Raw genomic sequence first — 56,605 nt, 5'->3', positions numbered from 1 at the left:
GTGCAGGGTTTCTCCGCGGGCGGCGAGATCGGCGGGGCGTCCTCCCTGGCCGTCGAGTCCGCGCCGTCGCGGCGCCGGGGCCTGTTCGGTTCGGCCACGTCGATCGGCTGCGCGATCGGTATGGCGTCCGCTTCGGCCGTGGTCGGGCTGATGACGGCCGTCACCACGAGCGAGCAGATGGCGTCCTGGGGCTGGCGGGTCCCGTTCCTGATCGCCGCGCCCCTGCTCGTCGCCGCGATCGTGCTTCGCAAACGGGTCGAGGACTCGCCGGTGTTCGAGGAGATGCTCGCCAAGAGCGCGCCGGCGAAGACGCCCGTCAAGGAGGTGCTGCGCGACCACAGGCCGTCGACCCTGCGCGTGATCCTGATCTGCTACGGCCACAGCACCGCCGGCGGCCTCAGCTCGGTGTATCTCGTCGTCTATCTGACGACGGTGCTGAACTACCCGCTGTCGGGCACGGTGTGGCTCACGGTCCTCATCACGCTCATGCCGCTGGCCGTCATCCCCTGGGCGGGAGCGCTGTCGGACCGGATAGGGCGGCGCCGCGTACTGGTGATGGGGCTCGGCGGCTTCGCGTTGCTCGCCGTCCCCTGCTTCTGGCTCATGCAGCAGGGGAGCATGGCCCTGGCCGTCGTCGCGGCCCTCGTCCTGAACGTGCCGTTCGGTATCGGACAGGGCGTCGTGTACACGGTCTACCCGGAGCTCTTCCCCACGCGCGTCCGCTACACCGGTGTGTCCCTCGGGTTCAACATCGGCGGCGTCCTCGGATCCGGCCTGTACGCGGTCACCGTCACCTGGCTCATCGACGCCACCGGGAGCGCCATGGCACCCGCCTACTACATCATCTTCTCCACCCTGATCGGTCTCGCCGCGGTGGCCACGCTGCGGGAGACATCACGTGCGCAGCTGTAGCCCCACGCGGCACGGGGGCTGACAAACGAACGCAGACACATGGAGTACGTCGGCTACGACGTGGACGCGGTGGCTCAGCACGCCGGCTCCTGCGCACCGGACATGACCCCCGCGGGTGCGGGCGAACGTGCCGTGTGGCAGTACGCCCAGATGTGCACGCAGCCACTGACCGCCGACGCCCCCGCTTCCCTGTTCCGCTTCGCACACGAACGAGCCCTGGCCGGGCCGGAGTTCACAGCGTTCCGTGTCCCCAATGTGGACACCCTCTACTCGAACGCCTGGCTCGATCTGCGGGGCGGCCCGGTCGAGGTGCGGCTTCCGGACTTCGGAAGCCGGTACTTCACCGTGCAGATCATCGATGCGTACAGCAACTCCTCCAACATCAGCCACCGCAGGGTGACACCGTCGGGCACCTCGCCGTCCCAGCCCGGCAGGACCAGCCAGTAGCGGCCCGGTCCGTGGCCGAAGGTGCGATTCGACCACGACCTGGTCCTGGAGCGCGTGCATGGGGCCGACGTCGCCGTCCGCCACCCCGCCGAGGTCGAGCACGGCTGGCAGGCGTTCTTCACCGCTCTCGACGCGGTGTTGCGCGCCAACTCCTTCCCCCCGGGACGCGACACGAGCGAGAGGCCCGTGGTGAATCCGGCCTTCATGCCGGAGGCCGTCGCGTCGTCGAGGTCGTCCGGGTTCGATGAACTACGTCAGCCTCGGGGCGAACGTGGCGGAGCAGAACACCTCGTTCAACACCTATGCCGACGCCCGCGGCCGCCCGCTGGACGGGCGCCGGGGCCCGTTCGCCCTGTCCTTCGACACTCCCCCGCCCCACCACGCGTTCTGGAGCGTGACGCTGTACCACGCCGACACCGGACACCTCTACGCGAACGAACTCGACCGCTACAGCACTGGTCCTGAGAATCTACGCACCGGGCCCCGCCGCCACCCGGGGCGTCTGGCTCCCGTCCCCCGTCGCCCAGAGCTTCTCGATCTCCGGGGGCCGCCACGTGCCGTCGAGGGCGGGCTCTCCGGGAGCGCAGCGGCGCAGCATCAGACAGAACGCACCGGCGGGCGCCGAGGGCGTCACCGTGCCGCGCCGGCGACGGCCTCGGCCGCCGCGCGGCCCTCCGCGACGGCGTGCGCCACGCGGCGCGGGACGACGCAGTCGCCGATCGCGTGGACGGTCTGGCCGTCGGACGAGGTGAAGTCCGGTCGGCGAGGGAGGCGTTCGCCGACGGTTGTCAGGAGGTCGGCGGCGAGGGAGCTCTCCCGTCCGTCCAGTACGTTGCGCAGCCGCAGGCCCTCGGCCGTCGTGGCGGTCACCGTGGTCAGCGCGAGGACCCGCACCGGCGCCCCGGTCAGGCGGAGCATCAGCTGTGTGCGGTTCTCCGCCGAGAGGCCCGCGGCGAAGCCGGCTCCGGGGGTGACGAGGGTGACCTCGCGCGCGCCGGCCGCGAGCGCGCTCTCGACCGCGCTGATGCCCTGCCACCAGCCGAACCCGTCGTCGAGCACCGCGATCCGGGGCGCGCTCGGCACCAGGGCGGCGCAGCGGTCGAGGAAGTCCGTGGTGGTCAGCGTGGGCAGCTCGCCCGGCACGGGGACGGGTGCCTCCTGCGCGCCGGTGGCGAGCACGACGTGGGGGTACGCCGCCAGTTCGGCCGGGGTCGGTGCGGTGCCGAGGTTCACCTTGACGCCCAGGTCCGCGAGTTGGGCGTGCTGGAAGTCGATGAGCTTCAGCCAGCCGGAGCGGTGTGCCGCGCGGCCTGCGAGGCGGGTCTGGCCGCCCGGCTCCGGGGCGCCGTCGAAGACGGTCACCCGGGCGCCGGTGCCGGCCAGTGTCAGCGCGCACTCCATGCCGGCCGGTCCCGCACCCACGACGGCGACCGGGTCGCCCCCGCCCCGCACGCCGTGACGGCCGAGCAGGAGTGGCACGGCCGGGCGGGCCGTGGCTCCCGGCGGGGCGAGTGCGGGGTTGACCGAGCAGGACCCGGTGGGCTCGAAGGTCCGGCAGCCCTCGTTGCAGCCCGTGCAGGGGCGGATGGAGCGCTCGTCGCCCGCGAGGGCCTTGCGGGCGAAGTCCGGGTCGGCCATGAACGGCCGAGCCATTCCGACGAGGTCGGCGCCCTCCTCCAGCGCCCGCCGGATGTCGGGCACCGACCGGAATCCCTGGCTGACCAGGAGCGGCGCCTCGACGGCGGCACGCAGCCGGGACACCGCCGACAGCAGGGGCGGCCGGGTGGTGGCCATGCCGGGGACGTAGGTGTTGCGGACACCGGTGGTGACATTCACATAGGAGAAGGGTGCGGCCCGGTACAGGTGCGGGAGGAGTTCGGTGAGGCCGTCCAGGTCGAGCCCGGAGTCCTCGTCCGGCTCGACCGATACCCGTACGCCGAGCGGGAGTTGACCGATCTCGGCCCGGATCGCGTCGATCACCTCGGTGAGCAGCGCGATCCGGTCACCGTAGACATCGTCGCGGGTGTTGGTGGCTCGGGAGAGGAACTGGGCGAGGAGGTAACCGTGTCCGGCGTGCAGTTCGATGCCGTGGAAACCCGCGTCGACGCTGTTGGCGGCCGAGACACGGAAGGCGTCGACGACGCGACGTACCTCCTCGGTGCTCAGCGGGTGGGGCGCGGTCGCCTCCCTCGGGGAGCGGACGGCCGCGGCGGAGACGGGCGGGTAGTAGGTGCCCGCTCCCAGCGTTTCCCTTCCCAGGTGGACGAGTTGGGCGATGGCGACGGCGCCGCCCTCGGCGATGGCATCGGCGCGGCGGCGCACCGCGTCCTTGATCTCGGGCCGCCAGGCCTCGGTGAGGTAGCGCTGCGGCAGTGTCGACTCGGGCGCGACCGCGGTCCCTCCGGTGATCACCATCCCTGGGCCGCCGCGCGCCAGGCGCCGCCAGTACGCCGCGTCGGTTTCGGCGGGTGCGCCGTCGTCGACGGCGGCCGTGGCGTGCGCGGTGGCCACGAGGCGGTTGCGCAGGGTCAGGCCGCCGAGCGTGAAGGGCGCGGCGAGCGTGCGGTCGGCGTGTGCGGCCATGCGGGTCCTCCCCTTCGCGGGCTCAGGCGGCACTGAGACCGATCAGCCCGGCGAGGCGCACCCGGTGCTGGTCTGCGGTGCCGAACAGCACCTCGCCGCTACGGGCGCGACGGACGTACAGGTGGGCGGGGTGTTCCCAGGTGAAGCCGATGCCGCCGTGCAGTTGGACGTACTCGGCCGTCGCCAGGCGGAACGTCTCCGAACAGACCGCGGCGGCGGCGCTCGCGGCCATCGGCAGTTGCGGTGAACCGGTGGCGACGCACGCGGTGGCGTACGAGGAGGCCGAGCGGGCCGCTTCGAGGGCGACCAGGACGTCGGCGAGGCGGTGCTTGACGGCCTGGAAGGAGCCGATGGGCCGCCCGAACTGGTGTCGCTGCGCGACGAATTGGACGGTGGCGTCGAGGGCGTGGCCGCTGCCACCGACCTGCTCGGCGGCGAGTGCGGCCCGCCCCGCGTCGAGGGCGGCGCTCACGTCCGCGGACTCGCCGACCCGGGTGGCGGGCGCGCCGCGGAATTCGAGGTGGGCCTGGCGGCGGGTCTCGTCCAGGACGCGGCGCGGGGTGCGGACGCAGCCGTCCTCGGCCGGTTCGCACGCGAACACCCCTGGGCCGTCCGGTGTTTGGGCACGTACGAGGATCAGGTCGGCGCCCGCGCCGTCGAGCACGAAGTCGGTGGCGCCGCGCAACACCCAGCCGGTGGCACCGCGTTCGGCACCGACGGTGGGGGCGTCGTCGTCGAACCCGGCCACCGTCGCCGTCAGCGCCCCGGCCGCGATGCGCGGCAGATGGCGTGCGCAGGCCTCCCGGTCGCCGCTGTCCAGGAGGGTGTGCGCGGCGAGGACCACCGTCGAAAGGAGCGGCGCGGTGCACAGCGCCCGCCCCGACTCCTCCAGCGCGACGGCGAGTTCGGCGAAACCGTAACCGGCCCCGCCGTACTCCTCGGGGATCGCCAGGCCGTGCACGCCGATCTCACCCGCCAGCCGCGCCCACAGACTCTCGTCGTGGCCGCGCGGTGTCGCCTGGTGCTTGCGCACGTCGTCGGGTCCGCTGACGTCGGCGAAGAAGTCCCGCAGGACTGCGCGCAGTTCGCGCTGTTCCTCGCTCTCGGACAGCAGGTGGGGGTCGATGTCGGGGCGACGGGGGTGCATGAGGTCTCCGTGGGTGGGTGCTGGGCGGGTTGGCGCGGGGCGTCAGTGGCCGACACGGTGCCCCGTGGTGCTGTTCGGGACGTGTTCATGCCGCCTGATCGCCGGCGAGGTCGCGCGCCGTCCCGGCCGCGGTGAGGCCGAAGACGAGGGCGGAGGCGATGCCGCCCGCGTAGGCGCGGTGCCACAGGCCGCCCGTGTCCGATCCCGCGGCGAGGAGCCCGTCGATCGGCCGGCCGTTCCGGCCGAGGACGCGGGCCCGGTCGTCGATGCGGATGCCGTGGAACGGGAAGGTGATCGCGGGCTTCGTCTCGATGACGTAGTACGGGGGTTCGTCGAGCGGGGCGGGGTCGAGGCGTCGGCCGGGGTCCTGGTGACGGCCCGCCGTCGCGCGTTCGTTGAAGCGGTGGACGGCGTCGCGCACGGCGTGCGCGTCGTAGCCCCACTCCTCGGGGAGCCAGGCCAGTTCGTCGAGGTCCTCGGCGAGTCCGGCGCGTCCGCCGCGTCTGCCGGCGAGGGCGAATTTGTCGACCGCGACGGCTCCCTCGACGTAGGCGCCGACGATCCAGTCGCGGAACACCCGCGCGTCGGCGATGAGCAGGCCGCGGCTCTCGGGCTGGTCGAGCAGGGCCATGGCGGTGAGGTGGTCCCCGAGCGTCTCGTCGGTGAAGCGTTCGCCGCGCAGGTTGAGCAGCAGGGCGTGTTCGCTGTAGTAGAGCGACATGTCGACGAAGTCGGCCGGGTCGGCGAACGGGATGCCGCTGGGGACGAGGTGACCGTAGAAGCCGGCGTCGTCGGGCCCGGTGTCGGCGCCCGCCTCGACGGCGAGGCGGTAACCGGCCCCGCTGCTGTGCGGGTTGGAGCGCAACTGCATGCGGTCGGCGTGCGGGTGGACATGGGCGGCGCGGAGTTCGGGGTCGCCCTGGAAGCCGCCGGTCGCGAGGAGGGTGGCGCGGGCCCGTATGTGTCGTGGGGTGCCGTCGGCCGTGCGGAGTTCGGCGCCGGTGACGGCGCCGCGTTCGACGGTCAGCCGCTCGGTGCGGGCCCGGAGCAGGAGTTCGCCGCCGCCGTCGAGGACGATGCGGCGGCACGTGTCGACGTAGTGGTTGGTGTCGAACCGGTGGCCGCTGCCGAAGCTGAGGATGCGCTGCGCGTCCTTGGCCTCGACGCCGGTGGAGCGGATCCAGTCGATGCCGTCGTCGAACCGGTCCACCAGGGCTCGCCTGAGCGCGAGGTCGCCCTGCGGATTGTGCCGGTCCATGACCTCGTGGCTGGGGGCGGTCCATGCGTAGCCGGCGAAGCGGGCGGAGCCGCCGATGTCCTCCCCGGCCTCGACCACCAGGACCGACAGCCCGCTGTGGGCGGCGCGGGCGCCGGCCGTTAGCCCGGCCATGCCCGCCCCGACGATCAGCAGATCGACGTCTTCCGTGTCGCCCATACGCCCTCCTTTTGGCTCCTGAGCCGTACGGCCCCGCGGGCCCGCCGTCCCGCGAGCCCGCCCCCTTAGCAAAACCGAATCCACTTCAACGCACAAGGACTCGGCAGACAATCCTCATGCCGCGGTGAAGCGGCCGCCGTTGGCCAGCAGCACCGCGCCGACGAGATTGGCCGCGGCGTCGCTCGCCAGGAACAGGGCGATGTCGGCGATCTCCCCCGCCGTCGCGTACGGGCGCACCCGCGGGTCGGCGAAGCCGGCGCGCAGCGCCGCGGGGGTCCGTGCCGCCATCCCCGTGTCGGTGGGCCCGGGCGCGACCGCGTTGACCCTGATCCCGGAGGCGATGACCTCCTTGGCCACGGCCTGGGTGAGCGCGTGCACGCCCGCCTTGGAGGCGGCGTAGTGGGGGTAGCCGACGGGGGTGTCGAACACGGACGACGAGCCGATCACCACGATGGCGCCGGTTCCGGCGGGCCGCATGGCGCGCACCGCGGCGCGCAGGAGATGGAAGGTGCCGTCCAGGTTCACGCTCATGACGCGTCGCCAGGAGGCGTCGTCGAGCGAGTCGGTCACCTCGATCGGCCGCCCGGCCTCCCGCGCGTCCGCGATCCGCTGCTTGACCTGCGGGTCGTCGACACCGGCCGCGTGCACCAGGACGTCGAGCCGCCCGTGGCGGCGCACCACGTCCGCGACGGCCTCGTCGACGTCGGCCGCGTCCGCCACGTCGAGCGCGCACGACCGGCCGCTCGGCAGCTCCTGGGCGACCTCCGCGGCACTGTCGCCGTTGATGTCGGCGAGCACGACGGCACGTGCCCCTTCGGCGGCCAACTGCCGGGCGACGGCCGCACCCACGCCGGATCCGGCGCCCGTCACCAGCGCCACCTTGCCCGCGAACCGTCCCGCATCCGCCCACGTATCCATCCGGAGCCTCCTTGGCCGCACTGCCGCAGCGACAGCACATCTATTGAACTGACTTCATATCTGTTAACGTCCCGACGACGGTGCTGGCAAGACCCTGGACGGTGATCGTGAAAGCTCTGCGGCTGACGAGTTGGGGGCATCCCCCGGTTCCCGAGGACGTGGCACGCCCCGTGCCACGGGGTGCCGAAGTGCTGGTCCGGGTGGAGGCCACCGGCCTGTGCCACTCCGACCTGCATGTCGCCGAGAGTGCGCCGGGAGCCCTGCCCTACCGGCTCCCGTTCACCCTCGGCCACGAGGTCGCCGGACACGTCGCCGCCCTCGGGCCCGACGCCGAGGGTGCTGCCGCGGGTGAACGCGTCGTGGTGTACGCCCCGTTGGGCTGCGGGGACTGCGGCCGGTGCGTCGCGGGCGCGGCCAACTATTGCGACCGGCGCGCCTCCCTTTCCTGGCACGGCGTCGGGCTCGGCCGGGACGGCGGCATGGCCGAGTACGTACTCCTCCCGTCCGCCCACCACCTGGTGCCGATCGGCGATGTGCCAGCCGACCAGGCTGCGCCGCTCTCGGACGCGGGCCTGACCTCGTACCACGCCGTGGCCGGGCTGCGGCCGGCGCTCGGTGAGGGCGGCACCGCTCTCGTCATCGGTGTCGGCGGTCTCGGCCACCTGGCCGTGCAGATCCTGCGCGCCACCACGTCAAGCCGGGTACTCGCGGTCGACGTGCGGGAGGAGGCGCTGGCTCTCGCGCACCGCTGCGGCGCCGAGTTCGCCACCCTGGCAGGGGCGGACACGGCACGTGTGCTGCGGGCCCGGACGGGCGGGGCGGGAGTGGACGCCGTGCTCGACTTCGCGGGCACCGGGGACTCACTGGAGCTCGCCGCCGACGTGCTGCGGCCGGGCGGCGAACTCGCGCTCGTCGGCAGTGGCGGCGGCCGCCTGACGGTCGCCAAACCGGGTGTGCTTCCACCGGGCTTCCGGCTCTCCCTGCCCTTCTGGGGAACCCGCCACGAGCTCGCCGCCGTCGTGGAACTGGCCCGCTCGGGCGCGCTCCACGCCGAGACGGAACGGTTCCCGCTGTCGGCGGCGCCGGAGGCATTCCGGCGACTCCGGCAGGGCCTGGTGCGCGGCCGCGCCGTACTGGTTCCGGACTGACACACCTCGCCGCCCGCCTGACCCACGTACACGTACCGATCGGAAGGGGCCACACATGCGCTTCGACGGACAGGTCGCGATCGTCACCGGTGGAGCCCGGGGCATGGGCGCGTCCCATGTGCGCGGTCTCGCCGCGGAGGGAGCCCGGGTCGCCATCTGCGACGTGCTGGACGACGAGGGCAAGGCCCTGGCCGAGGAGTTGCCCGGCGCCGCGTACTTCCCTCTCGACGTCACCGACGAGGGGGCATGGCCGTCCGTGGTCCGCTCCGTCGAGGACGCGCTGGGGGCCGTGGACGTCCTCGTCAACAACGCGGGGATCATCCACTTCGGCGGTGTGGAACAACAATCGCCCGCGCAGTTCCGCCGGATCGTCGACGTCAACCTGACGGGCACCTTCCTCGGCATGCACACCGTCCTGCCCCGCATGCGCGAGCGCGGCCGCGGAGCCGTCGTCAACGTATCGTCGGCGGCCGGGCTCATGGGCTTCGCCGACGGCGTCGGCTACGTCGCGAGCAAGTGGGGAATCCGGGGCATGACCAAGGCCGCCGCCCTGGACATGGCCGGCACCGGAGTACGCATCAACTCGGTGCACCCAGGCGTCATCCGGACCGCGATGGGAGAAGGCGCCTCGCCCGACCTCTTCGTGCATCAGCCGCTGCGGCGCATCGGCGAGCCCGAGGAGGTCACCCGCATGGTTCTCTTCCTCGCCGGCGACGACGCCTCCTTCACCACCGGCGGCGAGTTCCTGATCGACGGCGGCCAGACCATCGGCCACGTGGGACGAGCAGACGGCTCCGCGCGCTAGCACGGACGAAACAGCCCGCCTCGGCATGCGCCGATGCAACCGCATCGGCGGCATCCGCCATGAATGCCGATATGCCGCATAACGTGCACGGATGAGGTTTTCGGCAAGCACACCCCGCAGGGGCGCAGCTGCGTCGCGCGCGGGCAAGGTGCGGCCGAGGATCGTTCCGTCGACAACAGGAGTTCGTCCCGTGCACCCATGGCTCTCCGAACGCCGGCGCTCGACCACGAGCATGCTCATCGCGGCGGCCACCGCGGGCACTCTGCTGGCCGTCGATCGGACCTGGGCAGAGATCTCCGTTGCGGACACCGGCGCTTTCGCGTTGCTCGCCTATCTCTTGCCCTACCTACTGATCACGTCGGTGGCCTTCTCGTCCGCGTCCAGGGGCCAGGTGCGCGCTTGGGCCCACCGTGAGGCGCGAGGCACCGTGCTCCAGCGCTATGTCTTCGGCACGGCGCCGGGCCCCGGCGTCGGGATTCCGATCGCCGCGGCCGCCCTGCTCGTGGCCACCGTCTGGCTGCCAGGTCACGTCGCCTCCGCGTTCGATCAGGTCCCCCGCACGGCGGTGGCGCTCACTCTGGTCGTCGTCGCCTGGATCTCCGTGGCCGTGTCGTTCGCCGTCACCTTCCAGGCCGACGATCTCCTCGACGACGAGCCGGGTCTGGACATCCCCGGTGGCCGGGAACCCTGCTGGTCCGACTACGTCTACTTCGCCGTGTCCGTCATGACGACCTTCGGCACGACCGATGTCGAGGTGCTGTCACCGGAGATGCGGCGCACCGTGACGGTCAATGCCGTCATCGCCTTCGTCTTCAACACCGTCACCGTCGCGAGCGTCGTCTCTGCCGTCAACAGTCATTGACACTCCCGGCACCGGTCAGGCCGGCTCGTTGCGCAGGGGGCGAACCTCGAGGAGCCGTACGCCGGTACTCAGGGGGACACAAGGTGGAACGGCGTCGTCGACGTCATCGACACGATGTCGGCGTCGGGAAACGACCAACTCGCCAGCATGCGTCGCCAGATCGCCATTCCGTCGGAGATCAGGTCACCGCCGGGCTGGCCGAGGTCCGTCGTGACCACCGTACGGCTCGCACCGCAGGCCCGGATCCGTTCCCGTGTCGCCTGCTCAGTCACCTTTCCTCCCTGCACGACGGACAGGCACCGCTCGATGAGCGCGCCCTGGCGGGCGAACTCCTGCTGCTCCTTGATGCCGATCCCCTGCCGGGGAAGGTCGGGGTGCGTCACCATCACCCGTTGGACCCTTCGCCGGCGAAGCTCCGCGAGGAGGACCGACACCTCCTGGGCGTCCAGATGACCGGTGCCGATGGCCAGGTCGAACTCGGCGACCACGTCGAGGACGTCATGCGCCCGCGCGCACAACCGGTCGCCCTCGAGGATGCCGACCGGGGGCCCGTAGCCCGGCTTGGCGGCCATCTCCTGATGCACCCCGCTCCAGACGGGAGCGGCGTAGCCCGACGGAAGACGCTGATCCGCGCGTTGTGCGCGACTGTCCAGCGTGGGCATCCACACCATGCGGGCACCCGAGCGCGCCGCCACCTCGACGGCCGCCGCGTTCAGCCCGCCGACGGGACGGTTGAGTGTGATGCTCCCGAGGACCTCGACGTCGGGATGCCGCGCGCGCACCGACACCGCCCGGTCGGCCGTCGGCGCGACATGGGACTTGATCACGAACCCGCGCTGGCCGGAGCGCAGACAGCCCTCGGCCACCTCCTCGTCGGTCTGGCTCCGGGGCGAGATGTCGGGTGACGGGTGGCAATGAAGATCGAAGGTTCCGGTGGCCGACTCACTCACCGCCCTCTCCCCTTTCGGGATCGTCGATACGGGAGGGCCCCACGGAGCGCAGCGACACGATTCCGCACAACGCCGCCGCGACCATGTACAGCGCCGGAGCCAGCGGCCAACCCGTGGCGTCCGTCAGCCAATTGGCCACGTACGGGCCGAATCCTCCGCCGAGGATGGCGCCGATTCCGAACCCGAATGCCACACCGGTGTAGCGCGCCGTTCCGCTGAAGAGTTCGGTCAGCAAGGGATATCCGATGGCCTGGGCGAAGACCCACGGCACGAAGGAGACGGCCATGGCAAGGCCCAGCACGACCGCGTTGGGCGCCGCCATCAAGAGGAACATCGGCAGCGTCAGAACCATGTAGCCGATCATCGCCAGGCCGAAGACCCGGCGCCGGCCCCAGCGGTCCGAGACGTACGCGGCCAACGGCATGAGGAAGGCGAAGCCCACGGTGAGCAACGAGTTCAGCGTGAGCGACAACGTCTCGGGCTGTCCCAGCTCGGTGGTCAGGTGCACGTTCAGGTAGACGTGTCCTACGTACGCGGTGCAGGTGATCGCGAAGGCGATGCAGGTGACCTTGAGCAAGGCCGGGCGCTCACTGGTCAGGACGTGCCGGAGCGGGCTCACCGTCCGGCTCCCCCTGGCCGGGGCCGTGTGCGGCGCCTCCGGCAGGGAACGGCGCAGGACGACGCAGAGGATCGCGAGGGGCAGTGACATCAGAAACGGGATGCGCCAACCGAAGGCGTGCATCTGGTCGTCGGAGAGGACGAACGAACACAGCGCCGCCAGGCCTCCGGCGAGCGCCGTTCCCACCGCGATGCCGGCCGGGGTGAAGGCCCCGAAGAAGCCGCGGAGGGGAGCGGGAGAGTTCTCCGCGATGTACGTCGAGGCCCCGCTCGCCTCCCCACCGGCGCAGAACCCCTGCACGAGCCGGGTGAGGGTGAGCAACGCGGGTGCCACGATCCCGGCGCTCGATGCGGTCGGGAGCAGACCGGTCGCGGCACTCGCCACGCCCATGGTCAGCACGCTGCCGAGCAGCGCGACCCTGCGCCCGCGGGTGTCCCCGAGCCACCCGAAGAAGATCGCGCCGACCGGGCGCATCAAGAAGCCCGATCCGAAGATGGCCAGGGTGTTGAGCATGGCCGCGGTGTCGTCGAGCCCGGCGAAGAACAGCGGCGAGAGGAAGATCGCCATGTTGGCGTACAGGCTGAAGTCGTAGTACTCGATCGCGGACCCGGCCCCGCCGGCCAGGGAGACCTGCCAGACGCGCCGGGGCACGCGAGGCAGTTGCCCGGTCGGGCCGGGCGGCGACGAGGGCGAGTCGTCGGTGTGCGATCCCGACGAAGGAATGATGCGCGGCATACCGTCCTGCTCAGTTCCAGAGAGAGCTCTTCGTTGGTTGCGTGGAGCGATGGGTTCACGACCCGCCTGCCCAGGCCGCTACACGCCCAGTTCCTGCTGGTCGGGTGCGGCACCGATGTCACTCCTGCGCTCGGCGCGCGCGGCGACGATCAGGGCCAGGACGCTGACGGCGGCCAGGGCCATGAGCGGCATCAGCGCCAGCGTGAAGCTGCCGGTGCGGTCCTTGATCCCGCCCACGAGCCAGTTCCCCCCGAAGGCCGCGAGCGACCCCAGGGAGTTGATCACCGCTACGCCCGCGACGGCCTCGCGTCGGCTCAGCCACTGCGTCGACAGGCTCCAGAAAGGGCCCTTCGCGGCATAGGTCCCCACGAGGACGGCGGACAGGACGAGCAGGAACACGGGCAACGCGTAGGCGAGCGGCACGAAGGCGAGGGCCACCGCGGAGAGGGCGATCGGGATCACCGTGAAGCGGACCCGCCCGCTGCCGCGGTCGGAGGCCCTGCCCCAGAGGATCATCAGGATCGTGGCGATGGCGAAGGGGATGGCGTTGAGCCAGCCGACCTGTGTGTCGGAGAGTCCGAAGCCCTTCACCATTTGGGGCTGCCACACGGACAGCGCCTGACTGATCGCGGCGGTGGACGCGTAGACCAGCGACAGCAGCAGAACTCGCTTGTTCAGCAGGGTCTTCAGCATCGGGACATGGCGCACCTCGGAGGCCGGCTCCTGCGCCCGGAGTTCGTTCTCCAGCCAGGCACGCTGCTCCGCGGTGAGCCACCGTGCGTTGTTCGGATGCGAGGGCAGCACGAAGAGCGCGACGACCCCGAGAACGGCTGCGGGGATGCCCTCGATGATGAACAGCCACTGCCAGCCGTGCAGGCCGAGCAGGCCCTGGAGGCGCAGCAGGTAGCCGGAGAGAGGGGAGCCCAGCACGCTCGCCAGCGGAATGGCCATGCTGAACAGGGCGATGACCCGGCCCCGGTGGGCCGGCGGGTACCAGAAGGTCAGGTAGAGGATGACGCCGGGGAAGAAGCCGGCCTCGGCCGCACCGAGCAGCACACGCATGACGGTGAAGGACGTGGGGCCGGCGACGAAGGCCATACCGGCGGCGACGAGCCCCCACGTGATCATGATTCTGGCGAGCCAGACGCGGGCGCCGTAGCGGTTGAGCGCCATGTTGCTGGGGACTTCCAGGGCCACGTAGGCCAAGAAGAACACCGAGGCCCCGAAGCCGAACTGGGAGGAGCTCAGACCGATGTCGTCGTTCATGTGGATGGCGGCGAAGCCGACATTGGACCGGTCGATGTAGGCGATCAGGTACCCGAGCACGAGGAGGGGGAGCAGCCGGATCGATATCTGCCGGATGGTGGCCTTCTCCATCTCAGAGGCATCCCCGGCGGGGTTCTTACGCAGGCTGGTCATGGGGCTGCTCCTGAGAGGGGCGAAGTGCGGGGGCGTTCGTCGAGGGATCCATCCGGTAGACCGACTCGGCCGTTTCGTGGAAGAGCTGGGCCTGTTCCACGGGGGACAGATCGGCGACCGTCCGGGCGAAGGCGTTCCACAGCACGCGGTAGCCGAACATGCCCTTGTCCACAGGGAAGTTGCTGGCGAACATGCATCGCTCGGGACCGAACCGGTGCAGGCAGGTGTCGATCAGGGGCGTCATCTCGGACGCGAGCCGTTCGGAGGTCGGCGGGGCGGGACGCTCGTCGAAGCCGAACCCGAGGACACGCAGGCCTGCGCCGGAGAGCTTCATGCGCACATTGGGGAACCGGGCCAGTTCCGCCAACTCCCGGTCCCACTCGGCGAGGACCTCGCCGTGGTGGTGCGCGTAGGGGCCGACGCCGAGAGGGCCGCCCATGTGGTCGACGACGATGGTGGTGTCGGGACAGGCCCGCGCGAGGTCACGGACCTGCGGGAGCTGACTGTGGTACGCCCACACGTCCAGGCTCAGGTCCCGCTGCGCCAGGGCCCGTGCGCCGGCCTGGAACGCGGGGTCGACGAGCCGGTCGGCGGCGGGCGGGAACGGGGAGCTGGTGACACGGGGGTCGGCGTGCCAGGCGGTCTGATTGCGTACGCCGCGCAGCCGGCCTCCGGCCTCGGCCCGCATGACGTCGAGGACGTCCGCCAGCCGGTGCCCCAGGGTCAGGTCGGCTCCGGCGACGACGGCGCGGCACACGTCGGGGGCCGAGGGGTGTGTTCTGCGGATGTCCTCGGCGATCCGCCGGGCGAAGCGCACCTCTCCCGCCGGCTTGAGCTCCTCCGGCCCGTCGGTGCGGTACGACGACCGGCACTGGACGTAGACGGTGGCCACGACGTTGGGAACGGTGGCGAGGTCCTGGAGGTGTTCCTCGGCGAGATAGGTGTGGTTCGGGCGGTCCCACAGATGGTGGTGGGCGTCGATGACGGGGATGTCCGGGAGCGCGAGGGGCTCGTCGACGAGCGCGAGCCAGTCCTCCCGGACGGGGGCGTGCACGGGGGACGAGGGTCCGCCGGCCGCCCCGGCGTTGGGGTACTGCATGAAAGCACCACGTCCTTGGGGGCTTTGTGTCGTGCCACGGAGCGGCGCCCGGGGTGGGCGCCGCCGACCGTGTCAGGCGCCGGTGGGGAAGGCTTCGAGTCCGAGCTGAGCTGCGATCTCGGTGCGCTTGGCGTCCTCTTGACGCTGCTTGTCCTCGGCTCGCTCGACGACGGTCTCGGCGCGTTCCTGCGGCACGACCACCACTCCGTCGTCGTCGCCGAGCACGTAGTCACCGGGCTTGACCACGACATCGGCCACGGCGATCGGGACGTCCAGTTCACCGGGGCCGTCCTTGTACGGGCCGGCGGGGGTGATGGCCCGGGCGAACACGGGGACACCGAGGGCCTGGAGGACGGCGACGTCGCGGACCGCGCCGTCGATGACGATGCCGGCGCAGCCCTTGGCGACCGCGCGTCCGGCGACGAGTTCACCGATGAGGGCGCGGTCGATGTCTCCGCCGCCCGAGACGACGAGGATCTGTCCCGGCTGGAGTTCGGCGAGAGCCTTGTGGATGTAGAGGTTGTCACCGGGCCTGGTGCGCACGGTGTAGGCGGGGCCGGCCAGGGTCAGCCCCGGGCACATGGTCCGCAGGACGGACTGGCACACGTTCAGGCGGTCCATGGCGTCGCCGACGTTGGCGACGGGAAGGGCGGCCAGACGGCGCAGGATGTCGGGAGAGTCAGTCACTGAAGTGGCTTCCTTGAGTCTGATGAGCTCCCGCGCCGTGCGACGTGGGTCAGCTCAGTCGGGTGGAGATGGCGTCGGCGGCGCGCCGCACCTCGACCACGAGGGCTTCGGCACGTGCGTCGTCGATGTCCTTCGACAGGCCGGTGACGGAGGCGATGGCCATGTACCGGCCGTCGGCGCTGTTGATGACGGGCGCGGCCACCGCCGCGGTGCCCGCCACCCGCTCGTTGGCGGCGACGATGTAGCCCTGCGCCCGCAGTTCGGGCAGCTGGGCCAGGAGGGCGGACAGTGCGATGTCCTCCCGTTCGGCAGGCGGCGTGGCGGCGAGGGACGCCGCCACGAGTTCCTCGACCTCGCCGTCGTCCAGGTCGGCCAGGAGCAGCTTGCCGATGCCCTTGTGCAGGGGCAGTTGCTGCCCGATGGGCAGCTGGTAGCGCAGGGGCGTGGGCCCCTCGATGCGCTGTACGGCCACGCGCGCATGGTCGATGCGCACGAACAGGGAGGCCGTGAGCCCGGTGGCGAGCATGAGTTCTTGCAGCACCGGGGTGGCGACGAGGGTCAGTTGACTGGTCGTCAGGTACGTGTGTGCGGCCAGCAGCGGTGCGAGTCCCATGCGGTAGTCGCGGTCCGCACGGCTCACGTACCCGCGCCGTTCGAGCACGGTGAGGATGCGTTGCGCCGTGGCCAGGTGCAGGTTGGTGCGCTTGGCGATGTCCGTGAGCCGCAGGGGTGCCTTGGAGTCGTTGAAGGTCTCCAGGACGTCCAGGGCTCGTTCCAGCGCTCGCAGGTTGGCGGTGCCGCCCTTGTTGTCACTTGCGGGCTGGGTGGTCTCGTCGGTCACGCCGTTGGTCCCCTCATCACTGTCCTCGCGGAGAGTTGTTCTCACCTGGCGAGAGACTATCTGGCCCTTTCGGCCGGACTACGGGACCGCCTGCTGGAGCACCTGCGGATTGACGACGTTGCGGGGAGACTCCCCCTTCAGGACACGCAGCACGTTGTGTGCCGCCTCGATTCCGCTGCGCCCGCGGGCCTGGACCGTGGACCCACCGATGTGCGGCGTGACGACACAGGTGGAGGTCTGCCGCAACGGGCTGTCGGCCGCGAGCGGCTCCCCCTCGACGACATCGAGACCGGCGCCGGCCAGCTTCCCCTCGGCCAGCGCCGCGGCGAGCGCCGCCTCGTCGAGGACCCCGCCGCGGGCCGTGTTGATGACATGGGCCGTCGGCTTCATGCGCGCCAGGCGCTCCGCGTTCAACCAGTGGCGGGTCTCGTCCGACAGGAAGAGATGCAGGCTGAGGAAGTCACTGCGCTCGACCACCTCGTCGGCGGACACGAAGTCGACCGCCGCGCGCCGGGCGAAGTCCGGGTCGGGAAAGGGGTCGTAGGCGAGGACCCGCATGCCGAAGGCGAGTGCGAGGTCCGCGACGGCCTGCCCGATGCGCCCGCAGCCGATCAGGCCCAGCGTCGCCCCGCGCAGTTCGACGCCGGGCAGCCGGCGCCAGTTGCCGACGCGTACGTCCTCGAGGTTCTCCGCGGCCCGGCGGGCGCTCATGAGCATGAGCATGAGGGTCGTCTCGGCGACGCTGTTGCGGTTCACGCCCGGTGTGTTGCAGACCGTGATGCCGAGCTCGGCGGCCGCGGCCACGTCGATCGCGTCGTAGCCCACACCGGTGCGCGAGATCACGCGCAACCGCGGGGCCGCTGCCAGAACCGCGGCCGTGAGGGGGTCCGACCCCACGATCGCGGCGTCCACGCCACTGAGCAGGTCCGCCAGCTCACCGGGTTCCCGGTGGCCCGACCAAGGGCTGTGCAGGGTCTGACAGCCCTCGGCACGCAGGAGCGCGTCGACCTCGTCGTCCGGGCTCAGGTACTGGGTCGTCACTAGGACCCGGGGATCGGGCACGGAGACCTCCTCAATCTCTGGGAGCACCCATCTAAGACCCGAAACACTCGCTACGCAATACCTACTTTCATCTAGCGAGAGCTTCTTCGATTTTTTCGACCACAGGTCTTGCTTTACGAGAGAAGCGCACGCCATGGTGCGGGGGTTGATCGAGAGACCGTGGTGCCAGAGCCGTCACTTTCAGAGGTGAACCGATGTACCCGCCCCGCCATCCCCACCCCGAGCAGCGCCCACCGGACAGGGGTCCGGCCCCGCCCCGACGACGGGCGCTCCAGGGACTCCTCGCATCTGGAGCCCTGCTCGGGCTCGGTGCCCCTCTCACGGGATGCACGGCCGAGGACCTCAAGAACGCCGAGGCGCACCCGCTTCCGGACTACTACCCGGCCGACTACGCGCAGTGGGTGGACGCCTCCCGCCGCGAGGACGAACTGCTCCTGTACAGCAACGCGCCGCAGACCGCGCTCCAGCCCCTCTTCGACGGCTTCACCCGCCGCTACCCCTGGATCAGCAAGGTACGAGCCACCAACCTCAGCAGCTCGGCCGTCTTCCAGCGCTACTACAGCGAGCGGGCGACCGGCGGCTCCCCCGTCGATCTGCTCCTCTCCATCTCACCCACCGACTGGGCCGACTACGCGCAGCGGGGCGTCGCCCTCGACTACGAGTCCGTGGAACTGAGCAGACTGCCGGACTTCGCCCAGATCCTCCCGCGCGTCTTCGTGCTGTCCACCGACCCGAACGTGGTGCTCTACAACCGCAAGACCCTCGCGGCCTCGCAGTACCCCAAGGGCCTGCGCAGCATGGCCGACCTGTGCGAGGCACACCCGTCCAGGTACCGGGGCAAGATCGGTATCTACGACACGACGAACCCCTTCGGCTACTCCAGCAACGCCACCTACACCGCACACGCACCGGGCGGCTGGTCCCATCTCCGCCGGCTGTTGCCCTTCTGCCGCCCGGAGAACTCCTCCGGCTCACTGACCGAGAAGGTCATCTCCGGCGAGTACGACGCCGCCGTCCACTCCGGCGGCACCGTCGCCATCCCGATCGCCGAGCGCAGCGGCGGCCTCCTCGGCTGGACCTATTACGAGGAAGGCACGGTGGCGGTGCCCCGCGCCCTCTCCATCGTCGAGACCGCACCCCACCCCAACGCCGCCCGGCTGTTCCTCGACTACGTGCTGTCCGCGGCCGGCCAACAGGACGCGGTCTCCGGTGGCTTGGGCCCCTATCGCGAGGGCACCGAGGGCGCCGGTGGCATCGAGCCGTACCAGGGCCTGGTCCGCCGCCTGGGCGAGGACCGCGTGTTCCTCGCCTCGTACAAGGGCGTCGGGGAAAGCGCGCACGCGGCGTACGCGCGCCGCTGGGACAGCGCCAGGAAGTAGCGGTTCGCCTCCGCCCACCCCTCGTTCGCCCCTCAGCCCGTCCCGGAGAGCCCTCATGCCTCAGCAGTCATCGGCCCTGGCACCCAGTCCGCCACGGCCCACCCCGCCCACACCCCCCGGGCACGACCGGCCGCCGCGCTACCGACGCTGGCGCGGCGCGGGCAGGGAAGTCGGCATCCACTACGCCGTCTTCCTCCTGACAGCGGTGCTTGTCCTGGCACCTGTCGTCCCCATCCTGTACCAGTCGTTGCGCGACCGGCCCCTGTACGAGGGCGGTGGCGCCTTCGTCCTGGGCAACTACGTCCGGCTGTTCACCGAGGCCGGCTTCGGACACACGGTCGTCAACACGCTCCTCTTCGCGGTGCTCACCACGCTGTTCGCCCTTGCCATCGCGGTCCCCATGGCCGTGCTGCTCACCCGGACCCGTTTCCCAGGGGCCCGGCTGTTCGCGCAGGTCGTGCGGTGGCCCATCTACCTGTCGCCGCTGGTGCTCGCCTTCGGGTGGATCGTGATGTACGGACCCGCCGGGTTCGTCAGTGCCGCCCTGCACAACACCCTCGGTGTCGTCCCCTGGGACCTGTACAGCCTGCCCGGCATGGCCTTCGTGGAGGCCGTCGCACAGGCCCCCATCGCCTATCTGTTCTGCGCCAACGCCCTCTCATCGTCGGACGCCTCCCTCGAACAGGCGGCCCGCGTCTGCGGTGCGAAGCCCGTCCGTGTGCTGCGCTCGACGGTCCTGCCGATGCTGCGACCACCGGTCCTCTACGCGAGTCTGCTGATCTTCGGTACCGCGGTCGAGACCCTGTCGATCCCGCTGATCCTCGGTGAGCCCAATGACATCGAGATGTTCTCCAGCTTTCTCTACGCCCACGGCATGGAGGCCCTGCGTCCCGACTACGGGCTGCTCGGCGCCGCATCGACGCTGATCCTCGCCGCGACCGTGTGCCTGTCGCTGCTTCAGATCCGCCTGCTCAAGCACGCCCAGCGGTACGTGAGCGTGCGCGGCAAGGCCACGCGCCGCGGCAGCCTGGACATCGGCGCCTGGCGCTGGCTGGGCTTCGGCTTCGTCGCCCTCTATCTCGGCTTCGGTGTCCTGCTGCCCATGGCGGCCCTGGTACTGCGGGCGTTCAGCCGGTTCCTGTCGCCACTCATCTCCCCGTTCTCCACGCTCACCCTCAACAACTTCCGGCTGATCTTCGCCTATGAGCCGTACACGCAGTCGATCACGAACAGCCTCGTCGTCGCGCTCACCGGGGCCGCCGCGGTCACCCTCCTCGGAGCGCTCGTCGTCCTCACGGCACGACGGTCCCGGTTCCGTCTCGGTCGGTGGCTCGAGGTGCTGGCCCTCTCACCGCAGGCGATCCCCGGACTGATCATCGGCATCGGCCTGTTCTGGGCCATCGCGCTCGCGCCGTCCCCGATCAGCGCGGCCCAGGGAACGCTCGTCGCCGTCGTGATCGCCTTCGGCATCCGCGCCCTGCCCTCCGCCTTCGGCTCCATCTCGCCCGCGGTACTCCAGCTGGGACAGGAACTCGACGACGCCGCCCGTGTCGCCGGCGCCGACTGGTGGCGCACCGTCACGCGCGTGCTCCTGCGTCTCATCGCTCCCGCGCTCGTCGCCTCGTTCCTGCTCATCTGGGTGCAGATGATCCGCGAGTACGCGCCGGCGATGTTCCTCGCGGGTTCGGACTCCCAGGTCATCGGCACCACCGCCGTCGAGCTGTGGACGCAGGGAGAAACCGGATCCGTCGCCGCACTCTCCACCATCCAGATCGCCGTCACCGTCGTCGCCGCAGGTCTTGTGAACCTGTTCGTCAAGGAAAAGAAGGGTGCGCCCCATGCCTGAGCTCGCCGTCGAGAACATCAGCAAGTCCTTCTCGGGCAACACCGTGCTCACGGACGTCGAGTTCACCGTCGCCGAGGGGGAGTTCTTCACCCTCCTCGGCCCCAGTGGCTGCGGCAAGTCCACGACCCTGGCCTGCGTCGCGGGCCTGGAGGACCCCGACTCCGGCACCATCCGTGTCGGCGACGACGTCTTCTTCGACGGGCACCGCGACACCACGGTGCCACCGGAGGGCCGCAACCTCGGGCTCGTCTTCCAGTCCTACGCCCTGTGGCCCCACATGACGGTCGCGGACAATTTGGCCTTCCCCCTCAAGCTGCGCAAGCTCCCGGCGGACGAACGCGACCGCCGGGTCGACGCGGCCCTCGACAAGGTCGGCCTGCTCGAACTCAGGGACCGCTACCCGCATCAGCTCTCGGGCGGCCAGCAGCAACGCGTCGCCCTCGCCCGCGGCATCGTCTACTCCCCCGGCGTGCTCCTCCTCGACGAGCCGCTCTCCAACCTGGACGCCAAGATGCGCGACCAGGCGCGAGCATGGCTCAAGGACCTCCAGAGGGAGATGGGCATCACCACGGTGTACGTCACACACGACCAGGTCGAGGCCATGTCGCTCAGTGACCGCATCGCGGTGTTCCTGGGCGGAAGGCTGGAGCAGGTCGGCACTCCCGCCGAGATCTACGAGACACCCGCGACGCCCGAGGTCGCCGCGTTCATCGGCCGCTGCAACCTCCTCGAGGGAACCGTGCACATCACGGCCGATGACACCACGACGGTACGGGTGTCCCTCTCCGGCACCGATCAGTCTCTGCGCGTCCGCCGCGCCGACGGCCTCCACGACGGTCAAAGTGTGACGGTCGGCCTGCGCGCCGAACGCGTCCGCTTCGCGGACGAGACCGTCGTCGACGAGGACCAGGGCAGCGTGCTGAAGGCGAGCATCGTGGACCGGGCCTACACCGGAGCCCACTACGAGTACCGGCTGTCCGTCGGCGACCTCACCCTCCTCGCAGAGAGCCCGACCCACCGGCCCGCGGCCGACACCACGGTGCATCTTCGGGCCGACGACTGTCTGGTGTATCCCCACGGATAGCTCGGGCCGGTGCGCCGCTTCAGAGCGGACGCCCTCGGTGAAGGCCCCCTCTTGGACCTGCGTACCGCCTCGCGACGCCAGGCCCTCCCTACGGTGAGGCTCGTCCTGCCGTCCTGGCGACCCGTTAACGATCAGTTCGAGCCAATTCCACCCAGTCTTCGACCAGTTCACTTTACTGACCTTTGACATTGTCTTGGGGGTCCTTTTACGCTCGATCGGGCGGTACGGATCTTGGTCCTCGTACCGCTGTCCCCACCACATTTGCGGAGGTCGACATGGAGAAGCTCGTCAAGAAGATGGCTCAGGACGCCAACTGGCAGGGCTGGGTCGCCGCCAACTCGGCGACCGCCGCCAAGGACGGCTGCATCAGCGCCGCCCCCAAGGCGGGCTGTATCAGTGCCGCCCCGAAGACCGGCTGCATCTCCTGAAGCAGGACGCACCCGGTCGCACGATCAAGGGCTGCGGCTGAGCACCGACCCGGGTGACAGCGGCGGTCCAGGGCGGGCCGCGGCCGGTCCGACAGGACCGGCCGCGGCCCGCCCCCAGGCGACGTACGGGCGACGGCGAGCGCCCCGCCCCCTCCCCCACGCTCCCGATCCTTCGAGGACGACCATGGACGGTCAGCCGACTGCCGACGTCATAGAGCAGGTCAAGGACATACCGATCTACCGCGACTCCGTCGCGCGCGGCCACTTCCCGGTGCTGGAGAAGCCCGAGATCGCCCGCGGATTCCCGGACAACTGGATGACGCCGCGACTGGAGGCCGCCCTCGCGGCCGGCGCGGCGGAGTACGTCCTGTCCACCGGCACCAACCATGCGCGGATGCAGCTCATCCGCCCCCCGTACTTCCTGCTCCGCTCCTACTACCGGCTGTGGAGCGAGCACCCCGACATCGCGCACACCTGGCGGGACGGCTGCCGACGCGCCTCCCTCACCACCGTCCTGGCGACCGAACACGTGGCCCGCGTGAACGCGAAGAAACGCGGCGGCGGGCGGGACGGAAGCGCCGACGACAGCTCCAGCTCCAGCTCCAGCTCCAGCGGCGACGTAAGCACCCCGGGCGCCGAACCCTCCCTCGAGGACCGGCGGTTGGACGAGCGCACCGTCTATCTCAACCTGCGCCTCGACCCCGCCCTGTGGGAGCGTGCCGATGTCGAGCGCATGCTCGACGAGCTGCGCGCCATCGCCGCCTCGCACCCCGAGGGCCGCTACCACCTGGACTGCTCCGGCTACCACCTGGCACACCTCGTGCGCCACGCCGAGGACGCCGGACTGTGGGAGAACCCGGAGTCGTTCCCGCGCCCGGCGAGCATCATCACCGCGTACGAGTACACGCCGCGCAACGTACGCCGCTTCCTGGAGAGCCGGTTCGACTGCCCGGTCGTCGACCTCTTCGGCAGCACCGAGCTCGGTTACCTCTTCTACAGCGACCGCACCGGCGGTTACCGCCCGTACCTGGAGGGGATGAGCGTCGAACTCCTCCCCGTCGCCCCGGGCAGCACCCTCTACTCCCTCATCGTCACCAGCGTCCGCAACCCGCACATGCCGCTGATCCGCTACCGCTCCGGCGACTGCGCCCGTACGCGGGACGGCTCGCCGGACCCCGAGAAGATCGTCTCGTTCTGCGGCCGGGAGAAGGAGCTCCTCGACGGGCCGGACGGGCCCGTCGCGGCGGGCGACCTGGACGAGCGGGTCGCCACCGCCGCACCCCGCGTCTTCGTGCACCAACTGCTGCTGCCGGAAGCCGAAACGGAGGGGCACGGGTCACCGTCCGCCGTGCTCCGCTGCACCACTTTCGACGGCAAGCCGCTCGGCACGGACGAGTCCGAAGCACTGGGGCGCTCCGTCTCCGCGCTGACCGGGCGCGCCTGCCGCGTCGAACACCGGGACCACATCCCCATCGGCGTCTCCGGCAAGTACGCCTGGCTGGCGAGGAGTTGATGGGAGCCGCCCCCAGAAGGAGCGAGGGCCGGGACAACCCGGGGCAGCACCGAGGGAAGCATCCGAGGGGAACGACGTGAACGACCAGAACCACATGGCCAACCAGCAGAACCCGCAGGACCCGCACGCGGCGCACGAAGCGCCCACCACGACCGTCACCGACGAGGACCTGCGCGAACTGCTCGGCCACGACCTGCACGGCGAGGTGGTCGCGTACTTCGTGAAGGAGACCGGCGAGGAACGCGCCTACGTGGAGCGGCAGGTGACCGAGTGCCTCCGCTACCTCTACCTCGTGTCGAAGTACCGCGAGCGGCTCAGCGGCCTCTTCCTCCCCGTCGAGCAGGCCATCGACGAGATCTGGCACTACCTGATCCTTCAGACCCGCGAATACGTCGCCCTGTGCGAGGAGCGCCTGCCGGGCCGGTACTTCATCCACCACCGCAGCATCGCCTACGAGGACTACCAGGCGGAGCCGGGCCGTGAGCAGGCCGCCGAGGAGGCGCTGCGCTGGATCCCGCTGTACTGCCGGGAGTTCGGCCCCTTCGACGAGGGTGCGCTGCCGCACTGGACCATCGTGCGCTACCTGCACCAGCACATGGACATGCCGCTGGACGAGATCTCGGCGCTCGAACCGATGGAGCCGAACGCCCCCGCCGAGCCGATCGGTGCGGCGTGACCTCTGCGGCACGCCCCTCGCAGGCCGGACGGCCGACACCCGAACCCGAACACCCCGCGCAGCGGCGTGTGTTGACCGTCCTCGTCCTCTGCCAGGCCCTGAGCGGGGCCGGCCTCGCCGCCGGGATCACCGTGGGGGCGTTGCTCGCCGAGCGGATGCTGGGCTCCACGGGCCTCGCCGGGCTGCCCAGCGCACTGTTCACCGGGGGCGCCGCGCTCGGTTCGTTGGGCATCGGGCGGCTCTGCCAGCGGTGGGGTCGCCGACCCGGACTCGCCCTGGGGTACGGGACGGGCGCGGTCGGCAGCCTCGGCGTCGTGCTCGCCGCGGTCGCGGACAGCGTGCCGCTGCTGTTCGTCTCCCTGCTGGTGTACGGCTCGGGCACGGCCGCCAATCTCCTCGCCCGGTACGCCGGGGCCGACCTCGCCTCGCCCGCGCGGCGCGGCCGGGCGGTCAGCACCGTCCTGTTCGCGACGACGTTCGGGGCGGTCATCGGCCCCAACCTCGTCCACGTGACAGGTCATTGGGCGCACGCCTGGGGCATACCGCGCCTCGCGGGCCCCTTCCTCCTCGCCACGGCCGCGTACGGTGCGGCCTCCCTGGCCCTGGCCGCCCTGCTGCGCCCGGACCCGCTGCTGCTCGCGCGCGAGCGGGCCGCCGAGGAGGAGGCGACGGCGGAGCCGGGGTCGGCCGCCGGGACCGCGGGACGTACGGACACCCGCGGCCTGGCCACCGGCACCGCCGTCATGGTCCTCACCCAGCTCGTGATGATCGCTGTCATGACGATGACGCCGGTCCACATGCAGGCCCACGGGCACGGCACCCAGGCAACGGGCCTGGTCATCGCCCTGCACGTGGGCGCCATGTATCTGCCGTCGCCGCTCACGGGGCTGCTCGTCGACCGCATCGGACGGCTGTGGCTGGCCGCGGCCTCCGGGACGACGCTGCTGGCGGCGGGGGCGCTCGCCGCTCTGGCGCCGCCGCACTCCGTCGCCGCGCTCGCCACGGCCCTGGTCCTGCTGGGCCTCGGCTGGAACTTCGGCCTCGTCAGCGGCACCGCCCTCATCACGGACGCGCTCCCCGTGGCCACCCGGGCCCGCACCCAGGGCGTCGTCGACGTCGGCATCTCCCTCGCGGGCGCCACGGGCGGGGCGGCCTCCGGCGCGGTGGTGGCCGGCATCGGCTTCCCCGCGCTGGGCCTCGCCGGCGGCCTCCTGGCCGTGCTCCTCACCCCGCTGGCCCTGCTGCGGCTCCGCGCGGGAAGCAGCAACGGCCAGGGAGACACCGGAACGGACAGGCTTTCCAAGTCCACTGGGACCGAGGAAAGTTCCGGCACCGGTGCGGCGGCGGAGCCCGCGGGGCACTAGGTCTGCGGTCTCCGCACGTTGGGGCGACCAGGGACTTGCAGGCAGTTGTGGGTGCCGAATATTACGTCGGTGCAGTTCGGCCCTGCTGTCGCGCCGACGACAGAGATCGGCAATGCCCCCTTCTCACGCTCGTGCGCCTGGCCCGCATCGCCGGCCGTGCGGCCCCAACGGGCGATGCCCGCCCCGGCCAAGCCCGGGGCGGGCATCGAAGAGCTGCGGGCTCAGGCGGGGGTGATGTTCTCCGCCTGCGGGCCCTTCTGCCCCTGAGTGACGTCGAAGTTGACCTTCTGGCCCTCCTGGAGCTCACGGAAGCCCGAGGCGTTGATGTTGGAGTAGTGGGCGAAGACGTCGGGGCCTCCGCCGTCCTGCTCGATGAAGCCGAAGCCCTTTTCCGCGTTGAACCACTTCACGGTTCCGGTGGCCATATTGTCCTCCAAGAGACTCGAAAAACGGTCCCGCTTTGTGCGGGAGCCGGAGGTGATCGTCCTGGTCCTCCGAGACTCTGAACAGCAGAACGCCCGTGAGCTCGTACTCACGGGCGACCAGTACTTCGGATCCATGACAGCTGAGCAAGACGTTACACCGGCAGACCTCCGAATGGTGGGTGCTCGTCAATTCCATTTGCCAACTTGGCGCCATCGGGCGCTCCCCGGGGGCCGCGTCGCTCAATTGGAAGGGCGACATCCAGGGCCCGGAGACGGGCCTCCAGGTCCTGCTGCGGCGGTATGCGAGTTCGATGTTGGTGCTCGCCATGCGGGGGGGGCCGGACAGGATCCCGTGCCAGACCAGGCCAGGCCAGGCCCTTGCCCGCCGAGCAGGTCCACCGCGTCGCTGCCGGTGAGCCGACGCCCCCGTTCACGATGACCTGGAGGCAGCGGCTCGGCTCACATGTCCCCGGCCAGCACCGCGTTGAGCGCGGCCTCGGCGGCGTCGAAACACCTGAGGAAGGGGCCCTCGCCGCCGGTCCAGCGGCCGAACGCCTCCTCGGAGACGATTGAGGCCACCCGTGCGGCCAGGTGCGCCTCGGCGGGCGCGACCCCACGCTCTTCGAGGGCCTCTTGCAGCGCGGCGGTGACCGCGGCCGACTTGCTGCGCTCGCGTTCCTTCAGCTCCGCACTGGACTCGATGATCGCTCTGCGCCGCCCGGAATCGGCGACCGTCGCACTGACCTGAGAGCCGACCTCGCGCAGGCCCGACAGCGCCGCCCGCAACGGCCCGCGCTCGGGATCGGCAGCGACGACGGCCTCGGCCACGGCGCGTGGAAGCCGCTCGGAGCCGGCGAAAAGGATCTCCCGCTTGTCCGGAAAGTACCGGTGGAAGGTCCGGCGGGTCAGCCCCGCCCGCTCCGCGATCTGCGTCACCGTCACGGCGTCGTAGCCGTGCTCGCCGAACAGGTCCAGCGCCGCCTGGCGCAGGCGTTCCGGTGCTCCTGGGTCCCAACGTGCCATGCCCGCATCCTACCCACACACATGTCTCACTGTGTCATCACTGCTAGCATGGTGATGACACAGTGAGACATCACCGGAGGCGAATGCGTCATGACACGGAGCGAGATCTGGATTCTGGGGGCCACCGGTCGGGTCGGCCGGGCCGTCGCAGCGCGGATCGTGGCGGCGGGGACCGTTCCCGTGCTGGTCGGTCGCGACGCCGGCCGACTGCGCACAACGGCCGCCGACCTCGGGCTCGACGCCGACACGAAGATCGTCGTCGCGTCGGGGACGGACGCCATGGCGGCCGAGATCACCCGGCAGCGGCCCGCCGCCGTCGTCAACACCATCGGCGACTACGCCGCGAGCGCCGTCCCGCTCGCCCGCGCCTGCATGCCGGGCGGGCATTACCTCGACCAGGCCAACGATCCGACCGCGTTCCACCGCCTGTTCGCCCTGCACGACGAGGCCACCGCCGCGGGCAGCACCCTGGTCACCGGCGCGGGATTCGGCGTCGCCGGAACCGAGGCGATCGTGGCCCGCCTGTGCGAGAACCGCCCTGCACCGAGCCACGTCCGGGTGGATGCCCTCGCCTCGGTCGCCGTCGAGGAAGGGGTGCTCGGCGAGGCCCTGGCCGCCAGCATCGTGGACGGCTTCGCGACGGGAGGCCGCCGCTACGAAGGCGGTCGACCGGTCAAGACCCGCCTCGGCGGGGAGGTCCATCACCTGACCCTGCCCGACGGGGAACGCATGTCATCGGTCGGCGTCCCCTCCGGCGAACTCGTCGCCGCACACCGGGTGAGCGGCGCCCCGTCGGTGTCGGCGACCTCCGGCCTCGTCCCGGCCTCGCGCGCCGTTCGAACGGCCCTTCCGCTGCTGTCGGCCATCCTGCGGGTACCCGCCGTACGGTCCTTCGCGATCGGCCGGATGTCCAGGATCAAGGCCAAGGCCGCACCCCGCCCCCGCCCGCACACGTGGGGCCACGCCGTCATCACCTGGCCCGACGGCACCGTCCGCGAAGGCTGGTTGAAGGCCGGCGACGCAATGGACTTCACCTCCGCTGTGGCCGCACAGACCGCACTCCGGCTCGCAGCGGGAGAGGGGCGGCCCGGCGCACACACCCCGGCCGCAGCACTCGGCCCGGACCTCGCCGTCGCCGCCGGAGCCGACTTCATGGATGCCGCCCGCCCCTAGGTCAGCGCCTCAGCTGGGGTCGACGCCAACTGGGGTGCGCAGCCCAGGCATTCGACCGAAACCGGGGACGCCGCCTCCGCCCACGTCCCCGAAACACACCCAAATCCCCCGCCAGCAAGAGCGGTTGTACATGGCGGCCGGACGGGCCGGGAAGTCCAGGGGGCTGGCCCGCCCCCAACCTCCCCTGAACGCAAGAAAAGGGCCGTTCGTAAACGGCCCTTCACCTGCGACGTTCGATCGTTCGAACTGTCGGGACGACAGGATTTGAACCTGCGACCCCTTGACCCCCAGTCAAGTGCGCTACCAAGCTGCGCCACGTCCCGATGTCCACTGCCTTCGGCCCGGTGTTTTCCGTCCCGTCGGCGGCGACAAGAAGAACAATACCCCAAGCTCAGGGGTGGTTTGAAACCGGATCTGCGGGCTCGCGGGCGGCTGCGCGAGAATCGGGGCATGAGCACTTCGCGCAACGGTGAACGGGACCGTGACCAGGAGGGACGGGCGCGCAATGCCCGGCCCCGTGACGGGCTCGGGCGGCCGCTCCCCTACGGCACGCCCGGTGTCGAGCGGCAGCCGGAAGGGGTCGTACGGACGGCCGCGGAGAGCGTCGCGGAGGCGCAGGCACTGCTGGATGCCGGGCGGCCGTTCCACGCCCACGAGGTGTTCGAGGACGCCTGGAAATCCGGGCCTGAGGGCGAGCGCGGGCTGTGGCGGGCCCTCGCGCAGACCGCCGTGGGGCTCACGCACGCGGCACGTGGGAACGCAACCGGGGGCGCCCGGCTGCTGCGCCGGGGCGCGGAGGGCATCGCGGCGTGGCAGGGCGTTGCCCCGGCCGGGCTGGACACGGCCGCGCTGGTGGACTGGGCGCGTGCGCTGGCCGATGAGGTGGAACGGGCCGCCGAACCCGTGGATGCCGCCTCCGTCGCACCGCGCCTCACCTGACACCGGGCGCCGCGCCGCGCACGCCTCCCTCCGACCCGCGCCGCACACGCCCACTCCGCCCCGAGCCGCGCACGCCCACTCCACCCCAGCGCGTACACCCCTCTCCGACCCCAAACCCGCACGTCACCGGTCCGGCCCCCACCCGCATGCGCCGTCCGGGCCCCGATGTGACCCTGCGAAGGTGACGACCACCGAAGAAGCAGCCCCGCCGCCGGCCGCCGAGACGGCTCCACCGGTCCTCGACAGACGCCGCCGCAATGTCGTCTTCGGGACGATCATGCTCGGCATGCTGCTGGCCGCCCTGGACCAGACGATCGTCGGTACGGCGCTTCCGACGATCGTCTCGGACCTGGGCGGCGCGGCGCACATGTCGTGGGTCGTGACGGCCTATCTGCTCGCGGAGACGGTCGCCACGGTCCTCGTCGGCAAGTTCGGCGACATGTTCGGGCGCAAGATCGTCTTCCAGCTCTCGGCGATCATCTTCATCACCGGCTCGTTCCTGTGCGGACTGTCCACGAACATGTCGCTGCTCATCGCCTGGCGGGCGTTGCAGGGCATCGGCGCCGGCGGTCTGATGGTGACGGCGATGGCGCTCATCGCGGACGTCATCCCGCTGCGCGAACGGGGCAAGTACCAGGGTGCGATCGGCGCCGTGTTCGGTGTCTCGACCGTCATCGGGCCGCTCCTCGGCGGCCTTTTCACCGACCACCTGACGTGGCGCTGGGCGTTCTACGTCAACGTACCGATCGCGATCGTCGTCGTGATCGCGGCGGCCAGGACGATCCCGGTGGTGAAGTCGGCGGCGAGGCCGATCATCGACTATCTGGGCATCGCGCTCGTCGCCGTCGGCGCGAGCGCCCTGATTCTGGGGACCAGTTGGGGCGGCAACGAGTACGCGTGGGGCTCGGGCGTCATCATCGGGCTCTTCGTCGGCGGCCTCGTCGCGCTCGGGCTGTTCTGCTGGGTGGAGACGCGGGCCAAGGAACCGATGCTGCCGATGCATCTGTTCCGGAACCCGGTGTTCACGGTCTGCTCGATCCTCAGCTTCATCGTGGGCTTCGCGATGCTCGGCGCGATGACGTTCCTGCCGACGTATCTGCAGTACGTGGACGGGGACTCGGCCACCATCTCGGGTGTACGCACCTTGCCCATGGTGATCGGTCTGTTGATCGCGTCCATCTTCTCCGGCAACGTGGTCAGCAAGACCGGGCAGTACCGGATCTTCCCGATCGTGGGCGCCCTGGTGATGGCGCTCGGCCTGTATCTGCTGTCCCTGATGGGCAGAACCACGAGCACGTGGCTCGAGTCCCTGTACATGTTCGTCCTGGGTCTCGGCATCGGTCTGTGCATGCAGGTGTTGACGATCGCCGTGCAGAACACGGTCGACTATGCGGAGTTGGGCACCGCGACCTCCGGTGTCACGTTCTTCCGCACGCTGGGCAGCTCGTTCGGCACCGCCGTGTTCGGCACGATCTACGCCAACAGCCTGGAGCCGAACCTGAAGCAGGGCGTTGCGGAGGCCGCGCGGGCCGGCACCGGGATCTCGCCGGAGGCCCTCGCCAAGGCCGCGCAGAGCCCGCAGGGTCTGCACAGCCTGCCGGAGGCGGCGCGCGAGCCCATCGTCAACGGGTACGCGGATTCGCTGCACACGGTGTTCCTGTGCACGGTGCCGGTCGCGGTCATCGGCTTCCTGGTCGCGCTGTTCCTCAAGCAGGTGGAGCTGCGCGACACCGCGCGCGCGGGCTCCGCCGACATGGGTGAGGGCTTCGCGCAGCCGTCGACCGGCGACTCGGCGCATGTCCTGGAGCGGGCCGTGGCGAACCTCGTGAAGGAGACGGACCTCAACACCGCGCGGCACATCCTGGAGAAGTCCGAGACCCGGCTCGACATCGCGGGCGCGTGGGCCGTGATGCAGGTGGACTTCTTCACGCGGATGGTCGGCCACGCGAGCCTCGGCATGATCGCGGCGCGCCGCAGGCTGCCGCCCGAGGTGCTGGTGCCGGTGTTCCAGCGGATGGTCGACGAGGGCTATCTGACGCGTACCGGCGCGTACTTCTCGCACACCGAGGCGGGGCACCGGGAGTCCGAGGTCATCAACAGCGCCTGGGGCAACTGGCTGAGCGCGAAGGTCGAGGCCGACGTCGGCCGCCCCGCGGACGCGGAGCTGCGCGCCGCGGTCGACTCGATCGCGAAGCGGCTGCTGGCCGAGGACATGGCGACCGGTTCGACGAGCAGGTCGGGCTCGGAGCGCACCCTCGTGCCCATGTAGGGAGACGGTGGAGGGGCGGTCCGCCGGCGTCGGTTCAGCAAGAGGGCGTCAGTTCAGCAGGAGTTGGAGGCCGCCCAGGACCGTCGCCGCGATGACGAGTTGCTCGAAGAGTCGCTGGTTGATGCGGTTCACGCACGCCTTGCCGATGACGGCCCCCGGGATGACGAACACGGCGAGCGCGGCGTCCAGGAGCAGCGAGCGGCCGTCGATGAGGCCGAGGCCCACGCTGAACGGCACCTTCGCGGAGTTCACGATGAGGAAGAACCACGCGGAGGTGCCCAGGAAGCCCAGCTTCTTGAAGCCCGCCGACAGCAGGTACATGGACATCACGGGGCCGCCCGCGTTGGCGACCATGGTGGTGAAACCGCCGAGCACCCCGTACGAGCCCGCCTTGACGCGGGCCGCGCGGCTCTGCGTCGACTCGGCCTCGGCGGCGGCCGCCTGTTTGCGGCGCCAGAGCGTCACCCCCGCCATGACGAGCAGGATGACGCCGATCGACATCCGTACGGCCCCGTCCCCCGCGAAGCCGAGGAAGACGGTGCCGAGGACCACGCCCGCGCCGACCGCCGGGAAGAGACGCCACAGGGTGGGCCAGTGGGCGTGCCGCCTGTAGGTGAGCACGGCGAGGATGTCGCCGCAGATCAGGATGGGGAGCAGTACCCCGGTGGAGGCGCGGGCGGGCAGGATCGCGGCGAAGACCGCGAGGCTGACCGTATTGGCGCCGCTGACGGCGGTCTTGGAGAACCCCACCACCATGGCCGCGGCGGCCAGAGCGGAGAACTCCCAGGGGGTGATCCCGAATATGTCGTGCATGGCGAAAACAGATGCTAGACGCAACTACCTGTCGGGCGTCAGGGGCGCCACATGGTGATACGGGTTACGTTTCGTCGAATCCGCAGGCCCGCGGGCGCGACGTCCGGCCTTTGCGGCGGCGTGAACTCGTCCTTGCGCACCGCCCGTTGGAGGACCAGCCTCCCCTCATGGCCCCGCTGGCGGAAGCGCTGCCCGAGTCGACCGTGCACGATCTCATCAACCTGCTGGTCAGACTGGTCGAGACCGCGGGCGCGCTGATCATCTTCATCGGTTCGGTGTGGGCGTTCGCGCGGTTCGTCCGGGCCGGTGTGCGCAGGCACCGCAAGGTGGCGGAGTTCGGCCGGATCAGGCTCGGCATGGGGCGCTTCCTCGTCCTGGGCCTGGAGTTCCAGCTCGCCAGTGACGTGCTGCGCACCGCGGTCGCCCCGAGCTTCACCGAGATCGGCCAGCTCGCGGCCATCGCGACCATCCGGACCGCGCTGAACTACGTCCTCGTACGCGAGATCGCCCAGGAGCGGGCCGAGATCGAGCAGGGCGGCGCGGCGCCCGCGCCCGGCACCGAGGGACGGCCGTCGTGAGCGAGTGGCCGTCGCGGGCGGCCGTGCTGGTCGGCGTGCTCGGCCTCTTCGCCGCGGCGGCGGCCTGGCGCCTGACGCGCACCGTGCGACGGGCGCTGGCCGTGCTGCTCGACTTCCTGACCGCCGCCACCCTGCTGCGCCTTGCGGACCGGCCGTCGTGGGACACCGTCGCCGTGGCCGGGGTGGCGATCGCGCTGCGTACGGTCATCTGACGCCCGGCCGCACGGCGATCCGGTCTTCCCGGGCCTCAGCCCGCGTACGTGTCCCGCAGCTCGCGCTTGAGGACCTTCATGCTCGGGCCGAGCGGCAGCCGGTCGGTGAACTCCACGCGGCGCGGGTACTTGTGCTTGCCGAGGTTCTCCTTGGACCACGCGGTGAGTTCGGCGGCGTCCAGAGCGACGTCCGGCTTGGCGACGACGACGGCGCAGACCTCCTCGCCGTGCACCTCGTCGGGCAGGCCGATGACGGCGACGTGCTCGATGCCGGGATGGCGCATGAGCACTTCCTCGACCTCGCGCGGGTAGACGTTGTAGCCGCCGCGGATGATGACGTCCTTCTTGCGGTCGACGATGCGCAGGTAGCCGTCCTCGTCCTTGGTGCCGAGGTCGCCGGTGCGGAACCAGCCGTCGACGAGGGCCTCGGCGGTCTGTTCGGGACGGCCCAGGTAGCCGGAGAACACGCAGTGGCCGCGGACGACGATCTCGCCGAGTTCGCCGGTGGGGAGGAGTTCGATGCGGTCGTCGAGTTCGGCGCGGGCGACCTCGACGTCGACGCCCCAGATGGAGTGGCCGATGGTGCCCGCCTTGGCGCCGTACCAGGGCTGGTTGACGGCGGCGACGGGCGAGGTCTCGCTCAGCCCGTAGCCCTCGTGGACGGGGGCGCCGAAGAGCTCCTGGAAGCGTTCGAGGACGGCGACGGGCAGCGAGGCGCCGCCGGACACCGCGACGCGCAGGCGCGGCAGTTCGGCCCCCTGCTCGACCGCCTGCGCGGCCGCCGTGAGCAGGTGCACGTACATGGTGGGCACACCCTGGAAGACGGTGACGCGCTCACGGACCATCAGCTCGACGGCCTTGGCGGCGTCGAAGCGCGGCATCAGGACGAGCGTCTTGCCGGCGCGCCAGGTGGCGTGCATGGAGGCGGTCTGGCCGAAGGCGTGGAAGAGCGGAAGGGCGCCGAGGACGATGTCGTTCGGGCTGTGCTCGTTGCAGTCGAAGGCCTCGACGGTCGCGTTCATCACGAGGTTGAGGTGGCTGAGCACGGCGCCCTTGGGGACACCGGTGGTGCCGCTCGTGTAGAAGACTACGGCCGGGTCGTCGGCGTCGCGGGTGGCGTACGTGGCGAGGGGCTCGGCGTCGTGCGTGAGCTTCTCCAGCTCGCTGTCGTCGCCGAGGGCGACGGTGCGGATGCCGACGGCGTCGGCGGCCGCCCGGCCGGTCTCGAGCTGCGCCGGGTGGCACAGCAGGAGCGTCGAGCCGCTGTCCTTGAGGACGTGCTCGACCTCGGGCGCCGACAGGAGCAGATGGACGGGGACGACGGCGGCGCCGGCCGCGATGGCCGCGTAGTAGGCGCGTGGGAACTCGGCGGTGTTGGGCGCCATCAGCGCGATCTTGTCGCCGGGGCGGACGCCGAGGTCGGTGAGGGCGGCGGCCTGCTTGCGGACCTGGAGCCACAGCTCGGCGAAGGTGCTGCGCAGTTCGCCCGCGACGAGGGCCGTCTTGTCGGGGTGCCGGCGGGCGTTGTCGGCGAGGATCGCGGCGAGCGAGAGAGTGGCCATCGGGTAGCGCTCCGTTCCGTACTGACTGCTGGTGCGGCGGTGGACCAGGTCGGGAGGGCGCCACAGCAGTTAATTAGCGACGCTAGTTTTACCCTCCTGGTGGGACTCTACGCCCGCACCCCTACCGGACGGTATGTGCCCTGGGTCACTTCCGGATCTCAGGGCTGGCCCTGATGTCCGCGCCGGTCGGCCCGCCTACTGTGGAGGTCCGGCACCGCTCCGCGGACGACGTACGGGGGAAGTACGGGGGCTACGGGGGTAGCGCGTCGTCCGCCGGAGCGGGTAGCCGGAACCTCTTCCCCACAGGGGTAAGCCCTGCAAGGGCGACCAGGGGCGCGCGGGTTCAGCCGCGCAGGAAACGCAGCACCGCCATCACGCGGCGGTGCTCGGCGGGGTCCGACTCCAGGTTCAGCTTGGCGAAGACGTTGCGGACGTGGGTCTCTACCGTCTTGCCGCCGATGACCAGCTTGTTCGCGATGGCCTCGTTGGAACGCCCCTCGGCCATCAGCGCCAGCACATCACGCTCGCGGCCGGTCAGATCGTCGAGCGGACCCGGCGGGCGCGGCACGTTCATGAGGCGGGAGACCACGCTCGGATCGACGACCGTCTCCCCCGCGGCCACCCGCTTCAGCGCCCCGCACAGCTCCTCCGCGTCGGCGACGCGATCCTTGAGGAGATAGCCGAAGCCCTCGGGCCGCTGGGCGAGCGCGCGCACGCTCGCGGTCGTCTCCACGTACTGGGACAGCAGCAGCACGCCGATGTCGGGGTGCGCCGAGCGCACGGCCGCCGCCGCGACCAGGCCCTCGTCGGTATGGGTTGGCGGCATACGGATGTCGAGCAGCACCGCGTCCGGGGTGTGCTCGGCGACCAGGGCGAGCAGCGGCGCGGTGTCCGCGCACTCGGCGACCACCTCGACGCCCTCGTCGGTCAGCAGCCGTACGATCCCCAGCCGAAGGAGTGCCGAGTCCTCGGCGACGATCACCCGCACGGAAGCTCCGCCCTGATTCTGGTTCCGCCCCCTGCGGGGCTGTCGATGTGCAGTACGCCGTCGACGGCGGCGAGCCGGTCGGCGAGGCCGCGCAGGCCGGTGCCGCGCGCGAGGTCGACGCCGCCGACGCCGTCGTCCACGGTCTCCACCACGAGCCGCCCTTCGTGGTGCCGGGCGGAGACACTGACGGCCCGCGCCCCCGCGTGCTTGGCCGCGTTGGTGAGCGCCTCGCACACGGTGAAGTACGCGGTGGATTCCACGACCGGGTCGTAGCGGCGGGACTCGGCGGCCACGACGACCGGCACGGTGGCCTCCTCGGCCAGTTCGCTCAGCGCGGCGGCGAGTCCCTCGCGGGTGAGGACGGCGGGGTGGATGCCGTGCGCGATGCCGCGCAGTTCGTCGATGGCGTGCCGCACGCTGGCCTCCGCCTCGTCGGCCGCCTCGCGCAGCGTCGCGTCCGGGTGGTCCGCGAGACCCTTCTGGATGCGACGCACGGACATCAGGGCGAAGACGAGGCGGGTCTGCGCGCCGTCGTGCAGATCGCGCTCCAGGCGGCCGCGCTCGGCGTCGGCGGCCTGCACGATGCGGGTGGCGACGTCCTTCGCGCGCGTGCGCAGCCAGACGTTCTCCAGCGCGAGGCGCAGGGCGGCCGCCACGGACTGGAGGAGTTCGGGGTCCTCGTCGAGCGCCGGGTCGTGGTGGAGCAGGGCGAGCGGGCGGCCGTCGGTGGCGGCGACCGGGGTCCTGCCCGGCCCGCCCGTGCCGACCTCGCGGCCCGAGCCGTCGACGTAGCCGCCGCGCCGTTCGTCCCACAGGCCGAGCCGCAGCGTCGGGTCGCCGAGGACGCGCACCAGCGCCTCGCGCAGGCGTGCCGGGTCGGAGTCGGTGCCGATGTCGATGACGAGCCCGCTGACCTCGGCCCGTTGCAGGCGCATGCGCAGCAGCCCGGCGAGGAAGGCGAAGGGGACGGCGACCTGGGCGAGGTCGGACAGCAGGTAGACGGCCTGTTCGGCGAGCGAGCCGACGCCGCCGAACCACGGCACCACGTAGAACAGCATGTCCCACATGAGGAACACCATGGCGACGCCGATGCCGATCCAGGCGGGCAGCAGGGCGCGCCTGCGGGCGGCGGAGGCGTGCCGCCAGCGCAGCACGATCGCGACGGCGGCGATCGCCGAGATCACCCAGCCCGACGCGTGATAGGCGGCGTCGAACGGGCCGAAGAGACCGTCCCATGCGGGCACGTGCAGCAGGTTCGGCCCGCAGTCGCGGCAGTCCAGGTACGTCGCGCCGGTCTGCGTCGCCGGGTCGAACAGGAGCGTGCGCACGAATCCGCCGACGGCGACGAGCCCGTACGTGACCTGCACCAGGCGGCGCGTGAGGACGGTGGTGAGGCGCCCCTCGGGGAACGACAGGACGAGGTGCAGGAGGACCGCCATGTTCAGCGCCTCCCACCAGGCACCGAAGGCGAAGAGCGCGGGCACCGCGGTGCCCTGGAGGTTGCCGAAGAACCAGGTGATGCCTTCGAGCACCATCAGGCGCCCGGTGTGGTTGGCGGGCCTGCGCCGCCAGGCGAGGATGCCGGCGACCGCGTACGCCCAGCCCACGGCGAGGTCCCGCACGAGATCGCCCGCGGACGCGCCGCTGCGCGCGTACGCCCACGCGCCCACCGCGCCCGATACTGCGGCGAGGGCCGCGGCCCCGGTCAGGCGCAGCCGAACCGCCCGCTCACCCTGACTGTCCACGGCCACACGTTAAGGCATCCGGGGGTGGGGCGGGGAAATCGAAGGCGCCCGCCTGAGGGTAACCGCGGGTTACCACCTATCCTGCGCCGCCCACCGCCGCCCTGAGTCACCAATGTGCGGGCGATGGCGGCGCGTTGCTGCATGCCGCATGCCGCCGGACGGCTCCCACGAGTACGCGCCTCCGCGAAGACATCAGGCGTGCACGGCGTCGACAGCGGGCCGGCCCCCGCACCGACTTCCATGTTGCGGTGGTGACTGATGAGCAAGTCAGAGGCTCAATCGCCAGCACTTTCTGTGTTTCGTCGTCCATTGCGTTGCGTTCTTCTCAACACATGGTTAGGGTCCTGTCCCGTGGAATCCAGCAACGAGGCAACCCCTGCCGACACCGCCGCCCGAGTCCGTGAGGTCATCACGGCGGCCGGTGTCAGCCAGCGCGAGTTCGCGCGCCGCATCGTCATGGATCCGTCGAAGCTCTCCCGCTCCCTGAGCGGCACCCGCCGGTTCACGGTGGCCGAGCTGGCGCGGATCGCCGACGAGGGGCGCGTCGACGCGGGCTGGCTGCTCGGCGCGCGGCCCCTGGAGGCCGAGGCCGAGGCGCCGGCACCCGTGGAGGGAGGCCGCCCGCTCCAGATCGTCCAGGAGACGGTCCGCCTGGTCGCCGAGCACGGCTTCCACGCGGTGCGGGTCTCCGACATCGCCCGCGCCTGCGCCACCAGCACCGCCGCGATCCACTACCACTTCCCCGGCCGCGCGGACCTCCTGGAGGCCTCCGTGCGCTGGTGCATGGACGAGGACACCGCACGCCGCGCCGCGCACCTCGCGGAGGCCGACGACGCGGCGGCGGAGCTGCGCCAGCTCATCGAGTTGCAGACGCCGCGCACCGACCAGCAGCGGCGCCAGTGGAAGGTGTGGCTCGACCTGTGGGCCGAGGCGGCGCGCTCCACCACGGTGGGGCGGCTGCACACCGAGTACTACCGGCAGTGGCGGGAGACCGTGGCGGACGTTCTGCGCCGCGGGGTCGACCAGGGCGTGTTCCGGCCGTCCGTCGACCCCGGTGCGGCGGCGTTCGCGCTGACCGCGCTGATCGACGGGCTTGCCACGCAGGTGCTTTCGGTGAGTCGGGAGTCGTTCGGGGCGGCGGCGGATGCGATGCATGCGGCGCTGGTTTCCTACGTCGACAGCGTGATCACGAACCCGTAGCCAACGACTCGGGGCTCTGCCCCGGACCCCGCTGCTCAATCGCCGCAGGGGCTTTATCGGCCCACCCGCTTGAATCACCCACCCGCCTCAATTGCCCAGCCGTTTGAAACACATGGGAGGTCCCCCTATGCCCACCGAGAACGTCATCATCACCGCCGCTCTCACCGGCGCCGGCGACACCGTGCGCCGCAGCCCGCACGTGCCCGTCACTCCGGAGCAGATCGCCAAGAACGCCGTGGAGGCGGCCGACGCGGGTGCCGCCGTCGTGCACATCCACGTCCGCGACCCCGAGACCGGTGACCCCTCGCGCGACACGAAGCTGTACCGCGAGGTCGTCGAGCGGATCAAGGAGACCGGCACCGACGTCGTCATCAACCTGACCGCCGGCATGGGCGGCGACCTGGTGATCGACCCGGACGAGCCGCTCAACCACCTGCCCGGCACCGACCTGGTCAGCGGCCTCGACCGGCTGCCGCACGTCGAGGAGCTGCTGCCCGACATCTGCACGCTCGACTGCGGCTCGCTGAACTTCGGCGACGGCTCGAACCTGTACGTGTCGACGCCCGACATGCTGCGCCAGGGTGCCAAGCGCATCCAGGAGCTGGGGGTGCGGCCCGAGCTGGAGATCTTCGACACCGGCCAGCTGTGGTTCGCCAAGCAGCTCCTCGCCGAGGGCCTGCTCGACGACCCGACCGTGTTCCAGCTGTGCATGGGCATCCCCTGGGGCGCCCCGGCCGACCCGGGCGTGCTCCAGTCGATGGTCAACATGCTGCCGGAGGGCGCCCAGTTCGCCAGCTTCGCGCTCGGCCGCATGCAGATGCCGTGGGTGGCGCAGTCGATCCTGCTCGGCGGGCACGCCCGCGTGGGCCTGGAGGACAACCTCTACCTCGGCAAGGGCAACAAGGCGACCAACGCGCAGCTCGTCGAGCGCGCCGTGACCATCACGGAGTCCCTCGGCTCGCGCGTCGCGACGCCGGACGAGGCCCGCGCGATGCTCGGCCTCAAGCCGCGTTCCTGAACCCCCACGCACGTAACCCCGCTCCCGCTTCACCGGAAGGCAACACCACCCTCATGACCTCCCCCCTCACCGCTCCCGAGGACGTCCGCCGGGTCGCCTGCGTAGGAGCCGGCGTCATCGGCGGCGGCTGGGTCGCCCACTTCCTCGCCCGCGGCTACGACGTGAAGGCCTGGGACCCCGCCCCCGACGCCGAGCAGAAGCTGCGCCGCCTGGTCGACGCCGCCTGGCCCGCCCTCACCGAGATGGGCCTCGCCGACGGCGCCTCGCGCGACCGCCTCACGGTCGCCCCGACGCTCGAAGAGGCCGTCGCCGACGCCGAGTTCGTGCAGGAGAGCGCTCCCGAGGACCTCGACCTCAAGCGCGATCTGCTGGCCCGCCTGGACGCGGCGGCCCCGGAGGGCGTCGTCATCGCCTCGTCGACCTCCGGCTACCCGATGACCGACATGCAGACCACCGCCGCGAACCCGGCGCGCCTGGTCGTCGGCCACCCGTTCAACCCGCCGTACCTCATCCCGCTCGTCGAGGTCGTCGGCGGCGAGAAGACCGACGCCGACGCCAGCGCCTGGGCGTCCCGCTTCTACGAGGTCGCGGGCAAGTCGGTCATCAGCATGGACCGCGAGGTGCCGGGCTTCATCGCCAACCGTCTCCAGGAGGCCCTGTGGCGCGAGGCGCTGCACATGGTCGCCAACGGCGAGGCGACGGTGAAGGAGATCGACGACTCGATCACCGAGGGCCCCGGCCTGCGCTGGGCGTTCATGGGCCCGATGCTGACGTTCGCGCTCGCGGGCGGCGAGGGCGGCATGGCGCACATGCTCGACCACTTCGGCCCGTCCCTGAAGTCGCCGTGGACGCGCCTTGAGGCCCCGGAGCTGGACAAGGAGCTGTACGACTCCGTGGTCGCGGGCTGCGATGTCGCCGCGGACGGCCGTTCCATCGCCGAGCTCGTCGCCGAGCGCGACCAGGGCGTCATCGATGTGCTGCGTGCCACAGGCAGGTTGAACAAGAACGGCAGCGGGAAGGCGGACCCGCGATGAGTACCGCAACCACCGCACTGCCCCTTCTGCACCGCACGGTCCGTCCCGAGTGGATCGACTACAACGGTCACATGAGCGAGGCGTTCTACGTCCTCGCCTTCGGGCACGCCACCGACGCCATGATGATCGAGACGGGCCTGGACTCGACGTACCGGGAGTCCACCCACTGTTCGCTCTACACGGTCGAGTCGCACATCCGCTATCTGCGTGACGTCCCCGAGGGCGCCCATCTCGCCATCCGTACGCGGGTGTTGGGCGCCGCGTCGAAGAAGGCGCGCTTCACGCACGAGATGTTCGTGGTCGACGACGAGGCGGGCGAGCCCGACCAGGACGCTGCCCCGGTGGCGACCACCGAGCTGCTCGCGATCCACGTCGACCAGGAGGCGGGGAAGGCGGTCGAGTTCCCGGCCGCGGTCCGCGACCGCTTCACCGAGCTGACGGAACCCGCCCCGGAGTGGGCGGGCCGGTCGATCGCCGTCGTCTGACGGCGCACGACCGCCTGACGTCGTACGAGGGCCCCGGACCGCGTGTCCGGGGCCCTCGTGGTCTTCGACGTGCCACAGGCCGGAGTCGACCGTGCATACCCACCCCGTATCGGGGCACCCGCCTTGTTGGGCCCCGTCGTGTCTCCCCCGTCGCGACGGGGCTCCCTCATGTCCCGACGGGGGACGGGGCCACCGCCCGGTGAGGCAGCGGCGTCAGCCGAGAAGCTCGGTCGGCGGCCCCTGCGAACTGATCGTGCCGGTCGTCAGGATCTTTTCGGGGTCGAGACCCGGGTCCGCGTCGGTGGCGTTGTCGGCCGCGGCAGGAGCGGTCGAGGACTGCGCGGGGACCGCGTCCGGGCTCGCCAGGCCCAAGCCGCCGTCAGGGACGTCACCGGCCATGGCAGGGGTGGCGAGGGACGCCGCCGAGGCGGCCAGGAACAGAGCGGCGGCGATGCGCTTCGTGGTGTGCATGCCCCGCCCAACGATCACGATTCGGCGAGGGCACGGTCGCACCGCCACCGCCGCCATCACTACCGACGCGGCGCCGCCAAGTGTGCCGTCGGGGCCTCTTCGTCCTCCCGCACGTCGATCCGCTCGTGCAGCCTGCGCAGCGCCCGCGGCGCCCACCACGCGCGCTTGCCGAGCAGCGCCATCGTCGCGGGCACGAGCAGCATCCGTACGATCGTCGCGTCGATCACGACCGCCAGGGTGAGACCGAGGCCGATCTCCAGGATGGGGGCGAAGCCGCCCGTCATGAAGGCGCCGAAGACGACGGCGAGAAGCAGTGCCGCGCAGCTCACGACCCGGCCCGAGCGCCGCAGCCCGGTCACCACCGCTTCCTGCGCATCCCCCGTCGCGCGCCAGGCCTCGCGCATCCGGGCGAGGATGAACAGCTCGTAGTCCATGGCGAGCCCGAAGGCGATGGCGACGATGAGCGGGGGCGCGGTCAGGCTCAGCGCGCCCAGGCCCTCGCCGCCGAGCCAGGACGCGGCGTGCCCGTCCTGGAAGACGAGGACCACCACGCCGAGCGCGGCGCCCAGGCTGAGCAGGGTGGTGAGCACCGTGCGCAGCGGGATGAGGAGCGAGCCGGTGAAGGCGAAGAGCAGGGCCAGGATGCCGGCGAGGACGGTGAGCGCGGCCCAGGGGGCGCGGTCGGCGAGCATCTGCCGGAAGTCGACGAGCCGGGCGGCGACACCTGCCACGCTCACCGGATCGTCACCGCGCAACTCTCGTACCTGTTCGACGAGTCGAGTGGCCTTGGCGCCGTCGACCGAGCCGGACGGGGTGACGTGCAGGACGCGGGTTCCGTCGTCGAGGGTCTGTGTCTCGGACGACGCGACGCCGTCCAGTGCCTTGACGCGGGTCTCGAAGGCGGGGTCCGTGCCGGGTCGTGCCACGACGACGACCGGGTCGACGCCGACGCCCGCCGGGTAGTGCGCCCGCACGGTGTCGTACAGCTGTCGCGCCTCGGTGGAGGCGGGGAGTTGGCGGGCGTCGCCGATGTCGATGCGCAGGTTCGCGACCGGCAGCGCGAGCGCGAGCAGGGCGAGGACGCTCACCGTCGTCACGGCGATGGGGCGGCGGGCCGCGAACCGGGCGAGGCGGGCGAAGACGCGACCCTCCGCGCCGGGTGCCCGCGGCTTGGACGGGGCGATGCGCGCGCCGAACCGGGTGAGCAGCGCGGGCAGCAGCGTCAGCGCGGCGAGCATGTCGACGACCACGACGGCGGCCACGGCCAGGCCCATGCTGCGCAGGAACGGACTCGGGAAGACGAGCAGTCCGCTGAGGCTGACGGCGACGGTGAGCCCCGAGAAGAGGATGGTGCGGCCCGCGCGTTCGACGGTGCGGTGCACGGCCTCGGTGACGTCCGCGCTCGTGCGGCGTTCCTCCCGGAACCGCATCACCATCAGCAGCGCGTAGTCCACGGCGAGGCCGAGCCCGAGCATGGTCGTCACCTGGATCACGTACACAGAAATCTCGGTGACCTGACTGAACCCGAACAGGGCGAGGAACGCACCCGCCACACCACTCACCGCGACGAGCAGCGGAAGGCCGGCCGCACGCAGCCCGCCGAAGATCAGCAGAAGCAGTCCGAGCACCACCGGCAGGGATATCAACTCGGCGCGCTGGACGTCCTCTTGGGCCCGCTCACCGAGCTGTCGGCCGAGCAGCGGCCCGCCGCTGACGTGGATGTCGGCGCCATCGATCTTCTTGACACGTTCGGCGACGGCGTCGACGGTCCCGTCCTCCGCGTCGTCGTCGAGGCCTCCCTTGAGGGTGACGGGCACGATGAGCGCGCGGCCATCCTTCGAAGCCAGGCCCCGGGTGGCGTACGGGTCGGGGACGGCGGCGACGCCGGGGACGCGCCGCAGGTCGGTGACGGCCCGCTCGACGCGGGCGCGCAGTGCCGGATCGGCCACGCGCGGTGCCTCGACGACGGCGCTGAGGGATTCGCCGCGCGGGTCGATGTCGTCGAGGAGTTCGGCGGTGCGGTCGGACTCGGTCCCCGGGACGTCGGGGACCGAGTCGGAGAGCCGGCCGAAGACGCCGGTGCCGAGCCCGAAACCGAGCACGATCAGGGCGAGCCAGGTGAGGATCACGGTACGGGGGCGGCGGGTCGCCGCCCGGGCGAGTGCGCTGAGCACGGCGCCTCCTCGGAGGGTTCCGATGGGTCACCGTCAGCGTCGTCGCGCACGGGGTGCGGCGGATCGCCGGTGCGGGCGGTTCACGGCTCCCGCGCGGGAGGGAGGCGGGGGCCGCGGCATGGGTCGCGCGAGCGAGGGACAGTCGACGGGCACTCCCTGCACACTGACCCGCATGCCTGTCTCGCTGCACCACATCGTCATCGACACCCACGACCTGCCCGCCCTGGCCCGGTTCTGGGCCGCGGCGCTGCACTGGCGGATCCTGTCCGAGCGGGAGCACGAGGTGGTGGTCGGCCCGGACGAGAACGCCCCGGTCGGGCTCTGCTTCATGCCCGTGACGGAGCGCAAGCCGACCAAGAACCGCCTCCACCTGGACCTGACCTGCACCGCCGAGGAGCGTGACGCCGAGATCGAGCGGCTCCTCGCGCTGGGCGCGCGCCGGGCGGACGTGGGCCAGAGCGGCGACGAGTCGTGGACGGTGCTGGCCGACCCGGAGGGCAACGAGTTCTGCGTGGTCCGCCCGAAGCGGACGCTGATCGGCTGAGACTGGCCGGCCGGGACTGAACGGCTCCCTCTAGGGCCGTACGACGCTGACCTTCAGCCCGGTGCCACCAACCCCGACTCGTACGCGCAGATGACCGCCTGGACGCGGTCGCGCAGGTGCAGTTTGCTCAGGACGTTGCTGACGTGGGTCTTGACCGTGTGTTCGCTGACGTGGAGGGTCGCGGCGATCTCCGCGTTGGTGAGGCCGCGGGCGAGGTGGTGCAGGGTTTCCGTCTCGCGGGCCGTGAGGGCCGAAAGGGTGGGCAGTCGCGGGGACTTGGGCCTGCGGCGGGTGATGTCGGCCACCAGACGGCGGGTCACGGACGGGGCGAGGAGGGAGTCGCCCGCCGCCACGACGCGGACCGCGTGCACGAGGTCGTCGCGGCGGACGTCTTTCAGGAGGAAGCCCGAGGCGCCCGCGTACAGGGCTTCGTAGACGTACTCGTCGAGGTCGAACGTCGTCAGCATGACGACCCGGCAGCTTGACTGTTCGCAGACGCGGCGTGCCGCTTCGATGCCGTCCATGTGCGGCATGCGGATGTCGAGGAGGAGGACGTCCGGGGCATGGCGGCGCACGGCGGTGACGGCCTCGGCACCGTCGGCCGCCTCGGCGACCACCTCGATGTCGGGCTGCGCGTCGAGGATCATGGTGAAACCGCTGCGCACCAGTTCCTGGTCGTCGGCGACCACGACGCGGATGCTCATGGCGCTCTTTCGGTGACCTGTCGGGCCGCCGCGGGCAGTCGGGCACTCACCCGGAATCCGCCGTGCGGGCCTGGGCCGCTGTGCGCGCTGCCGCCGCAGGCCGCGGCGCGCTCCTCGATGCCGACGAGGCCGCGTCCGGCACCGGCCGCCTGCCCGCCGCCGGTTCCGTCGTCCGTCACGGTGATCGCCAACTCCGCGTCCCCCCAGTCGAGTTGTACGTCCGCCCGGGCAGCGTACGCGTGCTTGACCGTGTTGGTCAGTGCTTCCTGGACGATGCGGTACGCGGCGGTCTCCGTTTCGGCACCGATGGGGCGGGGGCGGCCCGTGGTGTGGAGGGTGACGGCCACGTCGGTGGTCGCGGACACCTGGCGGATCAGGTCGGGGAGGCGGGCGAGGCCGGGGACCGGGGCTTCCGGGCCGCCTTCACCGTTTCCCGTGTCCGTCAACACCCCGAGGATCAGACGGAGTTGCTGCATCGCCTCGCGGCCCGCGCCCGCGATCGCGTCGAACGCCGCCTCGGCGCGCGCGGGGTTGCTGCGCACCACGACGGGGCCCGCCTCGGCCTGGACGATCATCAGGCTGACCGCGTGACCGACCACGTCGTGCATGTCACGGGCGATGCGGGCCCGCTCACCGGCCACCACCCGGGCCCGGTCGACCTCCCGCTCGCGCTCCAGGGCGCGGGCCCGCTCCTCCAGAGCCGCGGTGTACGCGCGCTGGGTGCGGGCGAGGAGCCCGAATCCGTAGGCGCTCAGGAGGCTGAGCAGGTGGAAGGCGTACTCGAAGGGTTCGGCGTGCTCCTTCACGGACATCGTCGCGGACGCGCCGATCACCCAGCCGACGAGCATGACGCGGCGCGGCACCGGCTCCGCGTACGCGGCGAGCGTGTAGAGCAGGACGAGCCCGCCGTACAGGACGTCGGGCGGCGGCGCGTGGTAGAGCGCCATGGCCGGGGTCGCGCAGGAGAGTGCGACCGCGCACAGGATCGGTGCGCGGCGCCGCCAGATGAGCGGCACCGCGGTGGCCGCGCCCAGCAGGAAGCCCTGCCAGGACAGCGGGTCGCCCTCCTCGTCGGGGAAGAGGAATTGCAGGGAGACGGCGAACAGGACGAGGGCGGCCAGCGTCCCGTCGACGAGGTACGGGCTGGTGCGGCGCGGCAGACGCATGGTGCGGCTCCTCGTGGCCTGGTCCCTGAGCGGAGCGGCAGTGGCTCCGCGGGGCCAGTATCGAGGGGCGGCCCGGTCAACACCTCACCGGGGAGAGGGATTTCGGGCCGCCCGCACCGGCGTTCACCGCCTGCACCGGTGTGCCTAGAAGGGGCGGTCCCCCGCGATGGCGACGCGTTCGGCGACCCGGCGGGCGTCGCCGTAGTCGGCCACCGCGTAGTGCTGGGTGGCGCGGTTGTCCCAGAACGCGATGTCGCCCGGCTGCCAGTGGAACCGGACCTGGAACTCCGGCACATGGGCCTGCTGGTACAGCAGGCGCAGCAGCCGGTCGCTCTCGGCGCGCTCCATGCCGAGGATCCGGGTGGTGAAGGAGGTGTTCACGAAGAGCATGCGGCGCCCGGTCTCGGGGTGGCGGCGCACCACCGGGTGGGTGACCGGCGGGAACGACTCCTGCCACTGGGCGAGCCGTTCGGGACCGTAGAAGCGGCGGAAGCCGGGCAGGAAGTCGTGCTCGGCCTCGGCGCCCTCGATGCGCGCTTTCACCTCGTCGGAGAGGTTGTCGTACGCGGCCGCCATGTCGGCCCACATGGTGTCGCCGCCGAACGGCGGGACCTCGCGGAGCTGGAGCACGGCGCCGAGGGCGGGGCGTTCGCGGAAGGTGACGTCGGTGTGCCACACGTTCTCGTAGCTGGGGACACCGCCGGCGCCCTTGTCGAAGCGGACGACGTCCTCGCTGTCGCCGCGCTCCAGGAGCGGGTTGGTCTCCAGCTCGCCCCAGTTGCGGGCGAAGTCGCGCTGGCTCTCGCTGGTGAGGTGCTGGGCGCGGAAGAACAGGACCTTCCATTCGAGCAGGGCCCGGTTCAGCTCCTCGCGCAGCTCCGGGGAGAGCGGCCGGCTCAGGTCGAGGCCGCGGATCTCGGCGCCGATGGTGGCGCCCTGCGGGACGAGCTCGAACAGCTCGTAGGGGCGGTCCTGCCAGCCCTCGGGGGTGCGGCGCAGCACGCGGCGCCCCTCGTAGAGGCCGTCGGCGGGGATCTCGGCGGGGCGCAGCGAGAGAGAAGGGGGCATTTCGGTCACGGACAAGGGGAGCCTCCACAGGCACGCGGTGACGAGGGAACGCGCTGAACGCGAGAGAGATCCGTACATGCGGAACGTGGGTGGCCACCGCCCTGCATCAGGGCGCCGGCTGCTACGAGACGTACGGGAAAGGCGGCGAGGGGTCTACGAACCCGCTACAAGCCGCTGCGCCCGCAACCACATCGGTCCGGAACGGGGGCCGTTCCGGATGCGAGGGTGCGAGACGTCAACATGTGCCCCATCCTGCGCCCCACTTGATCATCCCGTCAAGTGCCGCGAGGCCGGCCCCGCACGATGCGGGACCGGCCTCGGGACATGTGCCGTACGTCAGGCGGTGGGCGCCGGGAACGTCGGGTACTCGACGCCGGAGACGTGCTGGACGACGCGGATCACCTGGCACGAGTAGCCGAACTCGTTGTCGTACCAGAGGTAGAGGATCGCGTTGTCGCCGTCGACCTTGGTCGCGCCCGCGTCGACGATCGAGGCGTGCCGGGAGCCGAGGAAGTCGCTGGAGACCGCGTCCGGCGAGTCCGTGAAGTCGATCTGGCGGCGCAGCGGCGAGTTCAGCGAGACGTCGCGCAGGTGGTCGAGGACCTCGTCGCGGGTCGTCTCGCGGCCCAGGCGCAGGCTCAGGATCGCGATCGAGACGTCGGGGACGGGCACGCGGATCGAGGAGCCGGTGATCGGCGCCTTGAGGTCCGGCAGGGCCTTGGCGACGGCGGAGGCGGCGCCGGTCTCCGTGATGACCATGTTGAGCGGCGCGGAGCGGCCGCGGCGGTCGGCCTTGTGGTAGTTGTCCAGCAGGTTCTGGTCGTTCGTGAACGAGTGGACGGTCTCCACGTGACCGCGCTCCACGCCGTACTCCTCGGCCATCGCCTTGAGCGGCGGCACGATCGCGTTCGTGGTGCAGGAGGCGCAGGACAGGATCTGCTCGTCCGGCTTGATCGTGTCGTGGTTGACGCCGTGCACGATGTTCGGCACGTCGCCCTTGCCGGGCGCGGTGAGGACGACCTTGTCGATACCGGGACGCAGGTGCTCGGAGAGGCCCGCGCGGTCGCGCCACTTGCCGGTGTTGTCGATCAGGATGGCGTCCTTGATGCCGTACGCCGTGTAGTCGATCTCGGACGGGTCGTTGGCGTAGATCACCTTGATCGCGTTGCCGTTGGCGTTGATCGTGCTGTTCGCCTCGTCAACGGTGATCGTGCCCTGGAACTGGCCATGGATCGAGTCACGGCGCAGCAGCGAGGCCCGCTTCACGATGTCCTCGGCGGCCCGCTCACCGCCGCCGCGCACGACGATGGCGCGCAGGCGCAGACCGTTGCCGGACCCCGCCTTCTCGATGAGCAGGCGGGCGACGAGGCGGCCGATGCGGCCGAAGCCGTAGAGGACGACGTCACGGCCCTCACCGCGCTCCAGCTTCAGGGCGCCGGTGGCACCGGCGACGGCCTCGGCGGTGAACTCCTCGACGCTCAAGCCCCGGTCGTCGGTCTTGTACGTCATGGCGAGGATGCCGAGGTCGATCTGGGAGGGCCCGAGGTCGAGCTCGGCGAGAGCCTTCAGGAAGGGCATCGTCTCGGTGACCGAGAGCTCCTCGCCGGCGATCTGGCGGGCGAATCGGTGGGCCTTCAGCAGGCTGACCACCGACTTGTTCACCAAGGAGCGGCTGTGCAGCAGGACGTTCACGTCCCGTTCGCGGTGCAGCTTCCCGATGATCGGGATCATTGCCTCCGCGGTCTCCTCGCGGTGCTTCCAGTTGGTGAACGAGTCGTCGTTGACAGTCACGTGCGTCTCTTTCGAGCTAGGCGGCGCTCAAATGGTAACCCGCCCATTCGGGTGATCGATCAGGGGGCCGATTCCCAGGTCCGCGAAGCGCTCACCCATGCGGCGGTGGGCCTCCGCGTCGGGGTGCAGCGAGTCGGGCAGCGGCAGCTCCTCGTGGTCCTTCTCGCCGTACAGCTCACGGCCGTCGAGGTAGTGCAGGTGCGGGTCGTCGGCCGCGCGCTGGGCGACGATGCGGGCCAGCTCCTCGCGGATGGATTCGAGGGTGAGCTTGCCCTGAGCCGTCTCCGCCGGGTCGCCCATGGCGACGAAGCGCAGCTGACCACTGGCGATGCTGCTGAAGTCGGGGGCGCCGGGTCCCGGCGTCTTCTCGTGGATCGGGCACAGGATCGGCGAGACGACGAGGAGCGGGGTGTCCGGGTGGCCCTCGCGGACGGTGTCGAGGAAGCCGTGCACGGCGGGGGTGAAGGCCCGCATGCGCATCAGGTCGGCATTGACAACATTGATCCCCATCTTGACGCTGATCAGGTCTGCCGGGGTGTCGCGCAGAGTGCGCGCGGTGAACGGGTCGAGCAGGGCGCCACCGCCGAAGCCCAGGTTGATCAGGTCGACGCCGCCGAGGGACGCGGCGAGCGCGGGCCAGGTCGTGGTCGGGCTCGCGGCGTCGGAGCCGTGGCTGATGGAGCTGCCGTGGTGCAGCCACACCTTGCGGCCGGACTCCCCCAGGGGCGCGACCGGCTCCACGGGAGCGTCGGTGCGCAGGGCGACGAGCTCGGTGGTCTCGTTGTGCGGCAGCCAGATCTCGACGGTCTTGGCGTCTTCCGGCAGGCCCTCGAAGCGGAGCGTGCCGGGCTGTCCGGCCGCGTGCTCGAAGGTGCCCTGGGACATGTCGATGGTGAGGGTGTCGCCACCGGTCACACTCCCCTGCGCGGCGAGCGTGCCGTCCAGCAGCAGGTCGTAGAGGCCGTCGGGGCGCGGCGGCACGCCTACGTAGACGCGCTTGGTCGGCACCGTGTCGAGTTCGACGACGGTGGCGCGGGTGCGGAAGGCGAGGCGGACGCCGGAGGGCTGGGACTCCGCCATGGCCAGCTGGCCGTCCGTGTTCTGGGCGCGGGCCCAGGCGGGGAGTCGGTGCGGGAGGAGACCGCGGGCGGTGCGCTCGATGTCGATCGCACCGTGGACGAGGTTGTCCGTCAGCGGCGTGGTGGTCAATTCATGGATGGAGTCAGAGGTGTGCATGATGGTGTCAATCCATTGATCAAGGGTGCGGATGGAGTGGCTGGCCCTGGGGCCCGGCGGCTCACGCCTGCGCGGGCCAGTTGCGCAGCAGCGCGTCGAGTGCGTCCAGGCTCCGCGCCCAGCTCTCGCCCGAGTCGGGCGCGCTGTGGCTGAATCCGCCGGCCAGTTCGAGGCTGACGTAGCCGTGGAAGACGCTGCCGAGGAGTCGCACGGCGTGGGTCTGGTCGGGTTCGGCGAGGTCGTAGCCCCGCAGCACGGCCCGTGTCATCTGCGCGTGCCGCACGCCGGCGCTGGCCGCCGCCGTCTCCGGGTCGAGCCGGTACTGGGCGGCGGCGTAGCGGCCCGGGTGTGCGCGGGCGTAGTCGCGGAAGACGTTGGCGAGGGCGACGAGCGCGTCCTTGCCGGACCGCCCCGCGAGGGCTTCGGCGGCCCGGTCGGCCATCTCTTGCAGGCCGATCAGGGCGATCCGCGTCTTCAGGTCGTGCGAGCTCTTGACGTGCGAGTACAGGCTCGCGACCTTGACGTCGAACCGCCGGGCGAGGGCCGAGACGGTCACCTGCTCGAAGCCGACCTCGTCCGCGAGCTCGGCACCGGCCCGGGCCAGCCGCTCCGCGGTCAATCCGGCACGCGCCATGGCCGTACGCCCTCTCCCTCAGCCCCCGCCACTGTTACCGAAAACAATTCTGCACCTGCCTAATGTCTTTAGGCAAATGGGCATCGGCTTTCGGTTACCGGTTACCGGGCCGCGCCCCTGCACCCGCCCCGTCCGTGAGCATCCGCGGCGAGATCGAGTCGGCGATCGCCTGCTGTCCGGCGATGTTCGCGTGGACGCCGTCGCCGTTGTCGTACGAAGGCTCGATGCTGTTGGGGTGCAGCGGGTCCTTCAGGACCTCGTCGAAGTCCATGACGCCGTCGCAGGACCCGTCACACGAACTCGCCTTCTTCGTCAGGAGGTTGACCGTATGGCGGTCCAGGTTGTTCTTGTCGCTGTAGCCGGGGCGCGGCGTGATGGGCGTGACGTAGATCTTGACGCCTGCGTCGCGGAGTTCCTTGAAGACCTTCTTGTAACTGGCCAGGATCTGCTTGCCGTCGCAGCCGAAGGCGAGGTCGTTGGTGCCGTAGTAGTACAGGACCGAGGTGACGCCGTGCAGCGCGAGGACGTCGCGCTTGAGGCGGGTGGCGGCGTCGAGGCCCTGGACGTTCGACGGCGTGCCGGGGCAGTCGGCCGCGCTCGTCGTGCCGCTGATCCCGGCGTTGGCGATGGCGACCTGTTCGGTGCGTGGGAGCTCGGTGTGCACGCGGCGTGCCAGGTCGTCGGTCCAGCGGCGGTTGGTACCGGTCTCGGTGCAGCCGGGGCCGCAGTTGGTGCTGCCGACGCCGTCGACGACCGAGCTGCCGTAGGCGACCGAGGTGCCCCTGAGGCGCGGGTTGTGCACGTCGACCGCGCTGACCAGGTACGTGGCATCGACGGTCCTGGTGTACGCGGCGCCGCTGGTGTCCGCGGTGTGGTCGCCGGTGCCCTCGGGCGTGAGGTAGTTGGTGCGCAGCGCGGTGCGGTGCTGACCGGGGGTGGCGGCGCCCTTGAGCGCGACGGAGACGGCCACGTCGTCCTGGGCGGCCGTGGCGAGGCCGGCCGGGTCGCTCCACACCTCGCCGCCGGCGGGGACGGTGACATGTGCTTTCCCGCCGAAGCGGACGGGGTGGGTGTCTCCCTTGATGGACGCCCCGTCGCCGCTCAGGCCGACGGTGGCGCCGCTGATCTCCAGCGGCGCCTTGCCGAAGGTGTTCTGGATGCGGACGCGGACGCCGTCCCCGCCCTGGCTGAGGTGGGTGACCGTGCGGACGGACTGGTCGCGCAGCGGGTCCGTCGCCGCGTCCTGCTGGGACTGCGCCCATGAGGTGAACCAGGCGCTGCCGCCGCCCTGGCCCTCGTGCCCGGTTCTCGCCTCCTCCGGGGGCTGGGCAGTGGCGAGGCCGCCGCCCGCGAGGACGAGGACGGCGGCCGTAACGGTCGTGAGCGTACGAAGTCGAGGCATGTGCACAACCTGCTTCCAGTGAACGGGAGTCTGGATGGTGCTGTGCTGTGCTTTTGCTGCGTTGCGCTGTTCCGAACTGTGTGTGCTGTTCCGTCAGCCGCCGACGAGCGCTCTCAGCGACACGTAGAAGAGCGAAGGTCCGAGGAGGCAGCCGACGCCGGTGTAGAAGGTCGCGGTCATCGCCCCGTACGGCACGAGTCGCTTGTCGGTGGCCGCGAGGCCGCCGGCGACGCCCGACGTGGTGCCGAGCAGACCGCCGAAGGCCATCGCCGACTTGGCGTTGTTCAGGCCGATCAGTCGCGCGGCGAAGGGCGTACCCACCATCACCACCACGGACTTGACCAGCCCTGCGGCGACCGACAGCGCGATCACGTCCGAACTCGCGCCCACCGCCGTGCCCGTGACGGGTCCCACGATGTACGTGGCCGCGCCCGCGCCGATGGTCGCGAGCGAGGCCGCGTCCCGGTAGCCGAAGAGCGCGGCGACGAGCGCGCCCGCGACGAACGAAACGACGACGCCCAGCAGGATGGACAGGGCCCCGGCGGGGCCCGCGCCCTTGATCTCCTTCAGGTCAACGCCGTACGCGGTGGAGACGATCGCGAAGTCGCGGAGCATCGCCCCGCCCATCAGGCTCATCCCGGAGAGCGCGGCGATGTCGGCGACACCCGCCTCTCCCCCGGTCGCCGAGCCGCCCCAGTAGGCGAGCGCGAGGCCGAGCACGATGGCGATGGCGGAGCCCTGGAGCCGCCCTCGGGTCAGCTTCTTGGAGGCCCAGGCCGAGACCAGCATCAGCGTGCCGACCAGGGCGAAGGCGACTATGAGCCCGTTGTCCTTGCAGACGGAGACGAACGTATCCACGTCAGACTCCCTGCTTCGCGGTGACGGCCTCGGCGCCGGGCTCCGTGTCGGTCAACGGCGGGAGCGGCTCCCCGCGCCCTCCGATCCGCGCGATCACCGGCACCAGGGCGAAGCCCGCGACGAGCGCGAGCAGTCCGGCCAGGAGGGCCATCGGGCCCCCGGTGACGGCCTTGTGGACGTTCTGCGTCGACGCCATCGCGATCACGATGGGGATGTACATCGCGCTCCAGAAGAGCACGCCCTGTTCGCTGGCCTCGGGGAACTTCCCCTTCTGGCGCAGCCAGTGGGTCGCGAACACAAGCATGATCATGGCGAAGCCGACTCCGCCGACATTGGCGTCGACGCCGAGCGCCTCGCCCAGGTATTCACCGACGAGCGTGCCCGTGAGCATGCACACCGCCAGCGCTGCCACTCCATAGAGGACCATCGTCTTCTCCACACTGAGAGACCGGGAAGTAAGTAAGCGAGCACGTGGGGGGTGGAACAGAAATCGGGGGCGGGTGAGGGTCAGGCGGACGTGAACAACTCCGCGTAGTTCTTGCGCAGTTCGGCCTTCTGGACCTTGCCCATGACGTTGCGGGGCAGCGAATCCACGACGCGCACGGCGCGCGGGTGCTTGAAGCGGGCGAGGTCGGCGGCGATGGAGTCGATGAGCTCCCGCTCCTGCGGCTCCTGGCCGGGCGCGGCGACGACCACGGCGACGACGGTCTCGCCGAAGTCCGGGTGCGGAACACCGATCACGGCGGATTCGAGGACCGCGGGGTGGGCGTCGAGGAGGCTCTCGATCTCCTTGGGGTAGACGTTGAAGCCGCCCGAGATGATCAGGTCCTTGCCGCGTCCGGAGATGCAGAGGTAGCCGTCCTCGTCGATGAGGCCGAGGTCACCGGTGATGAAGAAACCGTCCTCGCGGAACTCGGAGGCGGTCTTCTCGGGCATCTGCCAGTACCCGGCGAAGACGTTGGGGCCACGGACCTCGACGCTGCCGACCTCCCCGTCGGGCAGCGGCTTTCCGGTCTCGGCGTCGACCACGCGGATCTCCGTGCCGGGCAGCGCCTTGCCGACGGTGCCGGGCTTGCGGGGGCCGCCCTCGTACGGGTTGGTGGTGTTCATGCCCGTCTCGGTCATGCCGTAGCGCTCCAGGATGGCGTGGCCCGTGCGGGCCTCGAACGCCTCGTGGTCGCTGGCCAGCAGCGGCGCCGAGCCGGAGACGAACAGGCGCATGGACGCGCAGGTCTCCGGGGTGACCTTCTCGTGCTTGAGGAGCCGCGTGTAGAAGGTGGGCACCCCCATGAGCACGGTGGCGCGCGGCAGCAGTTCCGCGATGGTGTCGGCGTCGAACTTCGGGAGGTAGAACATGGAGGCGCCCGAGACGAGCACCATGTTGGCGGCGACGAAGAGGCCGTGCACGTGGAAGATCGGCAGGGCGTGGATCAGCCGGTCCTCGGATGTGAACCGCCAACTCCCGAGGAGCGCCTCGCAGTTGGACGCGAGGTTCTGGTGGGTGAGGATCGCGCCCTTGGAGCGGCCGGTGGTACCGGAGGTGTAGAGGATGGCCGCCGGGTCGCCGGGGGCGGCCTCGTGCACGTCGTCGTGGTGGGCGTCGCCTTCGAGGAGGCTGCCGTCGCCCGCGGTGCCGAGGGTCTCGACGACGAGGTCCGGGCCCTCGCGGTGAGCGTGGTCGGCACGGCGCCCGGGCGGGCAGACGAGGACGCGGGGCTCGGCGTCACCGATGAAGTAGTCGATCTCGGCGCCGGTGTAGGCCGTGTTGAGCGGCAGGAACACACCACCGATCTGCAACGTCGCCAGGTAGAGCGCGATGGCCTCGACCGACTTGTCGACCTGCATGGCGACGCGGTCGCCGGGGGTGACACCGTCGGCGACGAGGCGCGCGGCGATGCGTCGCACGAGGTCCGCGGTCTCGCGGTAGGTCACGGACCGCCCGTCGGGCAGCTCGAAGAGCGCCTTGTCCGGGCGGAGTTCCGCCTGCTCGACGAAGGACCGGTGGATGGTGCGGTAGGGCGCCGCCGGATCGCTCTCGCGCGTGCTGGTCGGGGTGGTCATCGGGGTGGTTCCTTTCTTGAGGGTGTGGCCGCTCGCGAGCGGCCCGCCGACCGCGACGGAGCCGCGACGCACGAAGTCCTCGTGACGGCGCTCCAACTGGTCCGGTTCGTAGCGATAGTTGATCATCGCGCCGTAGGACTGGCGCCAGGCGTCGGACGAGGCGTTGGCGGGCCAGTCGAGCTGCCAGGCGGCGGCGCCGTTCCCGAGGTGGAAACGGGCGACGGGGTCGAGGGGGCGGCCGTCGGGTCGCCGCTCGGCGGTGATGTAGCGGGCGAGGACCGGGAGGAGGCGGGGGCGGATACCTTCGGGGTCGGCGGCGACGTCCGCGGCATTCAACTCCGCTGCCAGCGCGGCGAGTTCGGGCTCCTTCTCGGCCTGAGCATCCAGCCACGCCCGGAAGCCGGGGATCGGTGACAGCGTCGCGAACTGCGTCAGGTGCGGGAGCTGTTCGCCGACCTGCTCGATGACCTGCTTGATGAGGAAGCTGCCGAAGGAGACTCCGGCGAGGCCGTCGAGCGCGTTGTTGATGGAGTAGAGCGCCGCCGTGTCCGCGTCCGCGGGGCTGAGCGCGGGGCCGGGGTCGAGCAGCGGGGCGATGCTGTCGGGCAGCCCGCGGACGAGGGCGACCTCGACGAAGATCAGGGGTACGTCGCCGGTGGCCGGGTGGAAGAAGGCGTAGACGCGGCGGTCATCGGGCTCGATGCGGCGCCGCAGTTCGGCCTCGTTCGCCATCGGGTGCACCCGCTCGCCGCGCAGCAGATGGCGGTGCAGTTCTGGTGGCGAGTCCACGGTGACCTCCTGCATGCGCAGGAACCCGCGGTTGAACCAGGACGTGAGCAGGTGCAGGAAGTCGTGGTCCAGGGGCCGCAGTTCGGGGTGCGCGGGCAGCAGGCGGCGCAGGTCGGCGCGCATGTGGACGAGGGCGAGGGTGGCGTCGGGCGCGTGGTTCATGCGGCGCAGGAGCTGCTGGCGGGCCGGTTCGACGACGTCGAAGAGGGCCACGAGTTCCGCCTCTCCCTGGGAGCCGGTGGCGCGGGCCTCCTCCCAGCGGCGGTAGGCGGCGCGGACCTCGT

Annotated in this window: 51 protein-coding genes, 1 tRNA gene and 1 pseudogene (2 of these 53 only partly in view); 23 read left to right on the top strand and 30 right to left on the bottom strand. The window is 71.1% G+C overall.

From position 1 onward, the window contains the following. The 3 genes and pseudogenes from ACNYS0_RS37945 to ACNYS0_RS37935 all read left to right on the top strand — a co-directional run. Nucleotides 1-912, top strand: the 3' portion of a protein-coding gene (locus tag ACNYS0_RS37945; RefSeq protein ID WP_422480570.1) for an MFS transporter. 375 nt of this gene lie to the left of the window's left edge; the window shows 912 of its 1,287 coding nt (coding positions 376-1,287); its start codon lies off the left edge, out of view; its stop codon occupies nt 910-912. A 39-nt stretch (nt 913-951) separates the two neighbouring features. Continuing rightward, the gene (locus ACNYS0_RS37940) at nt 952-1,359 is read left to right on the top strand and encodes a DUF1254 domain-containing protein (protein ID WP_422480568.1); all 408 of its coding nucleotides are present in this window, start codon (nt 952-954) and stop codon (nt 1,357-1,359) included. 244 nt (nt 1,360-1,603) lie between these two features. After that, nucleotides 1,604-1,819: pseudogene (locus ACNYS0_RS37935) on the top strand (DUF1214 domain-containing protein); the annotation flags it as partial. Between the two features lie 170 nt (nt 1,820-1,989). On the opposite strand, the gene ACNYS0_RS37930 reads toward ACNYS0_RS37935, so the two are convergent. From ACNYS0_RS37930 to ACNYS0_RS37915, 4 genes are all read right to left on the bottom strand, one after another. Continuing rightward, entirely contained in the window at nt 1,990-3,942 is a 1,953-nt protein-coding gene (locus ACNYS0_RS37930) for an oxidoreductase (RefSeq protein WP_422480566.1), read from the bottom strand. Nucleotides 3,943-3,964: 22 nt separating this feature from the next. Further along, the gene (locus ACNYS0_RS37925; protein ID WP_422480564.1) at nt 3,965-5,089 is read right to left on the bottom strand and encodes an acyl-CoA dehydrogenase family protein; all 1,125 of its coding nucleotides are present in this window, start codon (nt 5,087-5,089) and stop codon (nt 3,965-3,967) included. An 85-nt stretch (nt 5,090-5,174) separates the two neighbouring features. Further along, nucleotides 5,175-6,524: an FAD-dependent oxidoreductase gene (locus ACNYS0_RS37920; protein WP_422480562.1), complete on the bottom strand. Its 1,350-nt coding sequence runs from the start codon at nt 6,522-6,524 to the stop codon at nt 5,175-5,177. A 114-nt stretch (nt 6,525-6,638) separates the two neighbouring features. Next, entirely contained in the window at nt 6,639-7,442 is an 804-nt protein-coding gene (locus tag ACNYS0_RS37915; RefSeq protein WP_422480560.1) for an SDR family NAD(P)-dependent oxidoreductase, read from the bottom strand. 80 nt (nt 7,443-7,522) lie between these two features. On the opposite strand from ACNYS0_RS37915, the gene ACNYS0_RS37910 reads away from it, so the two are divergent. The 3 genes from ACNYS0_RS37910 (at nt 7,523) to ACNYS0_RS37900 (ending at nt 10,257) form a co-directional block, all read left to right on the top strand. Further along, a complete protein-coding gene (locus ACNYS0_RS37910; protein ID WP_422480558.1) occupies nt 7,523-8,590 on the top strand; it encodes an NAD(P)-dependent alcohol dehydrogenase in 1,068 nt (355 codons plus the stop codon). A gap of 55 nt (nt 8,591-8,645) precedes the next feature. Then, nucleotides 8,646-9,395, top strand: coding sequence for an SDR family oxidoreductase (locus ACNYS0_RS37905; RefSeq protein WP_422480556.1), 750 nt, complete (start codon nt 8,646-8,648; stop codon nt 9,393-9,395). Between the two features lie 190 nt (nt 9,396-9,585). Then, nucleotides 9,586-10,257: a DUF1345 domain-containing protein gene (locus ACNYS0_RS37900; protein WP_422480554.1), complete on the top strand. Its 672-nt coding sequence runs from the start codon at nt 9,586-9,588 to the stop codon at nt 10,255-10,257. 68 nt (nt 10,258-10,325) lie between these two features. Here the strand turns inward: ACNYS0_RS37900 and ACNYS0_RS37895 are convergent, their stop codons facing one another. The 7 genes from ACNYS0_RS37895 to ACNYS0_RS37865 all read right to left on the bottom strand — a co-directional run bounded on the left by ACNYS0_RS37895 (nt 10,326) and on the right by ACNYS0_RS37865 (nt 17,669). Continuing rightward, nucleotides 10,326-11,207: a DUF6282 family protein gene (locus ACNYS0_RS37895; protein ID WP_422480552.1), complete on the bottom strand. Its 882-nt coding sequence runs from the start codon at nt 11,205-11,207 to the stop codon at nt 10,326-10,328. Then, on the bottom strand, nt 11,200-12,477 hold the full coding sequence (locus ACNYS0_RS37890; protein WP_422480550.1) for an MFS transporter: 1,278 nt from the start codon (nt 12,475-12,477) through the stop codon (nt 11,200-11,202). The genes ACNYS0_RS37895 and ACNYS0_RS37890 overlap by 8 nt, the downstream gene beginning before the upstream one ends. A 162-nt stretch (nt 12,478-12,639) precedes the next feature. Then, nucleotides 12,640-13,980, bottom strand: a complete 1,341-nt coding sequence (locus tag ACNYS0_RS37885) for an MFS transporter (RefSeq protein ID WP_422480548.1) — start codon at nt 13,978-13,980, stop codon at nt 12,640-12,642. Then, a complete protein-coding gene (locus ACNYS0_RS37880; RefSeq protein ID WP_422480546.1) occupies nt 13,964-15,079 on the bottom strand; it encodes an amidohydrolase family protein in 1,116 nt (371 codons plus the stop codon). The genes ACNYS0_RS37885 and ACNYS0_RS37880 overlap by 17 nt, the downstream gene beginning before the upstream one ends. Nucleotides 15,080-15,151: 72 nt before the next feature. After that, complete coding sequence (locus ACNYS0_RS37875) at nt 15,152-15,766, bottom strand: RraA family protein (protein ID WP_422480544.1); 615 nt, start codon at nt 15,764-15,766, stop codon at nt 15,152-15,154. A gap of 49 nt (nt 15,767-15,815) precedes the next feature. Beyond that, entirely contained in the window at nt 15,816-16,607 is a 792-nt protein-coding gene (locus ACNYS0_RS37870) for an IclR family transcriptional regulator (protein ID WP_422480542.1), read from the bottom strand. A 78-nt stretch (nt 16,608-16,685) separates the two neighbouring features. Then, complete coding sequence (locus tag ACNYS0_RS37865; protein ID WP_422480540.1) at nt 16,686-17,669, bottom strand: phosphoglycerate dehydrogenase; 984 nt, start codon at nt 17,667-17,669, stop codon at nt 16,686-16,688. A 194-nt stretch (nt 17,670-17,863) separates the two neighbouring features. Between ACNYS0_RS37865 and ACNYS0_RS37860 the strand changes: the two genes are divergently transcribed. The 7 genes from ACNYS0_RS37860 (at nt 17,864) to ACNYS0_RS37830 (ending at nt 25,959) form a co-directional block, all read left to right on the top strand. After that, nucleotides 17,864-19,048 carry an ABC transporter substrate-binding protein gene (locus ACNYS0_RS37860; RefSeq protein ID WP_422480538.1) on the top strand — a complete coding sequence of 395 codons (1,185 nt, stop codon included), beginning with the start codon at nt 17,864-17,866 and terminating at the stop codon, nt 19,046-19,048. Between the two features lie 55 nt (nt 19,049-19,103). Beyond that, nucleotides 19,104-20,894, top strand: coding sequence for an ABC transporter permease (locus ACNYS0_RS37855; RefSeq protein ID WP_422480536.1), 1,791 nt, complete (start codon nt 19,104-19,106; stop codon nt 20,892-20,894). Beyond that, a complete protein-coding gene (locus ACNYS0_RS37850) occupies nt 20,887-21,978 on the top strand; it encodes an ABC transporter ATP-binding protein (protein ID WP_422480534.1) in 1,092 nt (363 codons plus the stop codon). The genes ACNYS0_RS37855 and ACNYS0_RS37850 overlap by 8 nt, the downstream gene beginning before the upstream one ends. A 275-nt stretch (nt 21,979-22,253) precedes the next feature. Next, nucleotides 22,254-22,406, top strand: coding sequence for a hypothetical protein (locus ACNYS0_RS37845; protein WP_266717401.1), 153 nt, complete (start codon nt 22,254-22,256; stop codon nt 22,404-22,406). Nucleotides 22,407-22,590: 184 nt separating this feature from the next. Next, nucleotides 22,591-23,919, top strand: coding sequence for a phenylacetate--CoA ligase family protein (locus ACNYS0_RS37840; protein ID WP_422480532.1), 1,329 nt, complete (start codon nt 22,591-22,593; stop codon nt 23,917-23,919). A gap of 94 nt (nt 23,920-24,013) precedes the next feature. Then, nucleotides 24,014-24,595 carry a glycine-rich domain-containing protein gene (locus ACNYS0_RS37835; RefSeq protein WP_422482880.1) on the top strand — a complete coding sequence of 194 codons (582 nt, stop codon included), beginning with the start codon at nt 24,014-24,016 and terminating at the stop codon, nt 24,593-24,595. Further along, nucleotides 24,592-25,959, top strand: a complete 1,368-nt coding sequence (locus ACNYS0_RS37830; protein ID WP_422480530.1) for an MFS transporter — start codon at nt 24,592-24,594, stop codon at nt 25,957-25,959. Before ACNYS0_RS37835 ends, ACNYS0_RS37830 begins: the two co-directional genes overlap by 4 nt. A gap of 221 nt (nt 25,960-26,180) precedes the next feature. Here ACNYS0_RS37830 and ACNYS0_RS37825 read toward each other — a convergent pair whose 3' ends face one another. After that, nucleotides 26,181-26,384, bottom strand: a complete 204-nt coding sequence (locus ACNYS0_RS37825; protein ID WP_327350435.1) for a cold-shock protein — start codon at nt 26,382-26,384, stop codon at nt 26,181-26,183. 459 nt (nt 26,385-26,843) lie between these two features. Next, nucleotides 26,844-27,407 (bottom strand): TetR/AcrR family transcriptional regulator, encoded by a 564-nt coding sequence (locus tag ACNYS0_RS37820; RefSeq protein WP_422480528.1) that lies wholly within the window; start codon nt 27,405-27,407, stop codon nt 26,844-26,846. A 90-nt stretch (nt 27,408-27,497) separates the two neighbouring features. On the opposite strand from ACNYS0_RS37820, the gene ACNYS0_RS37815 reads away from it, so the two are divergent. Further along, nucleotides 27,498-28,580 carry a saccharopine dehydrogenase NADP-binding domain-containing protein gene (locus tag ACNYS0_RS37815; protein ID WP_422480526.1) on the top strand — a complete coding sequence of 361 codons (1,083 nt, stop codon included), beginning with the start codon at nt 27,498-27,500 and terminating at the stop codon, nt 28,578-28,580. A 249-nt stretch (nt 28,581-28,829) separates the two neighbouring features. On the opposite strand, the gene ACNYS0_RS37810 is transcribed toward ACNYS0_RS37815, so the two are convergent. Beyond that, a tRNA-Pro gene (locus ACNYS0_RS37810) sits at nt 28,830-28,903 on the bottom strand. 127 nt (nt 28,904-29,030) lie between these two features. On the opposite strand from ACNYS0_RS37810, the gene ACNYS0_RS37805 reads away from it, so the two are divergent. Next, on the top strand, nt 29,031-29,519 hold the full coding sequence (locus tag ACNYS0_RS37805) for a DUF309 domain-containing protein (protein ID WP_422480524.1): 489 nt from the start codon (nt 29,031-29,033) through the stop codon (nt 29,517-29,519). Between the two features lie 181 nt (nt 29,520-29,700). Beyond that, nucleotides 29,701-31,788: an MDR family MFS transporter gene (locus ACNYS0_RS37800; protein WP_422480522.1), complete on the top strand. Its 2,088-nt coding sequence runs from the start codon at nt 29,701-29,703 to the stop codon at nt 31,786-31,788. 48 nt (nt 31,789-31,836) lie between these two features. Here the strand turns inward: ACNYS0_RS37800 and ACNYS0_RS37795 are convergent, their stop codons facing one another. Further along, a complete protein-coding gene (locus ACNYS0_RS37795) occupies nt 31,837-32,601 on the bottom strand; it encodes a sulfite exporter TauE/SafE family protein (protein WP_422480520.1) in 765 nt (254 codons plus the stop codon). Nucleotides 32,602-32,768: 167 nt separating this feature from the next. Here ACNYS0_RS37795 and ACNYS0_RS37790 point away from each other — a divergent pair, with 167 nt between their 5' ends. Together ACNYS0_RS37790 and ACNYS0_RS37785 are read left to right on the top strand one after the other, a co-directional pair. Then, entirely contained in the window at nt 32,769-33,179 is a 411-nt protein-coding gene (locus tag ACNYS0_RS37790) for a DUF1622 domain-containing protein (RefSeq protein ID WP_422480518.1), read from the top strand. After that, nucleotides 33,176-33,391 carry a hypothetical protein gene (locus ACNYS0_RS37785; protein WP_422480516.1) on the top strand — a complete coding sequence of 72 codons (216 nt, stop codon included), beginning with the start codon at nt 33,176-33,178 and terminating at the stop codon, nt 33,389-33,391. The genes ACNYS0_RS37790 and ACNYS0_RS37785 overlap by 4 nt, the downstream gene beginning before the upstream one ends. 35 nt (nt 33,392-33,426) lie before the next feature. Here the strand turns inward: ACNYS0_RS37785 and ACNYS0_RS37780 are convergent, their stop codons facing one another. The 3 genes from ACNYS0_RS37780 to ACNYS0_RS37770 all read right to left on the bottom strand — a co-directional run bounded on the left by ACNYS0_RS37780 (nt 33,427) and on the right by ACNYS0_RS37770 (nt 37,686). Beyond that, the gene (locus ACNYS0_RS37780) at nt 33,427-34,953 is read right to left on the bottom strand and encodes a long-chain-fatty-acid--CoA ligase (protein ID WP_422480514.1); all 1,527 of its coding nucleotides are present in this window, start codon (nt 34,951-34,953) and stop codon (nt 33,427-33,429) included. Nucleotides 34,954-35,296: 343 nt separating this feature from the next. Further along, a complete protein-coding gene (locus ACNYS0_RS37775; protein ID WP_422482879.1) occupies nt 35,297-35,935 on the bottom strand; it encodes a LuxR C-terminal-related transcriptional regulator in 639 nt (212 codons plus the stop codon). Further along, nucleotides 35,932-37,686, bottom strand: a complete 1,755-nt coding sequence (locus ACNYS0_RS37770; protein WP_422480512.1) for a sensor histidine kinase — start codon at nt 37,684-37,686, stop codon at nt 35,932-35,934. Before ACNYS0_RS37770 ends, ACNYS0_RS37775 begins: the two co-directional genes overlap by 4 nt. 351 nt (nt 37,687-38,037) lie before the next feature. Between ACNYS0_RS37770 and ACNYS0_RS37765 the strand changes: the two genes are divergently transcribed. The 4 genes from ACNYS0_RS37765 (at nt 38,038) to ACNYS0_RS37750 (ending at nt 41,423) form a co-directional block, all read left to right on the top strand. Beyond that, nucleotides 38,038-38,886 carry a TetR/AcrR family transcriptional regulator gene (locus tag ACNYS0_RS37765; RefSeq protein ID WP_422480510.1) on the top strand — a complete coding sequence of 283 codons (849 nt, stop codon included), beginning with the start codon at nt 38,038-38,040 and terminating at the stop codon, nt 38,884-38,886. Between the two features lie 127 nt (nt 38,887-39,013). Next, nucleotides 39,014-39,904 carry a beta-keto acid cleavage family enzyme gene (locus ACNYS0_RS37760; protein WP_422480508.1) on the top strand — a complete coding sequence of 297 codons (891 nt, stop codon included), beginning with the start codon at nt 39,014-39,016 and terminating at the stop codon, nt 39,902-39,904. Nucleotides 39,905-39,957: 53 nt separating this feature from the next. Continuing rightward, on the top strand, nt 39,958-40,938 hold the full coding sequence (locus ACNYS0_RS37755) for a 3-hydroxyacyl-CoA dehydrogenase NAD-binding domain-containing protein (RefSeq protein ID WP_422480505.1): 981 nt from the start codon (nt 39,958-39,960) through the stop codon (nt 40,936-40,938). Beyond that, nucleotides 40,935-41,423, top strand: coding sequence for a thioesterase family protein (locus tag ACNYS0_RS37750; protein ID WP_422480503.1), 489 nt, complete (start codon nt 40,935-40,937; stop codon nt 41,421-41,423). Before ACNYS0_RS37755 ends, ACNYS0_RS37750 begins: the two co-directional genes overlap by 4 nt. 213 nt (nt 41,424-41,636) lie before the next feature. Here the strand turns inward: ACNYS0_RS37750 and ACNYS0_RS37745 are convergent, their stop codons facing one another. Further along, the gene (locus ACNYS0_RS37745) at nt 41,637-41,894 is read right to left on the bottom strand and encodes a hypothetical protein (protein ID WP_422480501.1); all 258 of its coding nucleotides are present in this window, start codon (nt 41,892-41,894) and stop codon (nt 41,637-41,639) included. Nucleotides 41,895-41,953: 59 nt separating this feature from the next. Next, a complete protein-coding gene (locus tag ACNYS0_RS37740; RefSeq protein WP_422480499.1) occupies nt 41,954-44,068 on the bottom strand; it encodes an MMPL family transporter in 2,115 nt (704 codons plus the stop codon). Between the two features lie 172 nt (nt 44,069-44,240). Here ACNYS0_RS37740 and ACNYS0_RS37735 point away from each other — a divergent pair, with 172 nt between their 5' ends. Continuing rightward, on the top strand, nt 44,241-44,612 hold the full coding sequence (locus tag ACNYS0_RS37735) for a VOC family protein (RefSeq protein ID WP_422480497.1): 372 nt from the start codon (nt 44,241-44,243) through the stop codon (nt 44,610-44,612). A gap of 53 nt (nt 44,613-44,665) precedes the next feature. Here ACNYS0_RS37735 and ACNYS0_RS37730 read toward each other — a convergent pair whose 3' ends face one another. From ACNYS0_RS37730 to ACNYS0_RS37685, 10 genes are all read right to left on the bottom strand, one after another. Then, nucleotides 44,666-45,316, bottom strand: a complete 651-nt coding sequence (locus ACNYS0_RS37730; protein ID WP_422480495.1) for a response regulator — start codon at nt 45,314-45,316, stop codon at nt 44,666-44,668. Beyond that, nucleotides 45,313-46,482, bottom strand: a complete 1,170-nt coding sequence (locus tag ACNYS0_RS37725; RefSeq protein ID WP_422480493.1) for a sensor histidine kinase — start codon at nt 46,480-46,482, stop codon at nt 45,313-45,315. The genes ACNYS0_RS37730 and ACNYS0_RS37725 overlap by 4 nt, the downstream gene beginning before the upstream one ends. 144 nt (nt 46,483-46,626) lie before the next feature. After that, nucleotides 46,627-47,550, bottom strand: a complete 924-nt coding sequence (locus ACNYS0_RS37720) for a TauD/TfdA dioxygenase family protein (RefSeq protein ID WP_422482878.1) — start codon at nt 47,548-47,550, stop codon at nt 46,627-46,629. Between the two features lie 336 nt (nt 47,551-47,886). After that, nucleotides 47,887-49,341 carry a glyceraldehyde-3-phosphate dehydrogenase gene (locus ACNYS0_RS37715; protein ID WP_422480491.1) on the bottom strand — a complete coding sequence of 485 codons (1,455 nt, stop codon included), beginning with the start codon at nt 49,339-49,341 and terminating at the stop codon, nt 47,887-47,889. A gap of 27 nt (nt 49,342-49,368) precedes the next feature. Further along, the gene (locus ACNYS0_RS37710) at nt 49,369-50,577 is read right to left on the bottom strand and encodes a GDSL-type esterase/lipase family protein (protein ID WP_422480489.1); all 1,209 of its coding nucleotides are present in this window, start codon (nt 50,575-50,577) and stop codon (nt 49,369-49,371) included. A gap of 61 nt (nt 50,578-50,638) precedes the next feature. Next, the gene (locus tag ACNYS0_RS37705) at nt 50,639-51,211 is read right to left on the bottom strand and encodes a TetR/AcrR family transcriptional regulator (protein WP_422480487.1); all 573 of its coding nucleotides are present in this window, start codon (nt 51,209-51,211) and stop codon (nt 50,639-50,641) included. Nucleotides 51,212-51,305: 94 nt separating this feature from the next. Beyond that, on the bottom strand, nt 51,306-52,613 hold the full coding sequence (locus tag ACNYS0_RS37700; protein ID WP_422480485.1) for an SGNH/GDSL hydrolase family protein: 1,308 nt from the start codon (nt 52,611-52,613) through the stop codon (nt 51,306-51,308). A 93-nt stretch (nt 52,614-52,706) separates the two neighbouring features. After that, nucleotides 52,707-53,471, bottom strand: a complete 765-nt coding sequence (madM, locus tag ACNYS0_RS37695; protein ID WP_422480483.1) for a malonate transporter subunit MadM — start codon at nt 53,469-53,471, stop codon at nt 52,707-52,709. Between the two features lies 1 nt (nt 53,472). Further along, entirely contained in the window at nt 53,473-53,898 is a 426-nt protein-coding gene (gene madL, locus ACNYS0_RS37690; protein WP_422480481.1) for a malonate transporter subunit MadL, read from the bottom strand. Nucleotides 53,899-53,978: 80 nt separating this feature from the next. Further along, nucleotides 53,979-56,605, bottom strand: partial view of an AMP-binding protein gene (locus ACNYS0_RS37685; RefSeq protein WP_422480479.1) — the 3' portion only. The gene runs 250 nt beyond the window's last position; only the last 2,627 of its 2,877 coding nucleotides appear in the window; the start codon falls outside the window, past its right edge — the gene reads right to left on this strand; the stop codon is at nt 53,979-53,981.

The organism is Streptomyces anthophorae, assembly GCF_049310305.1.
Classification (GTDB): Bacteria; Actinomycetota; Actinomycetes; order Streptomycetales; family Streptomycetaceae; genus Streptomyces.
The sequence above is the reverse complement of the archived record's forward strand: the minus strand, read 5'-3'. Positions and strand labels throughout refer to the sequence as shown.

Excerpts from the sequence above, each read along its gene's own strand:
- ACNYS0_RS37940 (WP_422480568.1), top strand. The coding sequence starts at position 952 with ATGGAGTACGTCGGCTACGACGTGGACGCGGTGGCTCAGCACGCCGGC.
- ACNYS0_RS37930 (WP_422480566.1), bottom strand. The coding sequence starts at position 3,942 with ATGGCCGCACACGCCGACCGCACGCTCGCCGCGCCCTTCACGCTCGGC.
- ACNYS0_RS37925 (WP_422480564.1), bottom strand. The coding sequence starts at position 5,089 with ATGCACCCCCGTCGCCCCGACATCGACCCCCACCTGCTGTCCGAGAGC.
- ACNYS0_RS37920 (WP_422480562.1), bottom strand. The coding sequence starts at position 6,524 with ATGGGCGACACGGAAGACGTCGATCTGCTGATCGTCGGGGCGGGCATG.
- ACNYS0_RS37915 (WP_422480560.1), bottom strand. The coding sequence starts at position 7,442 with ATGGATACGTGGGCGGATGCGGGACGGTTCGCGGGCAAGGTGGCGCTG.
- ACNYS0_RS37905 (WP_422480556.1), top strand. The coding sequence starts at position 8,646 with ATGCGCTTCGACGGACAGGTCGCGATCGTCACCGGTGGAGCCCGGGGC.
- ACNYS0_RS37885 (WP_422480548.1), bottom strand. The coding sequence starts at position 13,980 with ATGACCAGCCTGCGTAAGAACCCCGCCGGGGATGCCTCTGAGATGGAG.
- ACNYS0_RS37880 (WP_422480546.1), bottom strand. The coding sequence starts at position 15,079 with ATGCAGTACCCCAACGCCGGGGCGGCCGGCGGACCCTCGTCCCCCGTG.
- ACNYS0_RS37860 (WP_422480538.1), top strand. The coding sequence starts at position 17,864 with ATGTACCCGCCCCGCCATCCCCACCCCGAGCAGCGCCCACCGGACAGG.
- ACNYS0_RS37855 (WP_422480536.1), top strand. The coding sequence starts at position 19,104 with ATGCCTCAGCAGTCATCGGCCCTGGCACCCAGTCCGCCACGGCCCACC.
- ACNYS0_RS37850 (WP_422480534.1), top strand. The coding sequence starts at position 20,887 with ATGCCTGAGCTCGCCGTCGAGAACATCAGCAAGTCCTTCTCGGGCAAC.
- ACNYS0_RS37845 (WP_266717401.1), top strand. The coding sequence starts at position 22,254 with ATGGAGAAGCTCGTCAAGAAGATGGCTCAGGACGCCAACTGGCAGGGC.
- ACNYS0_RS37840 (WP_422480532.1), top strand. The coding sequence starts at position 22,591 with ATGGACGGTCAGCCGACTGCCGACGTCATAGAGCAGGTCAAGGACATA.
- ACNYS0_RS37835 (WP_422482880.1), top strand. The coding sequence starts at position 24,014 with ATGGCCAACCAGCAGAACCCGCAGGACCCGCACGCGGCGCACGAAGCG.
- ACNYS0_RS37825 (WP_327350435.1), bottom strand. The coding sequence starts at position 26,384 with ATGGCCACCGGAACCGTGAAGTGGTTCAACGCGGAAAAGGGCTTCGGC.
- ACNYS0_RS37820 (WP_422480528.1), bottom strand. The coding sequence starts at position 27,407 with ATGGCACGTTGGGACCCAGGAGCACCGGAACGCCTGCGCCAGGCGGCG.
- ACNYS0_RS37815 (WP_422480526.1), top strand. The coding sequence starts at position 27,498 with ATGACACGGAGCGAGATCTGGATTCTGGGGGCCACCGGTCGGGTCGGC.
- ACNYS0_RS37805 (WP_422480524.1), top strand. The coding sequence starts at position 29,031 with ATGAGCACTTCGCGCAACGGTGAACGGGACCGTGACCAGGAGGGACGG.
- ACNYS0_RS37795 (WP_422480520.1), bottom strand. The coding sequence starts at position 32,601 with ATGCACGACATATTCGGGATCACCCCCTGGGAGTTCTCCGCTCTGGCC.
- ACNYS0_RS37790 (WP_422480518.1), top strand. The coding sequence starts at position 32,769 with ATGGCCCCGCTGGCGGAAGCGCTGCCCGAGTCGACCGTGCACGATCTC.
- ACNYS0_RS37780 (WP_422480514.1), bottom strand. The coding sequence starts at position 34,953 with ATGGCCACTCTCTCGCTCGCCGCGATCCTCGCCGACAACGCCCGCCGG.
- ACNYS0_RS37760 (WP_422480508.1), top strand. The coding sequence starts at position 39,014 with ATGCCCACCGAGAACGTCATCATCACCGCCGCTCTCACCGGCGCCGGC.
- ACNYS0_RS37755 (WP_422480505.1), top strand. The coding sequence starts at position 39,958 with ATGACCTCCCCCCTCACCGCTCCCGAGGACGTCCGCCGGGTCGCCTGC.
- ACNYS0_RS37750 (WP_422480503.1), top strand. The coding sequence starts at position 40,935 with ATGAGTACCGCAACCACCGCACTGCCCCTTCTGCACCGCACGGTCCGT.
- ACNYS0_RS37745 (WP_422480501.1), bottom strand. The coding sequence starts at position 41,894 with ATGCACACCACGAAGCGCATCGCCGCCGCTCTGTTCCTGGCCGCCTCG.
- ACNYS0_RS37735 (WP_422480497.1), top strand. The coding sequence starts at position 44,241 with ATGCCTGTCTCGCTGCACCACATCGTCATCGACACCCACGACCTGCCC.
- ACNYS0_RS37730 (WP_422480495.1), bottom strand. The coding sequence starts at position 45,316 with ATGAGCATCCGCGTCGTGGTCGCCGACGACCAGGAACTGGTGCGCAGC.
- ACNYS0_RS37725 (WP_422480493.1), bottom strand. The coding sequence starts at position 46,482 with ATGCGTCTGCCGCGCCGCACCAGCCCGTACCTCGTCGACGGGACGCTG.
- ACNYS0_RS37720 (WP_422482878.1), bottom strand. The coding sequence starts at position 47,550 with ATGCCCCCTTCTCTCTCGCTGCGCCCCGCCGAGATCCCCGCCGACGGC.
- ACNYS0_RS37710 (WP_422480489.1), bottom strand. The coding sequence starts at position 50,577 with ATGCACACCTCTGACTCCATCCATGAATTGACCACCACGCCGCTGACG.
- ACNYS0_RS37705 (WP_422480487.1), bottom strand. The coding sequence starts at position 51,211 with ATGGCGCGTGCCGGATTGACCGCGGAGCGGCTGGCCCGGGCCGGTGCC.
- ACNYS0_RS37700 (WP_422480485.1), bottom strand. The coding sequence starts at position 52,613 with ATGCCTCGACTTCGTACGCTCACGACCGTTACGGCCGCCGTCCTCGTC.
- madL (WP_422480481.1), bottom strand. The coding sequence starts at position 53,898 with ATGGTCCTCTATGGAGTGGCAGCGCTGGCGGTGTGCATGCTCACGGGC.